Origin of the sequence: Rhizobium johnstonii 3841, from assembly GCF_000009265.1 — a bacterium.
Taxonomy (GTDB): domain Bacteria; phylum Pseudomonadota; class Alphaproteobacteria; order Rhizobiales; family Rhizobiaceae; genus Rhizobium; species Rhizobium acaciae.
This window is the reverse complement of the sequence record NC_008381.1, coordinates 115,344-173,014: the sequence shown is the minus strand read 5'-3', so window position 1 is coordinate 173,014 and position 57,671 is coordinate 115,344. Positions and strand designations below refer to the sequence as shown.

Sequence of the window (57,671 nt, the reverse complement as noted above, 5' to 3'; positions counted from 1 at the left end):
TTCCGAGTGAATGCGAAGCTATGGCGATCGGGCTGACGCACTCGGTTAAAATTGACGGCTCGAATTGTTTTTCAGACGAGCGGCGCCAAACGGTTTGCCGAGGACGATCCCGCCTGAAGATGCGCTTTTTGGTTGTATGCATCAAGGGTATATAATATGGTTTTCAGAGTTTAGCTGCCCACGGAACTGGACACTCACTGCTTAGATGTGAGGAAGTTAATCTTGCACCGAACCGGGAGGTTGTCGTGAAGGAAGAATCCTCAGCGGTCTCGAATCTGGTGTTCGATTTCCTGTCAGAGTCAGCCAGCGCAAAGAGCAAAGACGATGTGTTACTCTTATTTGGAAAAATTTCGCAGTATTTCGGGTTTAGTTATTTCGCGATATCCGGCATCCCCTCGCCTATTGAGCGAATTGATTCCTATTTCGTTTTGGGCAATTGGTCAGTCGGGTGGTTTGATCGTTATCGTGAAAACAATTATGTCCACGCCGACCCCATAGTGCATCTTAGCAAGACATGCGATCACGCATTTGTTTGGTCGGAAGCTCTGCGAGATCAAAAACTCGATCGGCAGAGCCGTCGTGTCATGGATGAGGCACGCGAATTCAAGTTGATTGACGGCTTCAGCGTTCCTTTACACACTGCCGCTGGGTTTCAATCGATTGTCAGTTTTGGAGCGGAAAAGGTAGAGCTCTCAACCTGCGACCGAAGCGCGCTCTATCTGATGGCGGCTTACGCGCACAGCTTGCTCCGCGCCCAAATTGGGAATGATGCCAGTCGAAAAATTCAGGCCTTACCCATGATCACAACGCGAGAGCGCGAAATCATCCATTGGTGTGCCGCAGGCAAAACAGCAATAGAGATCGCAACGATTCTCGGACGATCCCATCGAACCATTCAAAATGTCATTTTGAACATCCAGCGAAAGCTCAATGTGGTTAATACACCTCAGATGATTGCCGAAAGCTTTCGTCTCAGAATCATTCGCTGAAGCATATGGAGTTTTCGGCCACTTCAAAGATCGGGCCTGTTGGATCACGACAGCCATCATGATCAGATAGTAGCCCCGTTGAAATGCAGAGCTAAATCTGCGTCTGAATTGATAGACAGGCGCAACACAGTTTTCGGTAGGTCGAGCAGGCAGCATCGATTGGGGGGCTGCGAGGACGTGCTTTGAATTTGTTTCCCCAGAAGTCGTCCAATGACCGCCTACCGCCAGACGGCCCCCCCGAATTGACCAGTCGCGTCTTTTGGGGTGATCCCCGACAGATCGCAGTGGTTGGCATTTTCTGGTCGGGCAGCTTGGATCAGCCGCGCACTTTTAACCGGCGCATTTATCATGCAATACGCGTTAAAGCGTGCGGGTAGCCCTGGCGTTGTATTCGCCTGGTTGCCATTTGGCCTGCAGTTGACGCTTGCCCCCTCCAAACGCCCCGATGGATCCACGGGCTCACCGCTGAAGTCGCATGTTTTCCCGGTTGACGTTCCCGGATTTCCAACCGGACCGGCAAGCGTGACGCCGCGGATCACGACGCCAGTTTCTACGGGCTTCGCCCCCACCTTGCCTTTTTGCTGCTCCTCAGCCGCGGCACCCTGCGCGAACGTGACGGTCAGAGCGAAAGCAGCTAGCCATCCGAAAGCTCTCAAAGTAGCAGTCATTAAGGTTCTCCTCTTTTGCCGGCCGGCAAGATGTCGCTTCCGGACCGATGTCTCTAAATCGAATGAAAGGACCTACACCCCTTTCAAGTTACCGAAACTTGATCAGGTAGTTCACGGCCACGTTCTTGGGACGCGTCTCAAGAGCTGTGCGTGCCGGATTTTCGGGTGAACCTGTCGATTTGCTTGAGATGGAAGTTCCGGCGGCATTGCCCTGCTGCGAAATTCCCGCCGGCGTCGTTATCTCATAGGGATGCGCGTGAACTTGCAGAGCATCGCATTGGAGTGATCCAACAACATTCGCAACATTATTGCCGGTTGGATCTAGCCGTCGTTTCGCGTCAGGGTCCATACCGCCACCGGCATCGAAACCGCGCAGGAACAGCCCACGGTAGTCTGGAATCCGAAATTCCAGATCGGCCGTAGAATTCCGCTCTCCATAGAGTCCGCCGAGAACGGCGTAGAGTTCTGGATAGACGGCTGCCCTGAGATAGCGTCCATCGCAAAGCATCCATCCCTGGGCTTCGACGTAGCTGATAGGAGCTTCCGCATTTGTACCCGCAGCCTCGCCAGAGCTTGCGCAGGGCGTGTTGCTCCAGATTGTATTGACCGAGCTCGAGATAGGGGCAACTTGCCCCGCAAAGGGACACACCGCACCGATTGGAGGCCCTGCAAACATCGTTGGTTCCTCGGGCAATATTGATGTGTGAGGAAAGGAGTGCCAATTATCAGCAACAACAGGCACTCCCATGCATCAGTTCCGCCCTGACGGGCGGAGCTGAAGCCAATTCACCCTGCCATCAAGCCGGGTTGATATCCCAGGTATTGTCCTCTTGGAGCACGCCTACGAGATTGAAGACGGCAGAGGGAAACTTGGCTTCCCTGGTCTGGGTGATCGTGTCGATGCTGAGCACCGACCCGATAGTGACATTCGTTCCCGCCGCAATCCAATAGCTCGGAGTTGGCGTGAACGTGTGGAGCAGATTGGTGCCCGCTTGTGCAACATAAGTCCCTGTTCCGGACATGCCGATGCCCACGGAGAACCGGTTGTTTGGCACATTGCCAGCATCGTTGATGACCAGTGATCCTGCAGGATCCCCCTTGATCGGCGCGGTCAGGCCAGGTCCATCGCTTAATGAAAAAGTAGTGGTGTTTCTCCCGCTGGGGCTGCAGTCCTCCACCCCGGAGGCAAAAAAGTCCACGCCAGGAATCAGTTGTCCCGTGTCGCTCCAGACGAAATTATAGGCGAGCTCCCAAGTGAACTTGATTTGATTGCCAACCCGAATTTGATACGGAGAGCAGAACCATGCCAAGGAGAAGACATTGGCAACAGGTTGAGGCATCTTTTGATAGACATAGAAGGTCCAAGGTTGCGCCGATTGATTCTTCAGCAATAACGAATATTGCGTTCCTTGGGCAAGCGCTGCGCTTCCCGGCTGTGATGCACGGGCATGATCCGTCATTTCCTTGTCTACGTAGCTGACATGCAAGGACATTTAACTCTCCCTTTTCCATTGATTTTGTGTCTTCACGCCAGGACTGATCCAATCGCTTGGACCGCTTCTTGGCCCAGCTCCAACTGAGGCGAGTGTTATTGGAGACACCAATTCAGCTATAATCATTTCCGGGTGACGTAAATGAGTAGATTTACTCCCTGACAGACCACGATTAACCCATAGGCATGCCCCCGAAACCCGGGACGGTAAGAGCGGCCGAAGTCTATTTGGTCGGTAGCAGATAAGCACCGGCCGAGATGGCTTTCTAACGTGATCCCATCAACGAAAAGCGGCCTGAGAGGCGGCTTGATCGAGCCCCTGGCGTCTTTGACGCACACCGTATGCTCTGCAAATTTACTCTAGCGGTACGAGATGATGGCATTCTTAAGCCCGTTTTGGCGATCTTTCCGTTACCGCCATTTCCCATGCCGCGGGGGATTGTTTGATTTCAAACCATGGTAGCGCGACGAACGACGTTAATCATCCGCGACCTAGGCCGTAGTGACGATTTAACTATTTGAGCCAAATAGCGATAGCGGCGAGTTTAACGAAGCCCATGAAGTTTGCGAGCAGCTTGTCATATCGGGTTGCGACGCGTCTGAACTGTTTGAGCTTGTTGAAGAAGCGTTCGATACGGTTTCGCTCCTTGTAGAGATCGGCGTCATAGGGGCGCTGGAGCTTGCGGTTGCGTTTCGGCGGGATGACGACGTCAGCACCGGTTTCAGTGATCTTGTCGCACAAATGATCGGCATCATAGCCCTTGTCGGCAATCGTAGCGGCAGCCTGGATGCCATCGACGAGATCGTGAGCAAAGGCGATGTCGTTACGCTGTCCGGGAGATGCGATCAGACGAACCGGAAGCCCGAGCGCCTCCGTCGCGGCATGGATTTTGGTGCTTAATCCGCCCCGAGACCGGCCCAGGCCCTGGGCATCCGCCCCCCTTTGACCTTACGCGCCCCTGCCGCATGCTGGTGTGCCCGCACGATGGTGCTGTCGATCATCAGCCATTCCAGGTCTGCTTCTCGGGCAAGCATCGCCAGCATCTCATCGAGCACACCCATTTCGATCCAGCGGTAGTAACGCCGTTTCACCGAGCGGTAGTCGCCCAGTCGCTCGGGCAGGTCGCGCCAGCGGCTGCCGGAACGGGCCATCCACAAAAGCGCGTCCAGAAACAATCGATTGTTCGTGCGCGGACCGCGTTTGCCCTTGGTCCGTCCCGGCACAAAACCTCTGATCCGTTCCCATTGATCATCCCGAAGGGCATCGCAATCCATCACTGACCTCCAAAAGTCAGCGTTGAATCTGATTTGCTTGCCCTTGGGAATCTGGAGGGTTCTGTGAGGTCCGTTCGCTATGCGTGCGGCATTCACTGATCGGACCTCATTGAAGCCGGATTGAGCGAAGGCGCGGGTTGTTTGGCGCTATGGGGATTTAGTCGAAGCGGTGGATGGCGTTTGGCAGAATCGAGCCTTGCCGGAGCACCTGGACAGGTCTGGAAGGAGATTCTTGCCGGTATGCGGTGTCTTTGACGCTCCTGTCGGCTGGTTTGCATCGGCCGACCCCTTGGTTCTGTGGCGGTTTACGTCGCTCAGGCACGCATTGGCCAAAACACTCGCCTCGCGGCTCCCGGCATGCCGACGCTGATCGTTGCAATGATGCTGCGCGTGATATGATCATGAACTGTCTTTCCATGCTGGCCGGCGTACCGGCTGGAGCGGGGTCCATGCGCCGATGATTGTCATGGCTCCGCCACAACAGGGACAGCGATGCGCCAAGGGTGGTGGCTTTGCGTCCGGTTCTTCGACCGGGTGTTCCGGCGGCGGGACGTCGAGCAGGCTTCGGCACAGATCCAGCTTCAGTTGCCGATGGCCATTGGCAAGCAAGCCGAAGTGACGAATGCGGTGGAAGCCGTCCGGAACGATGTGAAGCAGGAAACGGCGGATGAACTCGTGGGCATCAAGCGTCATTACCTTTTGCCTGCCGCCCGTTCGATAATCCTTCCATCGGAATGTGACGCGATCGCCATCGATGCTGACGAGGCGGGAATTGGAGATGGCAATGCGATGGGTATAGCGCCCGAGATAGGCCAGCACCTGTTCGGGTCCGGCAAATGGCGGCTTGGCGTAGACCACCCAGTCGACACGCCGCGCTTCTTTGACGATGCGATTGAACGCGGCCGGATCGGCCAGGCCGGCGATATCGCCAAAGAACCGAAGCTGGCCCAGGTCGTAGGCCTGCTTCAGCTCTTCGAGAAACAGCCGCCGGAACAGGCGTGACAGAACCCGCACGGGCAGGAAGAAGTTTGCCCGGCAGGCAACCCAGCGGGACTGGTCGGCCGACAATCCGCCGCCCGGCACGATGCAATGGATATGCGGGTGATAATGGAGCGTCTGGCCCCAGGAGTGCAACACCGCGATGAAGCCAATCTCTGCACCCAGATGCTTGGGATCGGCAGCAAGCCTGCGCAGCGTCTCGGCGACAGCGCGAAAGAGGATCGTGTAAACGGCATTTTTGTTCTGGAAGGCGATTGCGGCGATCTGCTGCGGTAGGGTGAAAACCACGTGGAAATAGCCGACCGGCAGAAGGTCGGCCTGCCGGGCAGCAAGCCAGTCACGGCTCGCCTGTCCCTGGCACTTCGGGCAATGCCGGTTGCGGCAGGAATTATAGGCGATGCGGAACGCCGCGCAGTCCTGACATTGCTGGACATGCCCGCCCAGGCGAGCGGTCCGGCACATCTCGACCGCACTCATGACCCGGCGTTCGACACGCCCGAGATGAGCGTCGTGTGTTTGGCGATATCTTTCCCCGTGGCGGCGAAAAATGTCCGCCACCTGCAGTCCCGCCGCCATAGCGAAGCTATGCTCAGCCTGGCGGCACCACCTCTAGCGTCAGCCGGTCGAGCGGGCTGGTCGTGCTGCGGATCAGCGTATTGGAAACCTTCGTGTAGCGTGCCGTGGTGGACAGATTGTTGTGGCCGAGCAAAACCTGAATGATGCGGATGTCGGTTCCGCTTTCCAGAAGATGGGTGGCAAAGCTGTGACGCAGCGTATGTACCGTCACCCTTTTGTCGATGCCGGCAGCAGTGCACGCCGAACGGCAGGCAGAATACAGAACCTGGACGTCAATGGGCTTGGTCTCGTCCCGGCCCGGAAACAGCCAGACCTCGGGTCTCGCCAGCCGCCAATAGACCCGCAGGATCGCGAGCAACTGCGCTGACAGCATGACGTTGCGATCCTTTCCGCCCTTGCCATGCTCGACGCGGATGATGCCGCGCTCGCCATCAATGTCGCGGACCTTGAGATGGACAGCTTCCGAGGCGCGCAGCCCCGCCGCATAAGCTGTCGTCAATGCGGTGCGGGTCCTCAGGCTCGGAACCGCTTCCAGAAACCGCACGATCTCGTCGCCGTTTAGGATCGTCGGAAGCTTGGCGGGTGTCCGGGCATAAGCAATGCGCTCCGGTATCTCGCCATGACCAAGCGTGACGCCAAAGAAGAACCGCAGGGCACAAACTGTCTGGTTCAAGGCCGGCCATGATAGGCCCGATGAGACCAGATGCACCTGAAACGCGCGCACGTCTTCCAGTCCAAGACGGTCTGGCGATCGCCCGAAATAGCGCGAGAACTTCGTCACCGCATGCAAATACGATCGTTGCGTCGCTGGCGAAAGATTGCGGATCGTCATGTCATCGATCATGCGCCGGCGTAGCGGGCTTATCTCTGTCATCGTCATCTCCTGTTCAAAGGTCGGGCTAAAACAGCCCAATCCTTCAAATCAGAAGCGCATCATGCAATCCCGCGCTCCAAATGCCGCGATAGCGGCTTCGTTCAATCCCAAGACATTAAATCGTCACTACGGCCTAGCTCAGAAATGAGTATTTCTACTCATTTTCAAGGACAGAAAGATCGCGCATAGTGGTCTTCGGGGGGTCAGGGAGCGATGATGAAGATTTGCATTGGGGACTCTCGGGCTAACGCCGTAATCATGGAGAAAATCTGGCGGTTTCGACACCAGCAATTTGTGGAACGACGTGGATGGCAGGCATTACGCAAGAGTGACAGACGGGAAATAGATCAGTTTGATCACGATTGCGCTATTCATTTTAGCGTTCTCAAGAACGATGCGGTGATCGGGTATTCTCGGCTCCTTCCTACGGTGCAGCCGCATCTTCTTTCAAGCGTCTACCCGCAAATCATGCGGGGCCAAAAGTGGCCAAGGTCGCACGACGTTTTCGAATGGACGCGGTGGGCGGTTGCAAGCGGTGACGAAAGGATTGACGGGGTTCGAGTATCGCGGGTTTTGATGATCGGGTTGATGGAGTTTTGCCGCGTTGCCGGCATCACCTCGCTCATCGGCGAGACGCACCCAAAGCTGATAAACTCCTTGCGCGCCAACGGGTGGCAAACACACATCCTCTCAGAGCCCAGCATTTTCGAAAACGAATTAGTCGTGCCACTCGAAGTCATCCCATCGTCCGCCCCGCAGACGTGAGGGCAACTAGCTAGCATAGGAAATTCCGCTCGATGTTTGAACCTTACGGCTCAGGAATTTTTGGTCACCAGTTCGCCGCCAGTCCGGCTCAGAAGCGCACAAGTCCCCGCCCGGAATTCTTTTGCACAAGCGGTGCTACATCGCAATCAATGCTTAGGTCAGAGAGCCAGTCACGTAGCCGCCCGGATCGATTGCAGCCTAATGATTCCGCAGCCTATGCCACCCTAGAACGGCATGGGACAGTCAGTGTACCTCAGTCACTCGCGTAATTGGCATCCCTTTAGGGGGACGGCGAGGAGAGCAACCAACGGAGAGTCATAACATGGAAACGACAACTAGCCGCAAGCCCGTTAATCTCATCGGTAGCGAGTTGAGCGTGTTTGCCAAGGCGCCGCGCGTCGGACCGACCCCTTCGACCGCAGAAATTGCTGCCATGATCAAGGGGGGCAAGCCAGGCGACATGGACAAACTGGACGTTTAAGTTTCATCCGTGTGACCGTCGCCAAGGCGGCGGTCACTGGCCCTTTAGATTTTCATCAACTAAGCGATCACCATGTTCAAGGGAACGATTGACCGAGGTCATCTCGTACGTGGCTGAACCCCCGATGTACCCGCCCTACCCCAACATCTCTATCAAGATCCTAGACCATCCTTTGCTCGAAAGCTTCCGGTGGGACACCAGTGATCAAATCATCCTGATCTGCCGCGAGCGTTCTGCCGAAGCGAATGGGCACCTTGTGGCACTCAGGGATTGGCCGATAGAACGAGCGCAGGATTTCTGTGCTTTTGGGCAATGGCCATTGGACTATCAGACAATTTCGATCAATCGCCATTCCGGCACGGTGACCTTCAGCGCCGGACATGGAGGTGTTGCGCCACTTTATCTGAAGGTCAGCGGCGAGCGCATCGAGCTCTCCTGGTCGATAGCGGACTTTTATTCGGGCATGACTCTCCCCGACGTCGACACGGATCGAACCGGCCTGCGTCTTGTGGGGACGCTCCCCTATGCAACAACCACGATGTTTCGCTGTGTTTTCATGCTGACGGAGCGCGCGTCACTTTGCATCAGCAGGACGGGAGCCATCGAGACGAAATATCCCCCTCCGGCACCGTATTTCATCCCGACTCCGCTTGTGGATGAGGCCGATGTTGCAGCCGCAGCATGCCGTTTGATCGACACCCTGCTGCGTCGCTGGCCCCTCACGCCGGCCCTCACGGCTAGCGAATTCAGCGGAGGATTGGATTCGGCAGTCGTTGCCGCCATTTTGGCGGGGCAGCATCCTGACGCCCTGCAAACCTATGCCTTGGAGGTCGAGGGGCCAGCTCGAAGTCAACAGACTTCGCGGCGCGAAATAGCAATCGAGCACTTTGGCTTCCACGACCAAACGCTGCGTGTTGACACGGTACCAATGGTTCCGTGTGGGTTCGAGGTGAGTAGCGACTACGTCCCCGCGCCCTACAATGCCGATCTGCAGCGGCCTCTCCATCAACTATTGAAGTCGCTCGCAACTGCCTCAGCCCCACGGGCGGTCGCAACTGGTACAGGCGGTGATGAATTGCTAATGGCCCATGCTTTCGAGCAAAATCACGAGCAATTCGCTCGTAATATTAGCGATGCATTCCTTCCTGCGATCCTTCCCTCCGCCATGACACTGGTACTCAAAAACTGATTGCCCGACTATGCAGTAAGCTGCGATCGAGCACCCTTTCCTATTCTGCCGATCTCGGTACTGGAGGCACACGCCGCGCGGGCTCCTTTGTTTGCGAGCCATGGCATATGGCCAATTAGCCCATTCGCCCAGCCAGAAGCCGTACGATTTTATCGGAGTTTGCCTTTAGCCTGGAGGCACGAAAAGGCGCTGCATCGCCGGATGTTGGAACGGCTTGGATATCCCAAACGGTTCTTCGGAGTTTCTATAAGAGAAAATTTCGAACACTATCTGACCGGCTCGCTGATTATCGGTGCTAGCGAGATCACTAATCAATTATCCCGTCGTTGCCTGCTGCATGAAGGGGACTGATCGATGCTGACCGCCTGATCGCCACAATAGACGACATCCGATACGATTCTCCGCTTAGCGATCTCGGCTTTATCTTCCACGCGATTAACGTTGAACACATGCTTCGGCGAATTGACGGAACTTGAAGGAGATCACCCGCTATCGCAGCGGGGACTTCAACACGCCTGCAACTGGTAACCCGTGCATCGCCGCGGAACGAGGCCGATGGGTTCGCTGCCACTTTGAAATGTCGTGCTTCTGGAGCGAGACTTATATGAACATTTGCCATCGCTCGCGCCCAGACGCCGCGTCAATGACGTCTTCCTCGTGAAGTGGATCGCTAGCCGTGGCGTAGTCGAGTGACATGGCGCTTGATCATCGCCGGAAACAGCCCTTTGCGGCAAGTGATCAGAATTCGTTACTGCTGGTCTGGTGATGGGATACAGGCTGTTCGAACAATGGTCCTAGAAGCTACACATGGATAAATGAGACATCCTGTCGGCTGGTCAGATATTCGACATTGTCATCACCTTTGTCGGTTACGTGACAAGCGTTCCTGTTCTCAATCCCGCATCTTTGCGCCCACATAACTGGAATCGCAGTAAATTATTGTTCGTCATCTCTATCGGCCTGCTTGGCACGAATCTTGTGAGCTATAGCGAGGCAGCGGAACGGCCTCCGCATCCACGTTGCGGGATAACCGCATTGCCTCGAACACATGAAGGAACGCCAAACATGGCAGCTCTGCGTCAGATCGCATTCTATGGAAAGGGCGGCATTGGCAAGTCCACTACATCCCAAAACACGCTAGCCGCCCTTGTGGACCATGGGCAGAAGATCCTCATCGTCGGCTGTGACCCTAAGGCCGATTCTACGCGCCTGATCTTGAACTCGAAGGCCCAGGATACGGTTCTTGATCTCGCTGCAACGAGAGGTTCGGTTGAAGATCTTGAACTCGAAGACGTGCTCAAGGTAGGCTATAAAGGTATCAAATGCGTGGAGTCTGGCGGCCCGGAGCCAGGCGTCGGCTGCGCGGGACGCGGCGTTATCACGTCGATCAACTTTCTCGAGGAGAACGGCGCCTACAACGATGTCGACTACGTGTCTTATGACGTGCTCGGTGACGTTGTGTGCGGCGGCTTCGCGATGCCGATCCGTGAAAACAAAGCTCAGGAAATTTATATCGTCATGTCCGGCGAGATGATGGCGCTCTATGCCGCCAACAATATCGCCAGGGGCATCCTGAAATATGCTGCAGGCGGCAGCGTACGCCTGGGCGGCCTCATTTGTAACGAGCGTCAAACCGATCGCGAACTCGACCTCGCCGAAGCGCTGGCTGCCAAACTCAATTCTAAGCTCATCCATTTCGTGCCACGCGACAACATTGTCCAACACGCCGAGCTTAGAAAGATGACGGTGATCCAATATGCGCCGGACTCTCAGCAAGCGGCCGAGTACCGAACACTTGCCCAGAGAATACATGACAATTCTGGCAAAGGCACCATCCCGACCCCCATCACCATGGAAGAGCTTGAGGACATGCTTCTCGATTTCGGGATCATGAAGACCGACGAGCAGATGCTTGCCGAACTTCAAGCCAGGGATGCCAAGTTGAAAGCTGCCCAGTGATCACACTGACACGAGCGCGCAGCGACACGCAAAGCACCCGCCATCCCGTGAGGGAGGTTTCGCCGATGTGGCTTCAGCCGGATTTTCCAAGGGGTTGGGTTAATGACCTTCAAATACGCCAATGACAGTGATTTACATGCGAAGCTTATAGCGGATGTGCTGTCGCAATATCCGGACAAAGCAGCGAAGCGCCGAAGTAAACACCTTAGCCTGGCAACGAGCGAAAAGGACGCCGGCGAGGACCCAAACGCGATTAGCGAATGCGAGGTAAAGTCGAATATCAAGTCTGTTCCAGGCGTGATGACGATCCGCGGCTGCGCTTACGCCGGTTCAAAAGGTGTCGTCTGGGGACCAATCAAGGATATGGTTCACATTTCACACGGGCCGGTCGGCTGTGGTCAATACTCCTGGTCGCAACGTCGCAACTATTACGTCGGTCTGACAGGCATCGACACTTTCGTGACGATGCAATTTACCTCCGATTTCCAGGAGAAGGACATCGTTTTCGGCGGTGACAAGAAACTGGAAAATGTCATCGATGAGATCGCTGAACTTTTCCCGCTAAGCAATGGCGTCACCCTGCAATCAGAATGTCCGATCGGCCTGATTGGCGACGATATCGAGGCCGTAGCTCGAAAAAAGGCCAAAGAACACGCGACGACCGTCGTGCCGGTACGCTGCGAAGGCTTCCGTGGCGTGTCGCAATCGCTTGGCCACCACATCGCCAACGACGCAATTCGAGATTGGGTCTTCGACAAGAAAGACATAAAATTCGATCCAGGTCCCTACGACGTAAATGTCATAGGCGACTATAACATTGGCGGCGACGCATGGGCCTCGCGCATCCTGCTCGAGGAGATCGGATTGCGCGTGGTCGGCAACTGGTCCGGAGATGCAACTCTCGCCGAAGTGGAGCGCGCGCCGAGAGCGGCACTCAACCTCATTCACTGCTATCGGTCGATGAATTACATCTCCAGGCACATGGAGGAAAAATATGGCATCCCTTGGATGGAGTACAATTTCTTTGGACACTCCCAAATCGATGCCTCGCTGCGCGACATAGCCAAGCACTTCGGGCCGGAGATCCAAGAAAAAGCCGAAAAGGTCATAGCCAAATACCAACCCCTCGTTTGGGCCGTAATCGACAAATACTGGCAGCGCCTTTCCGGCAAACGGGTGATGCTCTACGTCGGGGGATTGCGTCCTCGTCACGTCGTCACCGCCTATGAGGACCTCGGGATGGAAATCGTAGGAACCGGCTACGAATTCGGTCACGGCGACGACTATCAGCGCACTGGCCATTATGTAAAAGAAGGCACGCTGATCTACGACGATGTGACTGGCTATGAACTTGAGAAATTCATTGAGGGAATTCGGCCCGATCTCGTCGGGTCCGGCGTTAAAGAAAAATACCCGGTGCAGAAAATGGGCATTCCATTCCGTCAGATGCACTCATGGGACTATTCTGGTCCGTATCACGGTTATGACGGCTTTTCGATTTTCGCCCGAGACATGGACATGGCCATCAACAATCCCGTTTGGGGTCTTTACGACGCGCCGTGGAAGAATGACCGCGCCTCGGCGGATGGCAGTAGCATGAGGACCTAATATTCTCGAAGAAAAATGCGGGAGGCCTTACGCGCCGAAGGTCTCTGATCGCCACCATGTCGTCGCAGCCAGACCGAAAGAGGTGACCCTATGCCGCAATCAGCTGAGAAAGCTCTCGACCATGCGCCTTTGTTCTGCGAGCCGGAATACAGGCAAATGTTGGCCGAGAAAAAGCTGAACTTCGAACGCCCACACCCGGAAAAGGTCGTGTCAGACCAGCGCGAATTCACGAAGACTTGGGAATACCGCGAGAAAAACTTGGCCCGTAAAGCCCTTGTCGTTAATCCAGCCAAAGCCTGCCAGCCACTCGGCGCGGTTTTCGCAGCGGCGGGATTCGAACGAACGATGTCGTTCGTCCATGGCAGCCAAGGTTGCGTTGCCTACTACAGGTCGCACCTATCGCGCCATTTCAAGGAGCCGTCATCGGTGGTCTCGTCATCAATGACAGAAGACGCCGCTGTATTTGGTGGCCTGAAGAATATGGTCGACGGCCTCGCCAACACGTACAAGCTCTATAACCCGAACATGATCGCGGTATCGACCACATGTATGGCCGAGGTCATCGGAGATGACCTGCATGGTTTTATCGAAAACGCCAAAAGTGAAGGTTCTGTCCCGCGAGATTTCGATGTCCCCTTCGCCCACACACCTGCCTTTGTCGGCAGCCATGTCGATGGCTATGACAGCATGGTAAAAGGTGTGCTGGAGAATTTCTGGAAGGGCACCGCGCGAAATGAAGCCACCGCTACTATCAACATCATTCCTGGATTTGATGGCTTCTGCGTTGGGAACAATCGCGAACTAAAACGCCTGCTCGACCTGATGCAAGTGACTTACATGTTCATCCAGGACGCATCAGATCAGTTCGATACGCCTTCCGATGGCAAATTTCGGATGTATGACGGCGGGACCAGCATCAATGACGTGAAGGCGGCGTTGAACGCGGAGTGGACATTGTCCCTGCAATATTACAACACTCGCAAGACGTTAGATTACTGCAGAGACGTTGGACAAGCGGCGACCTCCTTCCACTACCCTCTCGGCGTCGAAGCTACCGACGAACTTCTGATGGTGATATCGGAAATTTCCAGCAGAGAGATTCCCGAGGCGATCCGTCTGGAGCGCGGCCGACTCATCGATGCGATGGCGGACAGCCAAGCTTGGCTATACGGAAAGAAATACGCGATCTATGGCGATCCAGATTTCGTCTATGCGATGGCGCGCTTCATCATGGAGACCGGCGGCGAGCCAACCCACTGCCTCGCCACAAATGGCACCTCAGCTTGGGAGGACGAGATGAAGGAACTCCTCGCATCCTCGCCCTTCGGGAAGAATGCACAGGTCTGGCCAGGCAAAGATCTCTGGGCACTGCGCTCGCTACTGTTCACAGAGCCGGTGGATCTCCTGATCGGAAATTCTTATGGGAAGTATCTTGAACGGGACACCGGTACCCCACTGGTTCGGCTGATGTTTCCAATTTTCGACCGGCACCATCATCATCGATTCCCCCTCATGGGCTACCAAGGCGGACTGCGTCTTCTAACGTCGATCCTCGACAAGATCTTCGACAACCTCGATCGCGAAACAATGCACGCGGGTGTGACAGATTATTCGTATGACCTCACTCGCTAGGAGCGGCGGTCGGCCAGGCGGCCTATCTCTCAACCAGATATGAAGGCAGACGAATGTCCTCGCTCAACGCCAAAATCAAAGATGCCTTCCACGAGCTAGCGAGTGAAAGGAGCGGCAGCAAGGGTCCTAAGGCGCGCCGAAGGAATTGCGCGAGGCCAATGGCCCCGGGAACGGCCGTCGGCGGTTGCGCTTTCGACGGCGCCAAGGTCGCACTGCAGCCGATCACCGATGTCGCACATCTGATTCACGGGCCACTCGCCTGCGAGGGAAATTCCTGGGACAACCGTGGCGCTGCCTCGTCAGGTCCAACGCTTTGGCGCACGAGCTTCACGACTGATCTTACGGAAATCGACATCATAATGGGACACAGTGAACGGAAGCTCTTTAAAGCGATCCGGGAAATCAAGGATGGGTATGCGCCCGCGGCAATCTTTGTCTATTCAACCTGCGTTACAGCGATGATCGGTGACGACATCGACGTTGTTTGCAAGCGAGCGACGGACGAATTCGCCTTTCCAGTGGTGCCGGTCGATGCGCCAGGTTTTGTCGGATCTAAAAACCTCGGCAACAAGCTAGCGGGCGAGGCGCTGCTCAAGCATGTCATAGGTACCGTGGAGCCCGATGAACCGGGCCTTTGCGACATCAACATACTCGGCGAATTTAACCTCTCGGGTGAGTTCTGGCAGGTGAAGCCGCTCTTGGATAAGCTCGGCATTCGCGTCCGTGCCTGTATTCCCGGAGACGCGCGATATCTGCAAGTCGCCTCCGCCCACCGCTCACGCGCGGCGATGACGGTGTGTTCGACAGCGTTCGTTACGTTGGCACGTAAGATGCAGGAACGCTGGGACATTCCGTTTTTCGAGGGCTCCTTCTATGGCATCTCCGGCACCTCGGAGGCGCTCCGGCGGATCGCCGATCTGCTTGTAAAGAAGGGTGCTGCCCCCTCGCTTTTGCATCGCGCGGAAATCCTTGTAGCGGAAGAAGAGGAAAAGGTGTGGAAGAGGCTGGAAGCGTACCGACCTCGCCTTGAGGGCAAGCGCGTGCTTCTAAATACAGGCGGCGTGAAATCCTGGTCGGTCGTCCATGCCTTGATGGAGATCGGCATGGAGATCGTCGGCACGTCAGTCAAGAAATCGACGCTCGAAGATAGGGAGCGAGTGAAACAGACCCTGAAGGAGGAGAACCTTCTGTTCGAGACGATGTCGCCGCGCGAGCTTTTCTCGCTTCTACTCGAGAGAAAGGCTGACATCATGCTATCGGGCGGACGCACCCAGTATATAGCGCTAAAGGCAAAAATGCCCTGGCTCGACATCAACCAGGAGCGTCATCACGCTTACGCTGGCTATGAGGGAATGGTGCAACTTGCTCGACAAATTGACCTGGCAATCCAGCATCCGATGTGGCCGCAGGTGCGCGAGCCGGCGCCATGGGAGCCGGCCTTGGTCGCTGAAAAGCGAGCGAAAAGAGAAGCGTAAGCGCGTCGAACCAAACCCGCGAGATCACTCGCAAAAAGATGTTGAGGTCGTACTATGGCACGCGTCGTATCCCAAACTAAGGCGGCGGCGGTCAACCCCCTGAAGTCGTCTCAGCCGCTTGGTGCTGCCTTCGCCTTTCTGGGCGTCGACGGCGCAATACCTCTGCTCCATGGTAGCCAGGGATGTACGAGCTTCGCGCTCGCACTGCTCGTGAGGCACTTCAATGAAGCGATCCCTCTGCAAACCACGGCGATGAACGAAGCCGCGATAATCGTCGGCGGCGCGGATCGTCTCGAAGAGGCAATTCTCAGCCTCAAAACCCGCACAAGGCCACGACTGATCGGGATATGCACGACCGCATCGGTAGAGGCCCGCGACGAGGATGTCGCCGGTGACGTCGAAAATATCAAACGCAGGCGGGGGATAGAACTTGTGGGCACCGAAGTGGTAGTCGTCAACACGCCTGACTTTGACGGCGCCATAGAGGAGGGGTGGTCTAAAGCTGTTACCGCCGTGATCGAGGCAATAGCGCGACCTGACAAGCAGTACCGCAATCCGAGGAAGATCGCGATCTTGCCTGGCTGGAACTTAACGGTTGCTGACATAGAACATCTGCGCGAAACGGCCGTAAGTTTCGGCCTCGACCCGGTTATTCTGCCCGACGTATCCGGAGCGCTCGACGGCTCCATCCCCGAAGAATGGATGCCGATAACGAATGGCGGCACGAAATTGAAGGAGATCCGCGATCTCGGTGCGACGATGCAGTGTATCGCAATCGGTGAGCATATGCGGCGACCGGCTGAAGCGCTGCAGAGACTGACCGGCGTGCCGTACGTGCTGTTTAGATCGCTGACGGGACTAGAAAACGTCGATCGCTTCATTCGCGTGCTCGCCGCTATGTCACGCAAACAGACACCGCTCAATGTCCGCCGCAACCGAATGCAGTTGCAGGATGCCATGCTTGACGGACATTCCCATATGGCTGGCAAGAAGATCGCAATCGCTTCCGAACCCGATCAACTTTTCCAGCTCTCCAACTTTTTTACTACCATGGGTGCGGAAATTGCGGCCGCTGTCACCACGACCGGCACTTCGAAGGCGCTCGAGATGGTACCGGCGAAAACCGTCAAAGTCGGCGATCTCAGTGATCTGGAAAGTCTCGCCGCAATGGCCGATCTTATCGTCACACACTCGCACGGCCGAGAAGCTGCCAGACGTCTCGGTGTTCCGCTGATGCGGGTGGGTTTCCCCATCTTCGACCGCTTCGGCAGCCAGCACAAGCTTACAGTATTATACCGGGGAACCCGCGACGTGATCTTCGACTTCGCGAACATCATTCTGGCTAACCACCCTCCGAACCCCGGCCCACTTGCCTCAACCGATAGGCGGTAATCGCAATAATGAGATCAATTCGTCGCGTCTCGCTCTTCAATGGCGGACTTCATCAACGCGGACGAAACGGCAGGTGGGCACTTCGCGAATTGCCGTCGCCACACAAGATATGAAGGGACTGACAGCGCAGCTTGAATCGGTCAGACGATTTGACGCGACATGCGACTCGAGGACCTTCGTGGAATCCGCTGGGTTCGAAATCACAAGATCGGAAGATGCAGAAGCGAAGGTGGAGGACCGCACTGGGGTAAAGATTGCGGCGTTAGTCAGCTGCCAACTCGCGTTTGTCTGACAATTGGCGGGCCTTCCTCAGCCACTTTGTCATCGGCAGAACACGATAAATCGGAGGAATCTATGACAAGCTCATCCGTGACTCGCGACGGGTCCCGATGGATGCCGGAATATCTGAATTCGATCAACCCTGCGATGTGCATCGGCTGCGGTCGCTGCTTCAAGGTTTGCTCACGCGAGGTCATGCATGCCCACGGCATCGATGAGGCAGGTGACATGCTCGGTGTTTGCGATGGCGAAGACGACTTTAATGGTGAGCTCAGTCGCGTGATCATGGTCATTGATTATCCCGGCCGATGTATCGGCTGCGGAGCGTGCGCCCGCGTCTGCCCCAAGAACTGCCAGACTCATATCGCCGTCCATCATCGTTCATTGCACGAATCTTGAATTCCGTTCCGAGCGGTAAAAGCCGCCGACGCGGTCCAATGAGAGACAACCGTGGATACGCCATCTCATAAAGACGAATCTGCTGCATGCTCAACAGTACGGTGTGCCGTATCAATTCCGAGCCTACGATCTTACTTCGCGGCCGGTTCAAGCCGCGATAGCTCGAAAGGCTGGCCCGTGTCGCATTGCGGATACGGAGACACTTCCAATGCTTACATACTCTTGACGAAGGAGTGCACAATGACTCACGTCCCGCGCTTAGTCGTAAAAATGCTCTCTTCGCGGGTCATGACGCAGGTGCGGAGAACTGGGCGATTATCGCCTCGCTGATTGAGACCTGCAAGCTTAATTCTGTCGATCCGCTCGCCTATCTGACCGCCACGCTCAAGGCTATCGTCAATGGCCACAAGCAGAGCTATCGACTATCTGTTACCATGGGCTTATACCGCAAAGGTCGAACCCGCAGCCGAAGAGAACCACTTGGGCTTCACTCCCCGTAGATGCCAATTCCAGTAGTGGCAGTGGCGACGTAGACGCAGAATCCAACGGCTACCCCAGGAAAAACTCCAGCAGCCAAGCTTGTCCTCTGGATGATAACGATGGCGGCAGCAAGTGGTCCAAGCAGCAAACGGAGCGTTTGCACAACACCTAGCGCTCCATAGTTCATATTGTGGACTGACTGCTGGACAACATAAACCAGACAAATATGCCGCCGAACACGATTAAGCCGGCACAGGCTCCCAAAACCCAGCCATGCCGTCTCCACACATTCCGTAGTTCCCAAAGAGCGGGAGGCAGCGCAAACGCCCACGGTATAAGATCAGTTATTGTCCAGATTTACGAAACTTCACATGAAGATGTTTCTAGTCTGTGAGACAACCGCTCGAAGACGTCGCCTGGCAACACCGTTTACGTCCAACTTACGACATCATCGTCACCTTTGTCGGCTCCGCGACACGCATTCCTCTTCGCCCGATCCCGCATTTTCCGCCCACCTCTTTGAGATAGCAGCGAATAATTGTTCGTCAGCTCAATCGGCCGACTTGGCACGAATCTTGAGGGCTATTGCGAGGCAGCGGAGCGGCCGCCGCGTCCGCGGTGCGGGATAACCGCATTGCTTCGAACTCATGAAGGAACACTATCTATGACGGGAAAGCGCGGAACTGGCAAATCGCCGAAATGTCGTCAAGTTCCAAAAGGGAGTGGACGTGCTCGCCGGCATCCGCGACGAGGATGTCGATGTCGGAGCGGCGCCGAAGACGTATCATCCTTCACGCACGGCAAAGGCTTTCTGAGCTCGAGGCGATCTGGAGATTAAAGATGCAAAACTGAACCTAAGCGTTTCGTTGGCGATCTGGGGAAAGACGTCACCCTGCAGGCATACATCATCAGGAAGCACGAAGGAGTTTCATCATGCCGTTGACCAAGACGAACACCAACCACGCAATCCGGGGAAGAGCTATCCCGAACAGTGGGCAGCAGAATGACTGTAAGGCTGTCATTGCACAAATCACTTTCGCCGATCTAGGACGTGGGGCTGGCACATTGCATACCGTGGGCGTTGCCCGCGTCGACATGCAGGGGCGAACCGCGGCGGGTGATGCGAACATCCAAGTCCAGATGGGTGGAGGTACGGTCGCTGCTGCAATGATCTTCAATTCCGTGCAACAGACGACGGATGCCGCCAATCAAAGGGGAGCGGCCAACGGCACCATCTCGGTGCTCAATCAAAGCATGGACAGCGGGACGGTCTGGAATTTAACAGGAACGCTTCCATGACAGTCTAGAGCGGTTCATTACTTATCGGAATCTGGTCGGGATTGAACGAAGCCGCTATCGCGGCATTTGGAGCGCGGGATTGCATGATGCGCTTCTGATTTGAAGGATTGGGCTGTTTTAGCCCGACCTTTGAACAGGAGATGACGATGACAGAGATAAGCCCGCTACGCCGGCGCATGATCGATGACATGACGATCCGCAATCTTTCGCCAGCGACGCAACGATCGTATTTGCATGCGGTGACGAAGTTCTCGCGCTATTTCGGGCGATCGCCAGACCGTCTTGGACTGGAAGACGTGCGCGCGTTTCAGGTGCATCTGGTCTCATCGGGCCTATCATGGCCGGCCTTGAACCAGACAGTTTGTGCCCTGCGGTTCTTCTTTGGCGTCACGCTTGGTCATGGCGAGATACCGGAGCGCATTGCTTATGCCCGGACACCCGCCAAGCTTCCGACGATCCTAAACGGCGACGAGATCGTGCGGTTTCTGGAAGCGGTTCCGAGCCTGAGGACCCGCACCGCATTGACGACAGCTTATGCGGCGGGGCTGCGCGCCTCGGAAGCTGTCCATCTCAAGGTCCGCGACATTGATGGCGAGCGCGGCATCATCCGCGTCGAGCATGGCAAGGGCGGAAAGGATCGCAACGTCATGCTGTCAGCGCAGTTGCTCGCGATCCTGCGGGTCTATTGGCGGCTGGCGAGACCCGAGGTCTGGCTGTTTCCGGGCCGGGACGAGACCAAGCCCATTGACGTCCAGGTTCTGTATTCTGCCTGCCGTTCGGCGTGCACTGCTGCCGGCATCGACAAAAGGGTGACGGTACATACGCTGCGTCACAGCTTTGCCACCCATCTTCTGGAAAGCGGAACCGACATCCGCATCATTCAGGTTTTGCTCGGCCACAACAATCTGTCCACCACGGCACGCTACACGAAGGTTTCCAATACGCTGATCCGCAGCACGACCAGCCCGCTCGACCGGCTGACGCTAGAGGTGGTGCCGCCAGGCTGAGCATAGCTTCGCTATGGCGGCGGGACTGCAGGTGGCGGACATTTTTCGCCGCCACGGGGAAAGATATCGCCAAACACACGACGCTCATCTCGGGCGTGTCGAACGCCGGGTCATGAGTGCGGTCGAGATGTGCCGGACCGCTCGCCTGGGCGGGCATGTCCAGCAATGTCAGGACTGCGCGGCGTTCCGCATCGCCTATAATTCCTGCCGCAACCGGCATTGCCCGAAGTGCCAGGGACAGGCGAGCCGTGACTGGCTTGCTGCCCGGCAGGCCGACCTTCTGCCGGTCGGCTATTTCCACGTGGTTTTCACCCTACCGCAGCAGATCGCCGCAATCGCCTTCCAGAACAAAAATGCCGTTTACACGATCCTCTTTCGCGCTGTCGCCGAGACGCTGCGCAGGCTTGCTGCCGATCCCAAGCATCTGGGTGCAGAGATTGGCTTCATCGCGGTGTTGCACTCCTGGGGCCAGACGCTCCATTATCACCCGCATATCCATTGCATCGTGCCGGGCGGCGGATTGTCGGCCGACCAGTCCCGCTGGGTTGCCTGCCGGGCAAACTTCTTCCTGCCCGTGCGGGTTCTGTCACGCCTGTTCCGGCGGCTGTTTCTCGAAGAGCTGAAGCAGGCCTACGACCTGGGCCAGCTTCGGTTCTTTGGCGATATCGCCGGCCTGGCCGATCCGGCCGCGTTCAATCGCATCGTCAAAGAAGCGCGGCGTGTCGACTGGGTGGTCTACGCCAAGCCGCCATTTGCCGGACCCGAACAGGTGCTGGCCTATCTCGGGCGCTATACCCATCGCATTGCCATCTCCAATTCCCGCCTCGTCAGCATCGATGGCGATCGCGTCACATTCCGATGGAAGGATTATCGAACGGGCGGCAGGCAAAAGGTAATGACGCTTGATGCCCACGAGTTCATCCGCCGTTTCCTGCTTCACATCGTTCCGGACGGCTTCCACCGCATTCGTCACTTCGGCTTGCTTGCCAATGGCCATCGGCAACTGAAGCTGGATCTGTGCCGAAGCCTGCTCGACGTCCCGCCGCCGGAACACCCGGTCGAAGAACCGGACGCAAAGCCACCACCCTTGGCGCATCGCTGTCCCTGTTGTGGCGGAGCCATGACAATCATCGGCGCATGGACCCCGCTCCAGCCGGTACGCCGGCCAGCATGGAAAGACAGTTCATGATCATATCACGCGCAGCATCATTGCAACGATCAGCGTCGGCATGCCGGGAGCCGCGAGGCGAGTGTTTTGGCCAATGCGTGCCTGAGCGACGTAAACCGCCACAGAACCAAGGGGTCGGCCGATGCAAACCAGCCGACAGGAGCGTCAAAGACACCGCATACCGGCAAGAATCTCCTTCCAGACCTGTCCAGGTGCTCCGGCAAGGCTCGATTCTGCCAAACGCCATCCACCGCTTCGACTAAATCCCCATAGCGCCAAACAACCCGCGCCTTCGCTCAATCCGGCTTCAATGAGGTCCGATCAGTGAATGCCGCACGCATAGCGAACGGACCTCACAGAACCCTCCAGATTCCCCAATCTGCGGTATTGTGATTCATGATGGATGCTGGAATGGAGGCCAGCATCCGTGACGCGACCTTATTCGAATGTTCTTCGTGAATGCGTAGTGGCTGCAGTTGCAGCCGGTCAGAACTGTCGGGTGGTGGCGGAGCGGTTCGACATAGCCGTTTCCTCTGTGGTGAAGTGGTCACAGCGCTATCAGTTTCCGCAATGAGTCGGGGTGATTTTTGTGTGTAGGATTTTGCCGTAGGAGCGGTCCCAATCCGCCCGTTCTAAAAATCATATTCCGACTAATTTGATGTCGAGAAGCGACCAGCTGGAATTCACCCCATGCTGAAGCCCTATCCGGTGAAGACGAAGCTTGCGGCTCCGCGTAAGACTTCAGGCGCTCAGGAAAAGATCTGGCCCGGCCGGCTGGACGAGCACGTCCAGCCGTATTTGATTAATGCGCCGGAGTTGAACAGCGTCCGCTTAAAGCGCGACCGTGAGTTGCTGCACCCATCTTCCTTGGAGAGGTGTAGCCTTGGAAGGAGTTGTTCAACGATGTCAGCGCGGCGCATCGCATATCTTTTCTAGAATACCTAGAGCGGATGCGATCCTTCGGATCCTCGACGCGTCGAAATCCGCGTCATTCTCCAGAGCTGTCACCTCTGCCACAGTCAGACCAGTGGTTTCTGCAACGTCATCCAGCGAATAGCCGCGAGCTAGGCGAGCTTCTACAAGCAGAGCACCAACGGACGGGGCAACTTGGGATTTCGTAATGTTCGAGACCATGTTCATGTCGTTTAAGGCTCCTTTTGGCGGCCGGAAAACGTGCATCCGTTTTCTAGTTCCACCGCTGCCGACCACGTCCGGCGACGGACAGTTTCTTCGAAATCCGCGGGCGCTCTTTCTATCAGTTTGTGCGACGGAGTATAGGTCTGACGCGATGAAGGACGGACAACCCTTGCATGGCAGCCGACAAGAGGTGACCCGCTCCCAACTGCGGCGCAAACTCGCGACGGCCGATAAACAGCTTCCTATCTGGCAGGAGCGTTCATGCCGGTGGGAAGCTCGTGGCGAGTGATGTACTGATCGTTCTCAAGCGGGGAGCGACGGACAAACAATTCGAGAGTTGCCTCGGCGTGATACGCTCAAGGGCCGCAGGTTCGGCCAGAGCTTGTGTGAAATCTCCTGGCTCTGTTGATCGGCCGTCGTCTTGAAGAAATCGCCGGAGAACGGCGCGTCGAGATCAAGCGCGACCTGAGGTCAAGGACCCTTCATCGTCTTGGCACCCTAAGGGTTTTGCGGAACTTCGAGCGCCCCAAAAGAGGATGTGAGCAAGCCCGCATTGCGCGGCATTCGCGCCTCAGTTCACCAAGTCGTTGACGTTGGCAGGCGTGATGAGCTGAAACGGAATGTAGCCCTTCTTTTCGACCTTTTCGCCCTTAGCAGGCGTGAGTGCGGCATCGAACGATGCCTTGCCCTGGCCGGCGGCATCCTGGAACACGGCAAAGTCGAGATCGCCCGCCTGCTGGCGGCAAGCGCGTCCTGCGTGGCGTCAACGCCGCCGACGACGACCTGGGTCATATCCCTTGCCGGTCTTTGAAACGTCTGATCACGCCGTGTCTGCATGGCGGCAGACGGCTTTCGACCGTGCCCAGTCAAGCATGCCGTAGAGAACGGCGCAACCGATGGCGACTTCGGTCTGCTGACCAGGCCGCGACCTGGCCCGAAGGCGCCGTCCTATGATGGCCTTGTATCGCCCGATGACCGTTTCGACCAGGAAGAGTTTAGCGTAGCGGTTGGGGACCTATTCCCCCAAGCGCCAAGTTATGAAGTGCGAAATACACAATAATATATGAAATAATATTTTTATAACTCGCGGCTTTCTCCCACAAGTGGGCGCATCTGTCAAATATGAAAAGATATACTATAAAATATACGCAACACACTGTTGCGCTGCTTGTTATTTTCATGAAGTGTCGTGTCCTGAGGAGCTACGGTAGCAACGGAAATTCTTTCCCGACGAATGCTGAGATCTTGCCGGCGACGGCATCATCGTCGGCAGGCTTACACAAGGAGCACTATGACATGGAGCGCCAAAAGAAATCAGACAAGCGTCATGGCTACTCGCGCCTGCGGTTGGCAACCATCGACGGCGTGTCGCTGCCTGGTCTGCAATTGCCACTCGACCGGCAGGAGGGCTCGGGGTCGTCGAAGAAGCCCTTTTTCCAACAATGGCTCCTGGATTTTGCTTTCGGTTGCGAGCTATTTTATCCAATCCAGCTATATGAACATCTCGCAACGAGCGAGGGCGACGACAAAGGCGCTAAAAGTGAGAGTTATGAGTATGGACTTGGGAGAATTCGGGCTGGCCGCCACGTTCCTCATTTGAAATCCACGTCTCTCGGGTCTTCATATTCCAGAATGGAAGCGCCGGCTCAGTCGCCAACGCTTGCAAACTCTAACAACAGGTCGCCGGACGGATGGAGGATATTATGGACGACGTGGATGCGACGCAACCAAAGGACGGCTCGGACACACAAGTTTCAACAGGTGCGAACCAGCACGGCAGGAACATCCAAAGATGGTAAGAAAGACTTCAGAAACCTGACCACTATACGGTACACGCAAGCCGCAGTTCAAATCCTGCTGCCGCTATCATATATCCTGGCAACGCTCGCTCATGGGCGAAAATCAAGGATATTTGGCCCGCAAGGTTCGCCCAATTATACAGCAGAAAGGATTTCATTCTCCATGTCATTATGTTCTGCGAAATGCATTCGCATTGCCGCACTTGCAGCGACCGCCATCGTGCTGGGCACCCAGATCGCAATTGCGCAAGAGCCGTCTATAGGATCTCAGTGGCTGAACACCCCGGCATCTCGAGTGGAAGCGCTTGCGGTCCTCCAGACCTTGAATGCCAATCTCCTGAGTAACGCTAGTGCTACGTTGACCCTTGACCGCTGGTGCGCCGCGCATAAGCTCGCACCGAAAGGTTCCAAGATCGTGGCTCAGCGTGTGGACAGGCAAGGCAAACCGGCCGATGAGCACATCCATGAACTTCTGACCGTTGGACCCGGTGAGCTTATCGCTTATCGCCGCGTCCGCCTGGTCTGCGGCGACCGCGTCTTGTCCGAAGCCGACAACTGGTATGTACCTGCAAAATTAACTGCAGAAATGAATCGGGCGTTGAATACCAGCGATATCGCGTTTGGCAGAGCCGTTCAGGCTCTCAATTTCACTCGCACAAACCTGTCTGCCAAGTTGCTCTGGTCCCCTCTATCCGAAGGCTGGGACATGGACGGCTTAATAACGCATAAAACAAGTTCCCTTAGCCTGCCGCCGTTCCTGCTCGAACATCGTGCCATACTGAAACTTCAAGACGGCACTCCGTTTAGCGCCTTGGTCGAAAGTTACACGGACAAGGTCCTAGACTTTCCAGTTCCGCGCCTGCTTTCTCAATAGCGCTTCGGTATCTCGGTACACTTGCTGCACTGCGCGGGATAAAATAGAAAGCCACGGCATGGGACAAAGGCGTCCGGCTTGCACAAGCGTGCCGGTCGGGCGATTGACTTGTCGATTCGTTTGATCGCGGCGACCACGCACGATAGCCTGTGTGTAACCTGACCCCAAGCCATCGCAGATTGTCGCTTGACAGTTCCCTCGGCAAACCTCTACGCTTTTTGCATTCACCAGGGGGTCCCATCAAGGGGCTGAGGTACTGCTATCGCGCGCAGTGACCCGTTGAACCTGATCCAGTTCATACTGGCGTAGGGACGGTGCAAGCGCTCGAAGCAGTGGATTCACGCGTGGAATCCGTGCCGGCGTCTTTTCATCATTCCGGCTGAGGACTGGGTCTCCAATCGAAAGTTGGAACCTCAAACCATGAATATCGCAGCCACCCCAACCCACACCACCGGCCCCTTGCCGGCATCCAGGAAGATCTACATTCGGGGCGGCGTCCATCCCGACATTTGCGTGCCGATGCGCGAAATCAGCCTACATCCGACATCAGGCGAGCCGCCCGTTGTGGTCTACGACTCCTCCAGCCCCTATACGCTCGAGGGCGCCGAGATCCGTATCGAACAGGGGCTGCCCTCACTGCGACGCGACTGGGTTCTCGCCCGCGGCGACGTCGAGGCCTATCAGGACCGCCATGTCCGTCCCGAAGACAACGGCTTTGCCAGCGGCGAAAGGCTGACGCCCGAAGTTCCCACGCTACGCCGGCCGCTACGCGCAAAGGATGGCGAGGCCGGCACCCAGTTTGCCTATGCGCGCGCCGGTATCATCACGCCGGAAATGGAGTTCATCGCCATCCGCGAAAACCCCGGCCGCAAGGCGCAGGCGGATGCCGTAGTCCGCGACGGCGAGAGCTTCGGCGCGCATATTCCGGATCATGTGACGGCGGAATTCGCCCGGCGGGAAGTGGCGGTGGGTCGGGCGATCAACCATGTGGCCCAGTGCCCGCCAGTCACCATCGAACGAATACGCCCCGCTCTGCAGATCATGAGCGCCGTCGCCCAAGGCGCGTTCATCGACTCCGGTTGATGGGCATTCAGCCAGAGACTCCATTCGAAACCCGCAAGAAATCCGGATCCTCGCCGGCATCAGTAAGGATGTTTTCTGCACCAATGCGGCCATGAACCAGACCCTGCGCGTGGACAATTGATAGTGCTTGTACGACCCTGCGGATACACTCGCGAAGGGTGACTTTCGGTGAGGGCGCGAAACACGCAAGGAATGTCATCCATGCTGCGTTTTAAAACCGCCCGCGTGTGGCGCGCCCTGCTTTTTGGAGTGTAGTCGCGGGCGGAGGCATGGCTTCCGTGCCGACGCTCGCGGCACCGCCTCCTTTGCGGAGGCAAATGACGATGCGCAGAAGCTGGGGAAGACCCTGTGCGCGGTCCTTGATAACGTTGCCGTCAAGAAGAGCTAGGTGACTTCCGTGCGTGCATTCAAATCTGCTTGGGCCCGTGGCGTCGATCCAACTGATGGCAACCGTAATCAGCGGCGCGCTAAGCCGTCATTCAGCAATCTTTTCGGCCGCCATTGCGAAAGTCAAGGATGCTCGCCTTGAAAGGACTCGAACCGGCGACACCCTATTCAAATCTGAGATTGTTCACGTACAACAAGCTTAAAAGGGCAGACAGCACGCCACGCTCACCGTTCAAACCGCTCTAGCATTTTTCTCAACTGCGCGTTTTGCAACGTTAGCTTTCTGGCCAGCTGATCCCTGAGCACCCTGATTTCGTCATCGAGGCTCATCTCGTTTGCAGTGTGGATAACCTGGGGATCGTTCGCAATCGCCACCGCTTCCTTGCTGCGGCTCCTTTGCTCGCGCGGTCTGACCTCGGCCGTTCGCTTGATCCTAGCGGCATCATGTGCAGCGGTGAAGTCAATACCAGTACCACCGGATATAGCGGGATCAGCGCCCTCCACGATTTTGGCGACTTCGCCGTCGACCTTGTCTTGGACGTCGTTTTCAGCTCCTTCGGAACGCACAGGCTTGAGAGAAATTGCACCGGGTTGACCGTGACGAGGTAGCTCCTCGCCCGCCGGCCGACCATCGCTATTCAGGCTGTCCTCGACAGGCGTTTCAGTCGAACCAGAACTAGGCAACGCCTCCGGCGAAACCTTCTCGGTCGAGCCGTTTTCTCGCTTTTGTTCGCGTCCCGGTGAGACCAGTCGGGCAAGAAATTTCCAGGGAGACGCCATCTATCCGACCTCGCGTTTTATCCCGCAAGCAGGTTGCAAGTTTTAGTTCCGGCAACAGCATTCACCGTTGCCAAATTGTATCTCTTGCTAACCATGGAAATGCGGCCGGCGGTTGACCGGCTGCTTATATCAGTCGAGCTTGAGCCGTTTGCGCAGATCGGCATTTTCAGCGCGAAGTTTTTCAGCCAGAAGCTTCCGCAGCCGCTGGTTTTCCTCTTCCAACTGCAAAAGGTCTGCCATCTCGTCGATCGCCGTCATCGGTGCGGCCGGCGCTGTCTGCACGGCCTTTGGAGCTCGGCGCACAGGTGCGCGTTTGGCACTCGCCGCAGCTTCGACCCCCTTTGTCTTGCGCCCTCTCCTCTTCACACCACCGGCGCCGGCCAGAGCAGCTGCTGGCTCTGCCGTAGTGTCAGCTGACGCGGTTTCGAGTGCCGCGGCTTTCTTGGCCCGGGGTTTGCGCTGTTTCTTCGGCGCAATTGGCGTTTCGACAACGGTCGGCGCATCGGCACTGGTTGCAGTATCAGTCTCGTCGGCCATGCCTATCTCCTGTGTATCTGATGCAGTTGTCGACGGCCCGAGAGGCGGTGTCAACAACGACTCGGCCTTATCTGGATTTGGTAAAGAAATTTCGCTGTCGGATTTGCCACTCTGAGAGCTATCCGGCAGAAACGGCATTGCCCCTTCGTCTAAGTCGCGAGCGACGGACTTTAGGTCCACGTTGCCCCAGATCGAGTTCGACCTGGTATCGAGTTTTCGTCTGCCGGTTTTGTACTCGACGGCAAAACTGCGTTGCACTTTTTTCAATATAAATGGCCTTGGAAAATCCACGGGATGATTTGGTGATGGGATGGTACGTCCGGAATAACGATTACCGGACTGCCCGTCTATAGCCATGCTCCTATCAGATCCATCGCATCGGTTCCGGGCAGAATATATGGCTAATCAAATGCGGGCTGAGCCGCGTGAGGCCACATTGGCGAAGTCGAACCGTACTGAATCAAAAGTTGCACGTGGTCGCGCGGACTTATCGGCGAGCTTCCTTGTTGTGCATCGTCGGAGTCTTAAAAGATTTTCCGCAACGCCGACGTCGGTCTGTGGAGCGCATCCAGAGCTCCGGCGTTGCCGGCGCGCGCGGGCGAAGGCCCGCTCGATCGGCGCCACCGTCGTCACGCATGAACTGCCGAACCCTCATCGAAGAAGGAGTGCGCCTGTCAACCTTGTCTTTCTTTGCTCGCCTAGGCCGGCATCGCAACGTTATCTGTCTCGTTCACCAATGAGAACTGGAGGAAGCGCGCACTAATTGTAGCCATCTTGACTTTGAACATCAGCGGCCCGTTTGCGCTGCCGGGGGCGGTCCGCACTGCGACCGACTCAGATTGCTTTGCTAGTGAACATTGATCGCCTTGATGGGGTTCTAGCTGTCGACCCGATTGTCAGCCCGAGTTGGATAACGCTCATTTATGGAACTACGATAGTAACCCAGAGACACGTTTCGCATTTACGTCATCGCCGACTCACGTTGGGAGAGGGATCAGGATCGACAATAGTCTCGCTGGCGGCAGTCGGCGAAGCTTGGCAAAGAGGCTCGCGCTTTGGAAGCCGGCATTGATCTCGCCCGCAACGACCCGGGGCGATGCCGCTGCGGCCGTAGAGCCCATCGATGCCGGTATCGATCAGCAGACCGGATTCGAAAAGCCGGTCCAGAAACGAGGTCTGCATATCCATGACTGTCACCCCAGTAGGCTAGTGTCCTGCTTATGGACAAGAAGCATGCTCGACGTGTTGCCGAGGATGCGGTCGTTCGAAATCATGAGCTGTGCGGAATGCGCGTCGCGCAGGTGGCGTCCGAGGCTGAAGGGCGTCCCGTTCTTGTAGCCCATGATGCCGCAGATCAGCATGGCATGGTTGACGATCTCCAGGATCATCTCGGACGAGGCGATCTTGACGTTGTTCATCGCCACCGCAAATCCCATCGAGGACAGCCTGTCGGCATCGGCCTTGGCATCTTCATAGGCCTTGAGGCCGGCAACCACGTTGGATTTCACCATCTGCAGCAGGTTCGAAACCTCGGCGAGGCGCAGCGCGCCCGGCGGCTGGGCATCCGGCGCCTTACGGGCTGCGGCGCGCACGAAAGCCTGGGCGCGCACAACGGCGTCGACGGAGATGCCGTACCAGACGCCACTCCACAAGAGGTGCGAGGAGGCAAGCATGGACTGCGCCGCGATCTCCGCGAAAGGCTTCGGCAGGATCTGGCAAGCCGGCGCTTCGCCCTTGAACAGGAAGCCATCGGAACAGGTGCCGCGCATGCCGAGCGTATTCCAGACATGCGTTTTCTCGAGCGTGTACTGGTCCTTGAGGAAGGCCGTCAGTACCTGATCGGAGGAAGCCGCCTGCGCGTGGGCACGCGAGGTGATGAGAATGGCGTCGGCGTGCGAGCCGTAGGAAATGACAGTCGCATCCTTTTCGAGACGGCACGTGTCGCCATCGACCTCGACCGCACAGATGCTGTTGCGCAGATTTCCGCCGATACCGCCTTCGGTGGTGGCGGATGCGATCAGCAGCTGCTCGGCGGCGATGCGGCGCATGAAACCGCGATGCCATTCGCTGTCGGCGCCGTGTTCAACGAGGCTCGACAGCTTGATGTGGTGCATGGCGAAGACCATGGCGCTTGCGGCGCAGGCCTGGCCGAGCATCGAGCACAATTCGGCGATCTCGGTGATCGAGGCGGATTCGCCGCCGAGATGGCGCGGCACCTGGATGCCGAGCAGCCTTTCGGCCTTCATCGCATCGACGGCTTCCCGAGGGAAACGGGCTTCGGCATCAACGGTATCCGCGTGTTTCGCCGCAATTTCGGCGACGCGGGCCACCCTTGTGACAAGACCGTCCTGCATGATCTTGACGGGGAAATTCATCAGGCGACCTTCCCGCTATCCCGGATGAGATCGACGGTCCTGGCGATCGCCGCGATGCTCGCGAAGGATTTGCGGTTCAGGAGATTGTCGGGAAAATCGATATCGAAGGCCTCTTCGAGGCCAAGCATCAACTGCACGGAAGCAAAGGACGTCAAACCTGCCGCATAAAGATCGGCGTCGTCGGCGACCTGGTCGATCGACCCAGGAAGCTTGCCGAATTTGGCAACGAGGTCGCGGATTGCCTTAGTCATCTCATCACTCCAAGATTCTCATTGAGCCAGAAGTTGGAAAGCGGATCGCTGCGCAGCCAGTCCTGCATTTTGATCGACGTGCTGGAGAGCCGCCATTTAAACTAGAGTCATGTTGTTCACCGCAGCGTTTTTATTCAGCTTCGTGCTCCATGAATTAGCGCGTCCCGCCAAGGATCAGCTTGAGTTGCTCCAATATTGAAAGGCGGCGCTTGTTCCATCTGTTGGACAATACGCGCTGGTGATCTCTTCGTGTGAAATGGTTTGTGCGGTTACGTGCCATTTGAAAGTATCCTTCTTTTGGGAGAGTACCGATGTCCCCGTCGTGACAGGAAGACGCCGGGCGTTAGCATCTGGGTACCTCAAGTTCTCGCTACTGAAGCGGGTGAACTTTCTTCTCGAAACTTACCGAGCTTAAAAGAACTGGCTCGAAATCAAGGCCATCAAAATAGGTCGATCGCATCACAGAGCGCATGCTGGCCTGATCGTCTGATAGCGTATTTGCGGCATATATACTCGCGGCGATGCCGACGCCCCGCTGGCAGGTGAGCCGGCCGTAGGGGGCGAGCCATGAAGGCCGCCGCCCGCTCAGCTTGATCTTCGAGTTGCGCAGCGACTCGACTGCGTCAAAGCTTTCCTCGGCGGAGACGCCGAAGATGTACTCGACTCCCTCGTTCTCGAGTGCCGAGACAAGAAAGTCAGCCTCCTTGAGGCCTGCATCTACAGACTGAGGCACACATCATCTCCTGACGGGTTTTATACAGTTGACGGCTCTATATCGTCAAGATGATCGTGATGCATCATTTTAAACCGAACAGTCAATAATCATTTTGCACCAACGAACGTGCCGGCTCCATCGGAGCAGGCCTTTCCTCAACCCATTGAATTTTTCTCTTAGTGAGGGCGCAGCGAGGAAATTTCCTCGGCGATCCGCTCCGCAGTCGGGCGCGGATTCGTCTTCGGCCCGGACGAAGGATCCCCCACGTCGGCGGGCAATTCGTCGACCTTGCTACAATCCTCCATGCTTTTGGCAAGCCACTCGGCCAGCTTCGCGTCATCGGGAGCGAAGAGGGCAGACTGATGCGCGAAGCGCTCTTCCTTGAAGTGCTCGACAAGGGCAGCGCGGGTGTCCCTGACGCGCGGGCGGGGAACGACACTCGTGCCGCCGCAGCACGCTTCCAAAGCCGGGCGGGTGAGGCACGCGAGGAACTCTTCCTTGCCCATGTTCGGAAGATCTGCGTCGGCGCCGATGGCATCGCCGGTAATGCGGACAACGACGCCGCTGTCCGAACGATTGGTGCGCGCCGACAGGGCCTGGCCACGACACGAAGCGTGTCGATATCGACCTCCAGCTTGCCGTTTTCGCCGATCAACTGGGCAGCGTGCCGGGCGAACCCCTGGACCATAGAGATGCCCGGAGGCTTCGGAGCCGGAGTCGACAGAGACGTTCTGTCCAGCAAACGCACGCACCAGCATTGCCATGAGCGTATCGTCCTCGATCGGGGCCTGCGCCAGCGCCTCGTGCAGCGCGTCGGTGCGGAAATCGCCGATCATGTCGGATGCCGTTTCGGGTCACGTCCGGCCGGATCTTGGCTGAAACGTCGATGGCCTCGTTTCCGTCCTCGACACCGGGCGCGGTCGGATCGCCCTTTGCCTTTCGCTTGTCTGGCCTCCGGCATCCGGAAATGGGCGGACTGCACCTTGCCCTCACGATCGAGATACATGGCGGTGCAATCGCCCTTGCCGGGCTTGCCGTAGACGCGCTCCGCCTTCGGCGGCAATTGCGGCTGACCCCAGTTGTTGAGCTCGACGATGGCACCCTTCTTCGGGAGATTGCTGCTCATCCACTCCTGCTGCGCACCGAGGAATGCTTCGACGTTCGTCGGTTAGCGGTTATCCTCGTCGGCTGGTCCGAACAGGTCTTCCGCCCACTCGATGCCATAGGCCTGGCGAAGATCGTCGCCGAAACTCGCATCGCGGGCAAACATGCAGGTCTTGGTGAGGCCGTTTCCGATCGCCCACCAGGACGCCGTGTCACCCTTCTTCGGCTTGTGGGCCTTCCAGACTTCCTTCTGCTCATCGAGCGACGCTGCGGAAATTGTGCGCAGCTGCTGCTCGTTCGGCATGTCGAGCACCGCCGGCAGTACATTGGCCAGCAGGCGAAGCTTGCGGATCTGTTCTGTCTAACCGGCAACGCCAGCGCGATCGCAATCGCTTCCTCGGTCCAGCCGAGAGCAACGAGGCGCGCGATGCCCCGCCATTGGTCGACCGGATTGAGGGGCTCGCGCGCGATGTTTTCGATCATCAAACGCATCGCGCCATTATCGTTGGCCGCCTCGACGACGATAACGTCCATTTCCTCGATGGCGGCGGCGATGACCAGGCGGGTGCGCCGGTGACCGGCTTCGATGACGTAGCCGTTGCCGCCGGCTTCGGCGAAAATGACGGGCGGCTGGATGACGCCGACGGCCTTGATGGTCGCAAGCAGCAACGCGTCGGCCTGGGGCGTCGACTTCGACTGGCGCGTATTGTCGGGATTGTCCTTCAGCGCACGCGGATCGACCTTCATGAGTTGGATGGGAGTGTTCCTTTCCGGGGATGCGGACGCGGCCTTCTGCCGGTCCTTCCTGTCTTCATTTTTTCCTGAAGACACTCCCGGACCGCAAATCGGCCCGACCGGCGCAACTGCGGGCGAGCGGCCCTGCCGCGAAGGACAAGCCGGGCTAACAGCCTTGCGAAGGACAAGTGGCCGGATGAGCAGGCGGCGGTTGAGCGACAGTAGCGACGGGAAGTCCGATCTGCGACCGGTTTCCTTTCCCTCTTTTCCTGCCTTTTTCGCTCCCACGTAAGAGCTCGGAATCCGGGTTGAGTGGGAACAAAAAAATGGGCCGTCGGAAGAACCGAGGCCCATGAAGTGTGAAGGTCAAAAACCTCCAGAGGGGAACAGCTGTTGCGGCGGCACTGGGAGGAGACCGCCATGTGCATCAGTTGTGTGCACTATGACGATATTTTGATCAGATGGAAGGCATTTATTGTGCAATGCACCGATGCATATGCTGCACTGCTTCCAAAATCTGTTTCACTGACACGGACAGCAGTTCACCGCATGGCGGCGCGCCGTGCCCCATTCGGAGGTGCCAGCCGGAATCCAGGGCGCGCCGAGACGGGCGGTGATATCCGACGGCCGGAGGTCGGCAGGCTGGACGTCCTGCAGCGCTCGGACATTGCGCTCGCATACTGGATCGAGCGCCGCCGCCGCTTCGGCGACCCATGAGCTTCGTGCGGACCGGGCCGGAGAAATAAGCGTCAGATGTCTGCCAGGAGCCATCAGCGGGATCGCGGAAGATGGCGTCACCGAGTTCGTCGATCACAACGTTGGGGTCGCGATGCAGCAACTCGGCAATATGCTCGGGATCGACGCGGCCGCGTTCGTTGAGGACGACAGCCAGCGCATCGCCAGCACTGGCGATGACGGGTGGTGCCGGAGGAGAGATGACCCGATCGGTGAAGATCGGACCGGGCTTTGCCTTATCCGTTTCGACGTCGTAGTCCTCGATCGAGGCAACCAGCCAGCAATCCGGGTCGTCCAAGAACGGCTTGAGATTGGACCGGCGATGGGTTTCGCGGATCTCACCGCTTTCCTCATCCTCAGAGATCGAAACCGTTGTGTGGTTAATCGGCCCGAAGTCGTTGCGGCGATCGTCCCGGCAAAGTCCGCGGGGTTTTGGTATCCGAGCGATGAGTGCGGCCGGAAACGGTTGTACAACACGACGACAGAACACCCACAGGACGGAGGTTCGTGAGCTTTTATATCCGTGGCATCCTTGGTGCGGTCAGCTCGTGCATGTCCATGATGCGCTGGCCAAAGGTACGGACATTTTCCGCTGCAGCCTATCTGGTGCTTCTTCTGATCGGCTTTTTGAAGTCCCATCATGGATGTTCGACCGTTCCGTGAGCGGATATTGGCGCAGCCTGCCAGTTCCGCATGTCGATCTCGCGAGCCTGCATGCTTTGGCAAAGTTACTGGAAGACGCCGACGCCTCATCGCAATCTGCGGTAATGGGCGCAGCATTGGTCTCTCACGAAACGAGTCGGAGAGATGTCCATGCCTCGCCAGTCCATGACATGCCAGTTCGATCTGTTTTCGGCTCCGCAGAGGGGGATGACCGCAGGCATGCCACAATGGCCGGAGTTGCCGGAGGAAACCCGCCAGGCGCTGACGGTTCTCATCGTGCGGCTGTTCGTCGATCACGCAAACTGCGAGCGCACCTCCCAGCAGAAGGAGGCCGGTCATGATGCATGAGAAGATCGGGCCGCACCATCTGGAGCGGAAGGCTATTCTCTATGTTCGGCAGTCCTCGGCTCACCAGGTTCTGCACAATCGCGAAAGCAGTACCCTTCAATACGCCATGCGCGATCGCCTGACAGCACTTGGTTGGTCGCGCATTGAGACGGTGGATGACGATCTTGGTCGTTCGGCCGCCGGTGGTGTAACCCGCGCTGGTTTTGACCGGATGGTCGCCGAGGTCTGCCTTGGCAAGGTGGGGGCGGTAGCGGCACGCGAGGTATCGCGTTTTGCCCGCAACAGCCGCGATTGGCAGCAGCTCATCGAGATGTGCCGCGTCGTTGATACCGTTCTGATCGATCAGGAAGCGGTCTACGCACCACGCCAGGGCAATGACCGGCTGCTCTTGGGCCTGAAGGGCAGCCTCAACGAGTATGAGCTCGATCTCTTACGTCAGCGTTCCCTTTCCGCCCGCTACGAGAAGGCACGCCGCGGAGAGCTTGTCGTCACGGTCCCGGTCGGCTTTTTGAAGGTCGGTGACAGGATCGAGAAAGATCCCGACCGGCGCATCCAGGACGCCATTGCGTTGGTCTTCAACAAAGTCGCCGAACTTGGCAGTGCACGGCAGGCGCTTCTATGGTTCCTCGAACACGGGTTGGATTTGCCCGTCAGGCGCGCGGACGGTGATGTCATCTGGCGCAGACCCAACTATGCGACCATCCACCGGATGATTGCGAACCCGATCTACGGCGGCGCTTATGCTTATGGTAAGAGTCGTTCCGTCCCGGGATACGGTGGCCGATCTGGAATTCGCCGCAAGGCGCGTGATGAATGGTTGGCGCTGATCCCGGACGCACACGAAGGTTACATCAGTTGGGAAAGGGCGGAGGAGATCCGCAAGATGGTCAGCGACAATGTACCGGCCAGTCGCCATCATGGAGCGCCGAAGCATGGCGACGCTCTGCTTGCCGGCCTTTTCCGCTGCAAAAGGTGCGGCCGGAAGCTGACGGTTCGTTACACAGGAGCCAACCATAACATCCCGCGCTATTCCTGTTGGCGAGGGTTGCTCGACAACGGCGAACCACGTTGCATCGCCTTCGGCGGTTTGCGGGTCGATGATGCGATCGAGGAGGCGGTGCTCGGGGTGGTCGAACCAGGAGCTATTGCCGCCGCCATCGAGGCGGAACGCCGTATGGCCAGCCAACGCGACCAGGTTCAGGATGCCCTGCTGCGCGATCTCGAGGCAGCGCGCTATGCCGCCGACCGGGCATTCCGGCAATACGACGCGGCTGATCCGGAGAACAGGCTGGTGACGTCGGAGCTCGAAGCACGCTGGAACACGGCGCTCGCTCGCGCCGGCGAGATCGAAGCCAAGATTGCCAAACATCGGACGGTTGCGCCGCAGCCGATCCCCATGTCCGCATCCCAGGTAGCCGCACTTGCGGGGAACCTCCGCGCCGTCTGGACGGCGCCGACAACCGATGCAAGGCTGAAGAAGCGTATCGTGCGAACGCTCATCAATGAAGTGGTTGCCGATCTCGATGATGGAACCTCCGAGATCGTCCTCGTCATCCATTGGGTTGGGGGTGTCCACACCGAGCTGCGCCTGCCGAAGCGGCGCCGCGGGCAAAGAAACGCGACGCCTGACGATATTGTCGACGCCGTACGACAGCTCGTCCTTATCGCCAATGACGATGTGATTGCCGGTGTCCTCAATCGAAACGGACTGACGACCGGCAATGGCAATCGGTGGACACGGGAGCGGGTCACCGCGCTGAGGTCATATCGCAAGATTCCGGTCTTCCGTCCCCGGGTCGACGGGGTCGAGCCGTGGCTTAATCTGGGCGGTGCGGCGAAGTTGCTCGGGATAACGCCAAAAACGCTGCGTCTGGCGGCCGAGGCTGGCCAGATCGAGGGGGCTCATCCGCTACCCGACGGCCCATGGATCTTCAGCCGTTCAAAACTCGCCACCCCGCAAGCACATCAGATCCTCGATCGCGCCCGGCAGAACCCTCGACACCCCACAGGATCGCATCCAGATCAGGAAAACTTATTCCCTTCAACAACATAGAAAGATGGGCGTTATGAAACAGGATTGTAATCGTCCGTCCATTCAGCAATGGCGCGCTTCGGGCATGATCGAGGCCGAAAAACAGGCTTTCGTTGAGCAACTCGTCGTTGTTGCGACCCCAGGGAATCATCGGTTCAACCCAAAAGCCAGAGCGTTTTTCAGCAGCCTGCTAGACCGTCTTTCCGACACATGTCCTTCACCACCTCCCGCTTTCGAGCAGGCCTTAGAGCTTTCGCCGCATGACCTCCTGCAACATCTCGCGGACCAGCGCCAGATCTGCGAATGTTCGTTTCAACAGGGCGTTTTCGTCTTCGAACTGCCTCAGCTTCTTCATTTCCGAACTGGCATCACTCACGTCCCAAGGCGTGTCCGCTTCTGGCGAAGACGCCTCGACTTCGACGATTTCGCGGATCGCCGACATCTCGCTTAGGACCATCCGTTTCAACCGGGCGTTTTCGTCTTCGAACTGGTCCAGCTTCTTCATTTCCGGAGTGGCATCACTCGCGTCCCGAGGCGTGCCCGCTTCTGGTGAAGTGTTCCCGAGATCTTCGCGGATCCCCGCGATGGTGAGTCGTCCGCCTGCTCTGCGCGATGCGATTCGCTTTAACTGCGTAATGTGGTCAGCGTCGTACCGCCGGTGGCCCTTTTTTGAGCGATCCGGTACAACGAGACCCTCCTTCTCCCAAAGCCGAAGCGTCGATGTAGTAGATCCCGCAATACGTGCAGCTTCCGCAATGGTATAGATTTTTTTCTGGTTCATCTCGGCACTTTTGTTCATGCGCAATTTGCTGGTTAGAGGCACGCTCGATCCAAGGAAGCGCCTTGAACGCCGCAATGTTTGCAAAACGCGTACGTACAGGGAGACACGGGTACATTTCGAGAAAATACCCGTGGCGGGTCAAAAACAGTGCCGGATTTCATAACCACGTTTTGATCACTCGCAACAGCGACGCTAGCGAATTTATCAGTCAGCCGGCAAGGTCCTGATGTCCCAGGGCCAACGAGATCATGAAACTCGGCGCCGGGCTTGCAGGAAACGCGCCGCTCATCGTTCTCGACGACGCCTCGCGGCGAGTAAAAGCATAGCGGACCGGCTCGGCTATCTTGGACTTGCCGGAGGCCGCTATATTCTTAGGGAGTCCGAGGACGGTGGGTGTGGCCGAACACCGCCTCGAGCACGGCAGCGTCTGCTGCCTCGCCTTAAGCAAAGGGAGGGCCAGCCCGCTCCTATTTGGCCTCAAGGAATGCTCGAATTCGCTCTCCCGCCTGAGCAATGCTCAACAAGCCATCCATATGTCCTCGCGTACCTTCCAGTTCCACGAATTCGACCGGCGTACCGTCTGATTTAATAATCGTTCCTGTCCCGCGCACGGCATCTCCAGGAAAGATGAGGTCTTCATCGGTATAGATCAGCATCACGGGCACATCGATATTCAGAAGCCCTTTGTAGAGGCTGTCTTTGGGCTGTCCAGCGACGAACAGCTGATTGGCGCGCGCGAGATAAAGGAAATGGTTCGCATCTGACTGGGCTACTCGTGCTGCGCCCGCCTCGTTCAGCTTCGTGACAACCTTATAATCATTCGCCCAACTCTGCCCGGGATCCGCACCTTCGCTGGCCCAGTCACGCCCAAATGTACCGTCGGTCCATTCTGCCGAATTTGCCTGCAACGTTAAAGTCTTCATCGCTTGAGCCAGCCCTGCATTCGGCGCCTGGCCTGTGTAATAATCTCCACCGTTCCAGTTTGGATCCAGTTTGATCGGCGACGCCCATACGTCCAGCCACGCGATAAGGTTCGCGTCTGCCCAACCAGAGGAAATGACCGGAATCACCCGCTCCAACTTGTCGGGATAGCGTGCTGCCCATTCATAGCTTTGCAGCCCTCCCATGGAGGCGCCCATGACAGCATGCCATTTCCCAATCCCCAGTTGCTCCATCAGCCCTTTCTGCGTATCAACGAAATCGCCGATTGTCATGATCGGGAAATCCATACCCCAAGGCTTTCCTGTTTTGGGATTGGTCGTCGCCGGGCCGGTGGTGATGACATTCGGATCGTTGGCACCGAGATTGACGGGTGTGTCGACCGACACAACAAAGTATTTATCCGTATCAACGGGCTTGCCGGACCCTATGATCGCATCCCAATAGCCAGCGCTTACATCCGCCTCCTTATATTTTCCCGCCGCGTGACTGTTTCCGCTGAAATAATGCGGAATCAGGATGGCATTATCCTTGGCGTCGTTCAGCGTGCCATAAGTTTCATACCCCAGCCGCATTTCGGGAACCGTCCTGCCTCCACGTGTTACGAAGTTTTTCAGGGTAAATTCCCGCTTTTCAACCAATGGCTCGTACGCCAATGCAGGGCCGGCCATCATGGCAATAGTGATGAGTATTTTCAGACGCATTTACTTCTCCTTGGTCGGATTACCAACGAAACAAAGCGGTGGCCTCAGCCTTCCAAAGCCGTATCCTAGTCACTGGATTTCACATTGATCCAGGTCAAAACTTCTCAGCTTCTAAGGGGCTTATTCGCCCCTGTGGGATCATGTCGCCGCCAGACCGCGGCGACTTCTCAAGAGTAATACTCTGGTGCCTTCTTGAAGGTCGACCACGCAGCTGGGTCGTGACCGGTGACGACGTTTGCCCCCGTCCTTTCCGCGATTGTGCGCAGCTTCTGTACAGAGCGAACAGTATCCACCGTCGATGCGAGGAAGCCCGGCAGCGCCTTTTCTTCCCAATGGTCGAGTGTGTAGGCGGCATCGATCGTCAGAAGCAGCGGTTCGCTGCTGGGAAGGCGGACGAGAAAGGATTGATGGCCCATCGCATGGCCAGGACTGAAGATCGTCGTCAGCGTTCCGTCGCCATAAACATCATAAAAATCGTCTTGAGTGCCGTTCAAAAACTGCCATTTCAGACCCGGGCGATCGAAATCTTTGCGGATATAGCCGCCACCGGCAAACCAGTCGGGCGTGAAGGCATATTCATATTCGGCCCTCTGCACGATATGCGTGGCATTCGGAAAGCGGCCGATCGCGCCGGTATGGTCGAGATGCAGGTGGGACTGCACGACATATCTAACCTCGGCCGGATCGAAGCCGAGAGCTTTGACCTGATCGACGCAGCCTTTGTCCTTGTCAAGAACGGGCCAGTACACGTCGCAAATACCGCCCCAATGGCCGCGGGGGTCCGTTGCCACTTCAATGGCGTTGCCACCGTCGATGATCGTGTGACCGTCGGGATGGGTGATGAGGTAAAAGGGAACCGGGATTTCGTAATCAGCGCCATTTCCCTGATTCATTTTGATGTTGTGCACCTTGCATTTCAGGGTGCCGGACTGAAGCATGTAAAGTCTGATATCCGTCACGTTGGATCCTCCCGCGGTGATTTGAACGGTGAATTTCTGCGGAAAGCTTCAGAAGGCTTCCCGATAAAGGGCAAGCGCGTCTTCTTCCCGGACTTCGACCGGATTGTTGACGAGAAGGCGGGTTTGTTTCATCGCGTCTGCGGCGAGCATGGCGAGACTGTTGTCGGTTACACCGACATCGCGAAGCCGTCGCGGCGCGCCGCTTTCATCCATCAGCACCTGCATATGGGCAACAAAGTACTCCGAACGGGCCGTGGCGTCGCCGCTTCCCGTGACGCCAAGCACATCGGCAAGCTCGGCGTAAAGCGGGGCAGCTGCCTGCGCATTGTAGCGAAGGACTGGACCGAGCATCAGAGCGTTCGAAAGACCATGCGGAATGTGATAATGTCCACCCAACGGATAGGCCAATGCGTGGACGGCAGCCACCGGGGAGTTGGAGAAGGCCTGGCCCGCAAGAGTTGCACCGAGAAGCATGCCTTCACGAGCATCCCGATTGGAAGGCTCCTTGCAGGCAGCAATAAGATTGCGGCCGAGCAGCCGCAGGGCTTCGCGTGCCAACGCATCCGAAAGCGGGTTTTTCTTGTGCTTGCTGGTATAGGCTTCAATGGCGTGCACCATCGCATCGATACCAGTTGCGGCGGTGTGAACCTGCGGCAAACCGACGGTAAGTTCTGCATCCAGCAGCACGAAATCCGCGTATAGCTCCGGCGACACGACCCCCATCTTGGTCGTCTCGCCTGTGGTGATGATGGAAATATTGGTAACTTCGGAACCTGTGCCTGCCGTCGTCGGAACGAGAACGAGTGGGAAGCGCGCGCCCTGAACTTTGCCGACACCATACATATCGGCGAGTGATTGTTCTGATGATAGCAGCACCGCCGCTAGCTTGGCTATGTCCAAGGACGAGCCACCACCGAGACCAATGACAATATCGGCTGCGACTTGCCGCGCCTCCTCGACACAACCATACAAAACGCTTTCCGGTGGATCGGCCACAACCTTGTCGAAAATCGCCACACTGAAACCAGCCGCCTCCAGACTGGCGGCAATGGGTGCAATCATCCCAGCCTTCACCAGGCCCGCGTCGGTGACCAAAAGCACCTTGCGCGCAGCGAAACGCGCAGCGATGATTTGACCTATTCGTTTAGCTCCGCCCCAAGCCATCTCCATGGATGGGACAGTTCGAAATTCGAATGGATTGATCGTCATTAACTCCTCCCTCATTGTCAGCCGTTTACGCGATGGCCGAGCACAGATATTTGATTTCCAGATAGTCATCGATTCCGTAACGGGAGCCTTCCCGTCCGAGGCCGGACTGCTTGACGCCGCCAAATGGCGCCACCTCGTTCGAGATCTGACCGGTGTTATGACCCACCATGCCGTATTCCAGCGCTTCGGCCACTCGCCATGTCCGGCGGATGTTTTCAGTATAAAAATAGGCAGCCAATCCGAATTCCGTGTCGTTGGCCATAGCGAGCGCCTCTTCCTCTGTCTCAAAGCGGAAGAGAGGCGCGACTGGCCCGAAGGTCTCCTCGCGGGCGATCTTCATCGCTTGTGTCGCTCCTGTCAGGACAGTCGGTTCGAAGAATCTCCCGCCGAGGCTGTGTCGCTTGCCACCTACGACCACTTTCGCGCCCTTCCCGATCGCATCGCTAATATGGTCCTCGATCTTGGCGATGGCCTCAGCATCAATCAGCGGTCCAATTGTTACATCCACCTGCGTGCCTTCACCGACTTTCAGCGCAGAAACCTTCGCCGCAAGCTTTTCAGCGAAGACATCGTAAACACCCGACTGCACGTAGATACGGTTTGTGCAGACACAGGTCTGACCAGCATTACGGTATTTCGACGCGACGGCACCGTCGACGGCGGCATCGAGGTCGGCGTCGTCGAAAACGATGAAGGGTGCGTTGCCGCCGAGCTCCATGGACAGTTTCTTTATCGTCGGCGCAGACTGCGCCATGAGAATTCGCCCCACCTCGGTCGACCCGGTGAAAGACAGTTTTTTGACTATGTCGCTTTCCGTCAGCACCTTGCCGATCTCGCGTGATTTTCCTGTCACAATCTGGAAAACGCCGGCGGGAATACCCGCCTGTTCGGCTAGTACGCCGAGAGCCAGCGCCGTGAGGGGTGTCTGCTCGGCCGGCTTAACCACCATGGTGCAACCGGCAGCCAGCGCAGGCGCCGCCTTGCGTGTGATCATTGCTGCCGGGAAGTTCCACGGCGTGATTGCGGCGCAGACACCGATCGGCTGCTTGAAAACCAGGATGCGCTTGTCGGTGGTTGGTGCGGGTATGATGTCCCCATAGACCCTCTTTGCCTCCTCGGCAAACCATTCGATAAAGGAGGCGGCGTAAAGCATTTCCCCCCTGGCTTCGGACAGCGGCTTGCCCTGTTCAGCCGTCATCAGCGCGGCCAGATCGTCCGCGTTTTCTATTATCAGATAGAACCAGCGGAGCAGGACGGCCGCTCTTTCCTTCGCTGCAAGCGCGCTCCACGAACGGAAGGCAACTTCGGCCGCTACGACCGCCTGCTCAACATCTCCCGCCTCCAGTGAAGGAACGGTGCCGACAATCTCCCCCGTCGCTGGGTTCTTGACGGCGATGTTGTTCTGAGAGCCGGCAACCCATTTGCCATCTATCAGGCATCGATCGCGCAGGAGTTCCGTTTTTTTTAGATTGACCATGATCTCCTCCAAGCATACAATTCATTTAATTGAACCACTATCGTTATATTGAACTAGCCTGACAGGAGGTATTGGAAGTGTCAAGTACAAGACGCGCCGCAGTGGAAGACACTGCGATCGGCAAATCCGTCGATTCTGTTCCGGCTCTCAGGCGCGCGGTTTCGATCCTCGATCTTGTCACCAATTCTGGCGGCGCAATGTCGGCCGCCGACATCACACGGGCGATGTCGTTGCCGAAGAGTACGGCGCACGGGCTACTTGGTGTCATGGTAGAGCTCGGCCTGCTCGTTCGCAAACAGGACGGCACGTACCGCCTCGGCCCGCATCCTATGCGCTGGGCGCACGGCTTTCTGTCCGAGATGGACATCGTCTCGATTTTCCGAAATTATTTCGCTTCCGATACCACATTGTCGCCTTACACCGTCACATTGACAACTCTTGACCGTGACGAGGTCGTCTATATTGATTGCCGAAATTCCGACCAGCCCCTGGGGCATACTTTCCGGATTGGAATGCGTCTTCCTGCCACCTTTACCGCGACCGGCAAAATGCTGCTTTCCGAAATGCCGGAAGATAAACTCGAGGCGCTGTTCAGCGCAAACTTTCCTCCGCCCATCACCTCCAGAAGCGTCAAAAATCTTGGCTTGCTAAGGCAGGAGCTGGCTGACATCCGTACGCGCGGTTTTTCGATCGATAACGGTCAGGTTCGCGAAGGGATGATTTGCATCGGCACCGCTGTGCGAGATCATACGAGATGCGCGGTTGCCGGCATTGCCATCAGCCTTCTGGAAAGCGAAACAACTCCGGTGCTTATCGAGTCACTCGGAGAGACGATGCGCAGATCAGCCGCCATTCTTTCTGAGCAATTGGGGCATAACAGCTCATCACTCTTCCGTGACGAAGGATAGCGTAGCATTTGGCGAGGGCGGAAATTCATTGCCGACCGAGGGAGACCTGGTGGGGTTGGCTCCGTTTGGGCAGCGCGTCTGTTCCTTGACCCCAACGCAGTCCCAGCCTCGAACCGAAGGGCTGCAAAAATCTTTCATCTGGGCTCACAATCAATCCGATGCGATATCGACGTGTGACCGTCGGGTGATCGATGTCGCGGTTTCCCGCTTCAGTCGAGAATAGCTGCATAAGCAGGCTAACGAAAATCTTCTCCACGTCGACTTGTTGATGAAAGCTTTGCCAGAACCGAGCTCTTGGGGAATTCACGAGAAGCCGTCCTCATATTCAGTGATTCTTCGTGCGCCTTACGGTTCTTTTTCCCTTTCGGAACAGTTTGCGCCGCGGCTTGTACTCGCTTGTTGGCTGGACAGTTGTTCCAGCATCTTGACGCTGGTTGCAGTTTTTACTATACACAGTATTGAACTACGTTCAATATATTGAACTATGTTGCGCCACCGCAGCGTGAGAGGACGCTTCGGCCTACACCGCAAGGGCATGTGTCTTTGCATCAGATCCGGCAATTGCCGTAGAGGAGGAAATCTATGAAAAAGTCGTGGTCTCTGACCATTGCAGCGATCTTTCTGTCCGCCCCCGCTGGCCTCTTGGCTCAGGAGTCAAAGCCCTTCACGATTGGTGTCGTGACGTTCCTGTCCGGCGCACCGGCCGGTCCCTTCGGCATACCCGCAAAGATTGCCGCCGAAGTCTTCGCCGAGCAGGTCAATGCCGGTGGCAAGCTCCCGGCGCCGTATGACAAGGTCGGCTTCGGCGGCCGTCCGATCGAACTCGTCGTCATCGACGAGGCCGGTGGCACCACCAAGCAGGTTTCCGAACTACGCAACCTCGTCGAACAGCAGGGCGTAGACATGATCGTAGGCTACACGTCCTCGGGCGATTGTCTTGCGGTCGCGCCTGTTGCCGAAGAACTGAAGACCATGACACTTCTCTTCGATTGCGGCACGCCGCGCATCTTCGAGGAAGCTGACTACGAATATGTATTCCGCCCCGTTGCAACCGCGACGATGGACAACGCCGGTGCCGCACTCTACGTCAACGAGACAGTCAAGAAATTCAACACCTACGCCGGCATCAACCAGAACTACGCCTGGGGTCAGGACGCCTGGAACGACTTCGAGGGCACACTGAAGAGCCTTCGCCCCGAAGTGACGCTGACGACCTCGCAGATGCCGAAGCTCGGTGCCGGTCAGTACAATACCGAAATTTCCGCAATTCTCGGCAGCAAACCCGATATCATTCATTCGAGCTTCTGGGGTGGCGACCTTGAAGGTCTCGTGCTTCAGGGAGCGCCGCGCGACCTATTCAAAAACGCCACTGTCGTTCTGACGGCAGGCGAAACGGCGATCCATCGCCAGGCCAAACAAATCCCAGATGGCACCATCATCGGCGCCCGCGGTCCAAACGGTATCTTTGCACCGGAGAACGCTTATAACGACTGGTTCAAGGCCGCTTACAACGCCAAGTCCGCCACGCCACCCAGCTATCCGTCCTACCACATGGTGCAGACGCTTTTTGCGGCGAAGTTCGCTTATGAGAAGGCACAGGGCGGCGACACCGCCAAGACGCCGACTACCGAGGAGATCGCCGCTGCTCTCAAGGGCGCCACCTTCCAGGGTCCCTCGGGCGAAGTGAAGATGTCTTTGGGCAAGGGCAACCAGGCTGTGCAGGAAATGGTCTATGGCCGCACCAAAACCGTCGATGGCAAGCTCACCTTCGTCGATGTGATCCGTTACGCCCCGGAAAGGGTGAACCCACCGGAAGGCATGACCAGCCATGAGTGGATCAAGAATAAGCTCAAGTGATCTATTCACCGCGGCATCGCACGCGGGGGTTTCCCGGCGCGTTTGGCGTCGCAATCCCTTTTAAGCGGTTTTCACCCGTCGCGCGCCACGCTGGCACCGAAAGATGAATCCCGCCCCTTGTTTCGAAATGGTGTGTGACATGAACGCGTTTCTAGGCGCTATTATTGACGGCATTCTGTATTCCGCATGGCTCTTCATCATCGCAGTCGGCCTGACGCTGATCTACGGCGTGATGAAGATCCTAAACATGGCCCATGGCACGTTCTATGCCATCGGCGCCTACATGTCGGTGACTTTGCTGGGTTGGTGGTTCGCCCAGGGCCTGCCGCCCGCTGGAAGCATTCCGGTCATGATTGTCGCGGCGCTGATCGCCGGTACGATTGTCGGCCTCGTCGTCGAACGGGGCGTCCTGCGCTTCTTCACGGGGCGCGATCCCATCGTGCTGCTGCTGGTAACCTACGCGCTCTTCCTCATTCTGGAAGACGTGGTGAAGCTCATCTGGGGTGTCGATCCATGGATAGCCTCCGACCCGGTGTGGACTTTCGGCAACGTCTATCTCGGCCCCCTTGTGTATCCGACCTACAACCTCATTATCGTCGTCGTGGCGATCGTCAGTGGTGGTTTCCTCACGTGGTTTCTGCAATTCACTGCCAAGGGGAAGATGCTGCGCGCCGTCATTCATGATCCGGAAGTATCGCAGGCGATGGGCATCAATGTCAGCCGTTGGAAAGTGTCGGCCTTTGTGGCCGGCTCGATCCTCGCCGCACTCGGCGGCGCCTTCACAGCGCCGACCATCTCCGTGGCGCCGGGCATGGGCGTCGAAGTGGTCGTCATGATGTTCGCCGCGGTGGTGATCGGGGGGCTTGGATCGATTCCTGGCACCATTGTCGGTGCCCTGATCGTCGGCTTCGTCCGCTCACTTGCGGTCCACTACTGGCCCGAAGTCGAAGTGTTCAGCATCTATGCAGTGATGGCTATCGTTCTCGCCATGCGTCCGCAGGGGCTGTTTTCCGGTGTGGAGTTGCGCAAGATATGATGAACAAAGCCCAAACCTTTGTGCCGGTCGCCGTCGGCGCGGCACTTATCCTTATCGTCGCAGCCTGGGCGCTACCCACCTGGAACTTCGTCATCTCGATCGGCCTTGCCAAGGGGCTCGCGGTACTCGGCCTTGTGCTGATGATGCGCGCCGGGCTGGTCTCGTTCGGCCAAGGACTTTACTACGCGATCGGCGGCTATTGCGTCGGCCTGATGGTCAATCTCTGGAAAATCAACGAAGCGGTTCTCTTGCTCATCGCCCCGGTCATCATCGCCGCGGCGACTGCTGCAGTCGCCGGTCTCCTTCTGTCGCGTTACCGCGACATCTTCTTCGCGATGCTGACGCTCGCCCTGTCCATGCTTCTCTACGGTCTTCTGGTGAAGTCGGTGGAACTTGGCGGCACGGACGGCTTCAACATCCGAGGCGTGACCTTGTTCGGCCTGCCGCTGAGCGGTACTGCGCGTTTCAACGGCCTGGTTATCCTCGTCCTGATCTGTTTCACAGCGGTGATAACTGTCTGGTGCTTCGGCAAGACGGCGCTCGGTCGCCTGCTGCCTGGCATCAAGGATAACGAGATTCGCGTCGAGTATCTCGGCGCGTCTGCAAGCAAGACGATCTATCTCTCCTACATCCTTGCGGCAATTCTAGCCGCCGTAGGTGGCTCCATGAGCGGCATTCTCGTCGCGCATGTGGATCCGGAAATGGCCTTCTGGGCAACCTCGGGCGAATTCGTGGTGATCGCGGTCCTTGCCGGTACCGGGAACATCTTCACGCCCTTCATCGCCGCGCTCGCACTCGAATTTGTCAGGACGTTCGCCTACCAGCATGCGCCCAACACTTGGCAACTGGTACTTGGAGTCATAATCCTCTCGATGATCCTGTTTCTGCCGACAGGCCTTGGTGGGGTCCGTTTTGGTAAGCGCAAGGCAACCGTCGAGGCAGGAGAAAAAGCATGAAGCCGATTATTGAAGCAAAGAGCCTCGTCAAGCGGTTCGGCGCGGTAACTGCCGCAAACGACGTGAATGTCGACATCATGTCTGGAACGATTTCGGGTCTGATCGGCACAAACGGCGCCGGCAAGACGACGTTCATCAATATGATTACGGGCTATCTGGGCCCGGACTCCGGTTCGATCCTGCTCGAGGGACAGGAAATCGTAGGGCTTTCACCTCGTCAGATCACTCGGCGCGGCGTTGCCCGGTCCTTTCAGATTCCGCAATTGTTCAACTCGCTGACAGCGATTGAGAACCTGATGTTTGCTTACAGCGCAACGGGTAGCGTTGGCGCCAAGGGCTTTTCGATTCTTTCCGACGATGAGCTCGCGATCCATGCTGACGAGACGCTCGAGGTGTTCGGACTTGGAGCGTTCCGCAACTCGATTGCCGGCACGATGCCCGAAGGCATCCGCAAGCTTCTCGACATTGCAATTGCCATGGTTGGCAAGCCGAAGGTTCTTTTCCTGGACGAGCCGACGAGCGGCGTCGCCAGCGAAGAAAAGTTCTCGGTCATGGACCGCATTATTGACGCGACCCGTGTCGCAGGCGTCAGCGTGCTCTTCGTCGAGCACGACATGGAGATCGTTCGCCGCTACTCCGACCGCGTGCTCGCTTTCTTCGAAGGCCGGGTACTGATTGATGGACCTCCTGAAACGGTCCTCAGCGACCGACAAGTGCGCGAACTCATCATTGGTGAAGAACATCGCGTTCCCAAGGAGGACAACCATGCTTGAGGTGAAGTCAATCAACGTCTCCATCGGCGGGGTTCCTATTCTGCGTGACGTTTCCATGAAGGTCGAAGCCCACTCGATGGTCGGAATCGTCGGACGCAATGGTGCCGGTAAGACCACGTTGATGCGTGCGATAATGGGGCTCTTGCCACTCCGGGCAGGTTCGATACATTATGAGAAGAAGGACATTTCTCGTGAGGCGCCGCATCTGCGCGTGCACCACCAGATGGGCTTCGCGCCGGAAGACAGGCGCCTTATTCCCGAACTGACTGTTGAGGAAAACCTGCTTATTCCGGCATGGGCAGCTGGCGTCACAGATGCGCAGAAGCGGCTCGACGATGTCTATGCGCTCATTCCGGAGGCAGCGGACTTCCGCCATCGCCGCGCCCTCCAGCTTTCAGGCGGCCAGCAGAAACTCGTGGCCATCGGTCGCGCACGCATGACTGGCACCCAGCTGTTAATGCTAGACGAGCCATTCGAAGGCGTCGCCCCCGCGCTTTCCAAGCGCATTTCCGAGGTCGTCGCATCCCTGCGGCCGCTTGGTCTTTCCATCCTCCTTTCCGGCGCCGATCTTCGGCACGCCGGTAAGGGCCTCGATATGGTTTATCGCATGGATCGTGGCCAGATCACTTCTATTTGACCGTCATTGGCAGCGCCTGTGCATCTCTGCTGCGCATGCGCCGCCGACACCATCGTCGCCCGGCCGGCGCTCGATCCGTTGCAGGTCGCGCGCGCTCATCGCTATCAGTCCCATCCGCAATCTCCCACGTCATCAAAACCCGGGGAGAGTGACATTCCAACTTTGCAGAAACAGGACACTTCAACTTTGCGGCTACAACACTTAGGTACTTATGGAACACCTGAACGGTTTTGGTCCTGTCGATTAATGCTCCCAACCGCCGCATACGAAATTGTGAACCACTTCGGTAAGCCGCGGTTTCGACGGCTGCTCTATCAAGGCTGCGTTGAGACATTCGCGCGGGCTTGGGAGCACGGGTCTAAATACTGGTCATTCTTTGTTCTTCATCATTGCCGCCTGAAGCTGATCATATCAACGAGGTCATTGCCCTGGCCCCGACTACGCTGGAATGGGACCAGCGATTTCCTTTCCGTAGTTAGTTCCTGCTATGGAGCGGCGACCTTTGCTGTAGTTTACATCACACTATAGCCGCCTTGCTCAAGTGTCGCGTCGTACGCGACGGCATATTTCGCGATCTTACCCGCATGATCCGTTCCATTGATAACATGGCGAGCGCCGATGAAGTTGGTTGTGCCAAGGTTAATGTAATCAGAGAGTTTCTTGCCGGTAAACCGTAAGCGCGAATTTCTCCGCACCTTCTGTATTTGAGTGAGCTTTGGCATGTGGTGTCCACTTAAAAGAGGTGGACACCAAGTTATGGATGAAGGTCAAAAACTCGCGGTACGGCTGGTCGGTCTGAATGGAAGACGCCGCTTCGATCAAGGGTCGAAGGATCGCCTTGTTGCTGCCTGCCTTGAGCCCGGCGCATCGGTATCGAAACTAGCGCGAGAACACGGGGTCAATGCGAACCTCGTTTGGAAATGGATCAGGAAGCACACCCAAGCCCATCCATTATCGCCGTCTTCGACATCTGCGTTTATCCCCGTTCAGGTCGCCGCCCCGAGCAGGGAGTTCGACATTGAGATGCCTGCCGCGGATCGCGAAGAGCGATTGCCGAGAATGGACAGGAACGGCCCGCTTTCCTCTCCAGCAAAGGTGAGCGCGTCCCTGCCCAATGGTGTGAGACTGACGCTGGAGTGCAATGATCTCAGCGGATTGACGGCGATAATCGGAGCGTTGGGTCATGTTCAGACTGGGCGCTGATCTCAAGGTCTACCTGCATCGCGAACCGATCGACTTTCGGGCAGGCATCAATAGCCTTGCGGTCCTGGTCCAGGAGACGATGGCGCTGGACCCGTTTGCTCCGGCGGTGTTTGCCTTCTGCAACCGCCGTCGGGATAGGGTGAAGCTGCTGTTCTTTGACCGGTCGGGCTTTGTCATGGTCCTGAAGAAATTGACGGAGGACAGGTTCCGTTGGCCCCGCCGAGAGACTGCGGTGGTAACGCTCTCGAGCGAGCAGCTCCACTGGATACTCGACGGCATTGATATCGATGCGATGATCCGCCATCCGGTTCGGCAATATCAGATCGCTGGCTGAGGTGGCGTGTTGATCTGTTGACGCGGCGACGCGGTTCAGATTCAAAACTGGGATGACCCGAACCGGCGAACCGAGCGTTGCAGAGCTGATGGCGCAGTTGCTGCTGAAATCGCTGCGCTCAAAGCCGAGAAGGAAGCGCTGTCACGGCAGGTCGTCAAGCTGGAAGAGGAACTGGCACTCGCAAGGCTGCATCGGTTTGCACCCCGCAGCGAAAAGCACGTCGATCGCCTCTTCAACGAAGCCGAAGAGGCCGCAGACGAGGATGATCCTGATCATGGCGACGACGTCGCCGATCTCCCGGATACAGGCCTGCCTGCAGTCGAAAGTGCCGCGGGTAAAAAGCGGGGCCGCAGACCTCTGCCAGAAGACCTGCCCCGCGAGCGTGTCGAATACGACCTTCCCGACGATCAGAAAGTTTGCCCTTGCTGCGACAGTCAAATGCATCGCATGGGCGAGGCCATTACCGAGCAGCTTAATATCGAGGTCAAGGCTAAGGTTCTGCAGAATGTGCGGTTCAAATACGCCTGCCGCCATTGCGACCGCACCGGCATCAACACACCTGTCGTGATCGCACCGATGCCGCCGCAACCATTGCCGGGCAGCATCGCCACCGCCTCCACGCTGGCCTTCGCACTCGTCCACAAATATGTCGACGGCACGCCGCTCTACCGCGTGGCGCAAACGTTCGAACGGGCCGGCGTACCGATCAGCCGAGGTGCTCTCGCGCACTGGGTGATCGGTTCGAGCGAGAGGCATTTGCATCGCATCTACGATGCGCTGAGATTGCGGCTTCAGTCGCAGCCTCTCATTCATGGTGACGAGACAACAGTTCAGGTCTTGAAGGAAAAAGACAAGGAAGCCACCAGCACATCTTACATGTGGGCGTATCGCAGCAGCGACGATAGTGAGGAGCCAATCGTGCTTCTCGACTATCAACAGGGCCGCGGCCAGGTCCACCCGCAGACCTTTCTCGGTAACTATAGCGGCATATTGGTGACCGATGGATACACCGCATGGCGCACATTGCATGGCGCAACCCATGTCGGATGCATGGCCCATTCCCGGCGGCGCTTCGTCGAGGCTCTCAAAACCCGGAAGAATGGAGGCGGACCGCCGGAACAGGCGCTCCGGTTCTTCGAGCAGCTCTACCGTATCGAAAAGCAGGCAAGAGACCAAACGCCCGACGCCGGTGAAACGCAGGCCGATTGCATTCGTCGTTTCCGGCAACAGCACAGCTTGCCTGTCCTCATCGCCCTAAAGACGTGGCTCGACAATATCGCGCCGAAGGTCGTGCCGGATACCAAGCTAGGCGATGCCGTGTCCTACACCCTGAACCAATGGGATTACCTGACGCGCTACATCAGCGACGGCAGGATGCCGATCGATAACAACATTCTGGAACGCGACATCAGAGTTTTTGCGACCGGAAGAAAATCGTGGCTGTTCAGCGATACCGCTGACGGAGCCAGGGCCAGCGCCGTGATCTACAGTCTGATGCTGACCTGCCGCGCCTGTGGCGTCGACCCACTCACCTGGCTACGCCACGTGCTTGCTGAGTTGCCTCAGCGCGAAGAAGCCGCCGACATCGGCGACCTGCTGCCGTTCAACTTCTCCAAAGCCTCCGCTGCCTGACAGACCCGGATATCGCTTCGCGAAAGCGGCTGGTTCAGAGATACCGCCTACGTCAATGTGCATGGAAAATCGCGCTTACGGTAAACCAGCCTTCCTTCAAGCCCATGACAAGCACCTTCGCCGCAATTTCTGGTATCAGTGCTTTTGCTGGAAAGGACACGAGATCGATGCCGAGCTTGATGCTGACCGTGCGGTAGTTGTTCTCGTGCGTGAGTTGGGAGTATCCTCTTCCAAACCAGCCTTGACGCCAATATGGGGAGGTGACCCAAGGCAGTTTGCCCTTTGCCCATGCACTGTCAAGACAGGCAATCGCCTGATCGTCAGATGTCGCGAAAGTCTCTCGCACCGGCATCATAAGGCCTCCAGTCTCATGAAATGCTGTAGCCAACACGTAGGCGCATTGGGTGCGCAGTAATGCATGCAACTTGCATTCCGAAATTAGAAGTCTGGTGTCCCCGCGATCGAGGTTGCCGACGCCGCTTTTGGCGGCAAACGCCACGGCGACGCAAAGAGAAACAATCCGGCATGCTGCAACGAGTCTTCTGAGCATCGGCTCCGCTTCCCGTTCAGGTGTCGCATGAGTGCGCCCACCGATGCAGTCGGAGGCGTCTCGTCCGTGTTCTACGTCTGATGAGAGGCGGTACTCGCCATGGTAGTTAGACTATCTGCATCGCTTACTCCCGACATTGCTAAGGATGAAATCGAAAGACGCCCGCATAGGTGCACACCTCGAATTTAAACTCCTAAACAGCGGGTTAGCTATTCATTGCGGACTGAGGAAAGCGGGCGGCTTGGCGGGTGCCGCTCTGTCAATCTTACTACTGAGGCGTTGTGGCCACAGGGAAAGAGAAACCAATTCGACACTCCCCACGGAGAAAGAGAACGTTGGGAGCTATGAGCGCGCAGATCAACTCCCTGCCGGATCGCCTCATCCTGGGCCATCTAAGCAACTTCCTGCTGGCTCGGCGTGCGGTTAGATGGCGCCGCGGGCGCGACAACGCCTCTCATGCCGTCGGCCGGGCATCCCGGGTGGGCCAGAGCCCTGGCCCGGCGCCACGCTGTCCGTCGTGCCGCCCCGGTGCATTTCAGTTTCCGGGTATCGGACAGATAACCCAGTTACCAGTTCAATGTCGCCTGCTGGGTTTCCTGGTGGGTGTTATAAATGACAGACAACTTTACTTGGCTCGGGCTTCTGACAAGAAATGCAGGGAGGCTAAAACGCCAGCCGTAGGTTTTTAAAGACGATTTGCGTCGCTCATCGAAAGTCACCCAAGAGAGCCCGGGTCGGCCGTTCTCGGTTGGAGCCGCAATTCCGCAAAAAGGCTGGACGTAACCTCATCGACGGGCCTCAGCCCATTAACGGTGCGTAGGAGCCCGGCGGTGCGGTAGTGATCCGCGAGCGGCTGCGTCTGCGTCCGGTAGGACTCGAGCCTGACTTTCAGCGCTTCCGGATTGTCGTCGGCGCGCACCGGCAGGCCTGCGGCCTTGGCCTCGCGCGCCCGATAGATGATGCGGTCTAGCAGCACGGATTCGTCGACCTTCAGTTCGAGCACCGCATCCAGACCGAGGTGTGCCTTTTCGAGCGCTTCGTCGAGGGCCCGCGCCTGTCCCAGCGTGCGGGGAAAGCCGTCGAGGATGAAGCCGGACGCAGCGCCCGGCTCGGCGATGCGTTCCAGGACGCAATTGACGACGATGTCGTCGCCAACCAATTCGCCCCGCGCTATGAGGTCGCGCGCAGCAAGGCCAACCGGCGAGCCCTTGGTGACCGCGGCGCGCAGCATATCTCCCGTCGACAGTTGTGGCACGCCCAGCCGCTCGGCGAGGCGCGCTGCCTGTGTTCCCTTGCCCGCCCCCGGCGGTCCAAGGATGATCAATCTCATCGTTCCCTCCCTCGTACGTCTGGCCACAAATTGTCCTTCCCTTGATCGTCCCGTCGGCTCCGGTGCGGTAACGCGCCGGAACCCACGTCTTCATCTTGTCGTGTCGTCAGGCAGCCTTCCGGTTCAGCCGGTTGTCTATCAGGTGATCGACCACGGCGGGGTTAGAGAGCGTCGAGGTGTCACCGAACTCGGTGCATTTGTCCTCAGCGATCTTGCGCAGGATGCGGCGAATGATTTTCCCCGAGGTTGTTTTCGGCAGGCCCTGCGCGAACTGGACCTTGTCGATCGTGAAGATCGGGCCTATCTCCTTGCGCACCCAGGAAACGAGTTCCTTGCGCAGCTCGTCAGAGGCAGCCTCGCCGTCGATAAGGGTTACGTAAGCGTAGATGCCCTGCCCCTTGATCTCGTGCGGATAGCCGACCACCGCGGCTTCCGAAACGCTAGCGTGGGCGACCAGGGCGGATTCGACTTCCGCCGTGCCGATGCGGTGGCCGGAGACGTTGATGACGTCGTCGATGCGGCCCGTGATCGAGTAATGGCCGCCTGCATCGCGCCGGGCGCCGTCGCCGGTAAAATATTTGTCTGGATAGATGGAGAAATATTCCTGCTCGAAGCGCTCGTGGTCGCGGTAAAGCGTGCGCATCTGGCCCGGCCAGCTGTCAGCGATAACCAGGTTTCCGTTTGCAACGCCATCGAGCACGTTGCCCGCCGCATCGACCAGCTCAGGCCTGACGCCGAAGAAGGGGGTGCCGACGGAGCCTGGCTTCAGCTCGGTGGCGCCGGGAAGCGGCGTCATCAGGATGCCGCCGGTCTCGGTCTGAAACCAGGTGTCGACGATCGGGCAGCGCCCGCCGCCGACGACGCGGTGATACCAGTCCCAGGTTTTCGGGTCGATCGGCTCGCCGACTGAACCGAGGAGGCGGAGCGAGGCGAGCGAATTCGATTTCACCGCATCCTCGCCCGATCCCATCAAGGAGCGGATCGCCGTGGGGGCGGTGTAGAACAGGCTGACCTTGTGCTTGTCGATGATGTCCCAGTATCGCGACATGCTCGGGTAGGTTGGGGTGCCCTCGAAGATGAGGGTCGTCGCACCGTTGGCGAGCGGCCCGTAGACAGTGTAGCTGTGGCCGGTGATCCAACTAATTTCGGCAGTGCACCAGTGGATGTCGCCGTCGCGGTAGTCGAAGACATATTGGTGCGTCATGGCGGTATAGACGAGATAGCCGCCTGTGGTATGCACCACCCCCTTCGGTTTGCCGGTGGAACCTGACGTATAGAGGACGAACAGCGGGTCTTCCGCCTTCATCTCCTCTGGCGGGCATTGATCGGGGACGGTCTCGGCGAGTTCGTCATAATAGTGGTCGCGACCTTTCAGCATGCTGACCGGCGCGCCGGTGTGCTTGACCACGATGACGCTTGTCACCACCTCGGGAAGCTTGTCCAGCGCAGCGTCCAATTTGACCTTCAGCTCCAACTTGCGCCCACCGCGCGTGCCCGAGTCGGCGGTGACCACGACGGTGCTCGCCGCATCGGCGATGCAGCTTGCCAGGACTTTGGGCGGGCAATTGGTGGAGAGCGTCGAATGGATCGCGCCGATGCGCGTGCAGGCGAGCATCGCATAGGTGAGCTCGGGGATCATCGGCAGGTATACGGTGACCTTGTCGCCCTTCCCGATGCCCTGCGACCGCAAAACATTCGCCCATTTCATGACATGGGCGTACAGTTCGCGATAGGTAATGCGGGCGTCATCCTTCGGGTCGTCCCCCACCGAGATGATGGCGAACTTGTCGCCCCGCTCGGTCAGATGCCGGTCGATGCAATTGTAGGAGACGTTGGTGGTGCCGTCCTCGAACCACCTGATCGAGACCTTGCCCGATTCGAACGAAGTGTTCTTGACGGTGCTGTAAGGCTTGATCCAGTGGATGCGCTTGCCGTGTTCGCCCCAGAACTCTTCCGGGTTGGCGATCGAGGCCGCGTACATCGCCTCGTAGCGCTGCGCATCGATGAACGCGCGCTCGGCCCATTGCTTCGGAACTGAATAGACGCCCGCCGCCTGCTTGTTTCCGTTCATTGTCGTTGTCCCTCCTAGGAGGTTATTCGCAGCTCCCCATCACCTCGACGGGTGGAGGATTGTCACGCACGAATTATGCTTTCCGTTCGGCAGGTCCGGCCTCACGTATCCTTTCCGATTGTCGCGGCCTTGCGGAACTGCTCGAAAATCTCGGTCATCCGCTTGCGGGTGATGGCGAAAGCGTTCTCGCTGGCCTTGACCGCCATGCTGGTGATCTCGCGCGAGCCGATCAGCGCCACCTCGTAAGCCTGTTTCGCCAGTTCGCCGCGCTCCTTGGGGGCAAGGGCCGCATCCTCAAACATCATCAGGAGCTGTGAGGAAGCCGCGCGGAACAATTCCAGCTGCTTTTCGACGACGCCGTAGGCGCCTTTGTTGGCAACCTGCGTGGCCTGCGCGACGGCCTCGATATTCCTGGCCTGCTCCCTAACAAGTGCTGCCGGATCGACGCCCGGCATGTTGAACTTGGCGAGCATCTCGTTGATCTGGTTGGTCAACGTTTGGATATCCGGGGTCTGCGATGTAGGCATGGTGGGCTTCTCCTCAAACGATGGGGTTACAAGGTTGCGGGCGTCTAGCCCATAGCTGGCGGCCTCGTGCTGCGCTCTGCATCGAACTCTATGCCCTCTGAAAGCAGGCGTTCGAGCAGCAGCTGGTCGAGATTCATCGGACCGTCGGCGAAGATCACAGCCGCCATTTCGCGCGGCTGGCGGATGATCGGCCGGAACTCCATATGGGCGAGGATGTCGCGCTCGAT

At 57.5% G+C, this 57,671-nt stretch carries 46 protein-coding genes, 11 pseudogenes and 1 riboswitch (1 of these 58 only partly in view); of the genes and pseudogenes, 28 read left to right on the top strand and 29 right to left on the bottom strand.

The genetic code is table 11. The features are described from left to right. Nucleotides 1-245 precede the first annotated feature (245 nt). Nucleotides 246-989: a helix-turn-helix transcriptional regulator gene (locus RL_RS28235; RefSeq protein ID WP_003551769.1), complete on the top strand. Its 744-nt coding sequence runs from the start codon at nt 246-248 to the stop codon at nt 987-989. A 218-nt stretch (nt 990-1,207) separates the two neighbouring features. On the opposite strand, the gene RL_RS28230 is transcribed toward RL_RS28235, so the two are convergent. The 6 genes from RL_RS28230 to RL_RS28200 all read right to left on the bottom strand — a co-directional run bounded on the left by RL_RS28230 (nt 1,208) and on the right by RL_RS28200 (nt 6,873). Further along, entirely contained in the window at nt 1,208-1,657 is a 450-nt protein-coding gene (locus RL_RS28230) for a protein RhiC (RefSeq protein WP_011654213.1), read from the bottom strand. A gap of 88 nt (nt 1,658-1,745) precedes the next feature. Further along, on the bottom strand, nt 1,746-2,333 hold the full coding sequence (locus RL_RS28225) for a tail fiber protein (RefSeq protein ID WP_077978095.1): 588 nt from the start codon (nt 2,331-2,333) through the stop codon (nt 1,746-1,748). Nucleotides 2,334-2,454: 121 nt separating this feature from the next. Then, nucleotides 2,455-3,150, bottom strand: coding sequence for a protein RhiA (locus RL_RS28220; protein WP_011654211.1), 696 nt, complete (start codon nt 3,148-3,150; stop codon nt 2,455-2,457). Nucleotides 3,151-3,663: 513 nt separating this feature from the next. Beyond that, nucleotides 3,664-4,424 (bottom strand): IS5 family transposase gene (locus RL_RS38415; protein WP_122330915.1). Its coding sequence is split into 2 segments (ribosomal slippage): nt 3,664-4,085 and nt 4,085-4,424, totalling 762 coding nucleotides; the frame shifts between segments, so codons are not numbered across the junction. A 399-nt stretch (nt 4,425-4,823) separates the two neighbouring features. Next, entirely contained in the window at nt 4,824-5,999 is a 1,176-nt protein-coding gene (locus tag RL_RS28205; protein ID WP_011654196.1) for an IS91 family transposase, read from the bottom strand. A 13-nt stretch (nt 6,000-6,012) separates the two neighbouring features. Continuing rightward, nucleotides 6,013-6,873 (bottom strand): tyrosine-type recombinase/integrase, encoded by an 861-nt coding sequence (locus RL_RS28200; RefSeq protein ID WP_011654197.1) that lies wholly within the window; start codon nt 6,871-6,873, stop codon nt 6,013-6,015. 213 nt (nt 6,874-7,086) lie between these two features. On the opposite strand from RL_RS28200, the gene RL_RS28195 reads away from it, so the two are divergent. The 14 genes and pseudogenes from RL_RS28195 to RL_RS39440 form a co-directional block, all read left to right on the top strand. Next, nucleotides 7,087-7,638 carry an acyl-homoserine-lactone synthase gene (locus tag RL_RS28195; RefSeq protein ID WP_011654208.1) on the top strand — a complete coding sequence of 184 codons (552 nt, stop codon included), beginning with the start codon at nt 7,087-7,089 and terminating at the stop codon, nt 7,636-7,638. Nucleotides 7,639-7,960: 322 nt separating this feature from the next. After that, on the top strand, nt 7,961-8,119 hold the full coding sequence (locus RL_RS40275) for a hypothetical protein (RefSeq protein ID WP_020048084.1): 159 nt from the start codon (nt 7,961-7,963) through the stop codon (nt 8,117-8,119). A gap of 88 nt (nt 8,120-8,207) precedes the next feature. Beyond that, the gene (locus RL_RS28190) at nt 8,208-9,308 is read left to right on the top strand and encodes an asparagine synthase-related protein (RefSeq protein WP_020048083.1); all 1,101 of its coding nucleotides are present in this window, start codon (nt 8,208-8,210) and stop codon (nt 9,306-9,308) included. A 1,065-nt stretch (nt 9,309-10,373) separates the two neighbouring features. Then, nucleotides 10,374-11,267: a nitrogenase iron protein gene (nifH, locus tag RL_RS28185; RefSeq protein WP_011654205.1), complete on the top strand. Its 894-nt coding sequence runs from the start codon at nt 10,374-10,376 to the stop codon at nt 11,265-11,267. Nucleotides 11,268-11,369: 102 nt separating this feature from the next. Then, nucleotides 11,370-12,875 (top strand): nitrogenase molybdenum-iron protein alpha chain, encoded by a 1,506-nt coding sequence (nifD, locus tag RL_RS28180; protein WP_011654204.1) that lies wholly within the window; start codon nt 11,370-11,372, stop codon nt 12,873-12,875. 90 nt (nt 12,876-12,965) lie between these two features. Further along, the gene (gene nifK, locus RL_RS28175) at nt 12,966-14,507 is read left to right on the top strand and encodes a nitrogenase molybdenum-iron protein subunit beta (RefSeq protein WP_011654203.1); all 1,542 of its coding nucleotides are present in this window, start codon (nt 12,966-12,968) and stop codon (nt 14,505-14,507) included. 53 nt (nt 14,508-14,560) lie between these two features. Further along, nucleotides 14,561-15,982 (top strand): nitrogenase iron-molybdenum cofactor biosynthesis protein NifE, encoded by a 1,422-nt coding sequence (nifE, locus tag RL_RS28170; protein WP_011654202.1) that lies wholly within the window; start codon nt 14,561-14,563, stop codon nt 15,980-15,982. Between the two features lie 54 nt (nt 15,983-16,036). After that, complete coding sequence (gene nifN / locus RL_RS28165) at nt 16,037-17,374, top strand: nitrogenase iron-molybdenum cofactor biosynthesis protein NifN (RefSeq protein WP_011654201.1); 1,338 nt, start codon at nt 16,037-16,039, stop codon at nt 17,372-17,374. Between the two features lie 354 nt (nt 17,375-17,728). Continuing rightward, nucleotides 17,729-18,052, top strand: coding sequence for a ferredoxin III, nif-specific (gene fdxB, locus RL_RS38405; RefSeq protein WP_011654200.1), 324 nt, complete (start codon nt 17,729-17,731; stop codon nt 18,050-18,052). 248 nt (nt 18,053-18,300) lie between these two features. Continuing rightward, nucleotides 18,301-18,568, top strand: a pseudogene (locus RL_RS38395) (transposase domain-containing protein); the annotation flags it as partial. Between the two features lie 897 nt (nt 18,569-19,465). After that, nucleotides 19,466-19,831 (top strand): hypothetical protein, encoded by a 366-nt coding sequence (locus RL_RS28150; protein WP_011654198.1) that lies wholly within the window; start codon nt 19,466-19,468, stop codon nt 19,829-19,831. Nucleotides 19,832-19,977: 146 nt separating this feature from the next. Continuing rightward, complete coding sequence (locus RL_RS28145) at nt 19,978-20,838, top strand: tyrosine-type recombinase/integrase (protein WP_011654197.1); 861 nt, start codon at nt 19,978-19,980, stop codon at nt 20,836-20,838. Nucleotides 20,839-20,851: 13 nt separating this feature from the next. Continuing rightward, nucleotides 20,852-22,027, top strand: a complete 1,176-nt coding sequence (locus RL_RS28140; protein ID WP_011654196.1) for an IS91 family transposase — start codon at nt 20,852-20,854, stop codon at nt 22,025-22,027. Nucleotides 22,028-22,433: 406 nt separating this feature from the next. Then, nucleotides 22,434-22,568: pseudogene (locus RL_RS39440) on the top strand (helix-turn-helix domain-containing protein); the annotation flags it as partial. A 344-nt stretch (nt 22,569-22,912) separates the two neighbouring features. On the opposite strand, the gene RL_RS28135 reads toward RL_RS39440, so the two are convergent. From RL_RS28135 to RL_RS39435, 3 genes and pseudogenes are all read right to left on the bottom strand, one after another. Beyond that, nucleotides 22,913-23,146 (bottom strand): helix-turn-helix domain-containing protein, encoded by a 234-nt coding sequence (locus tag RL_RS28135; protein ID WP_011654195.1) that lies wholly within the window; start codon nt 23,144-23,146, stop codon nt 22,913-22,915. A 568-nt stretch (nt 23,147-23,714) separates the two neighbouring features. Further along, nucleotides 23,715-23,941: pseudogene (locus RL_RS38380) on the bottom strand (rhizopine-binding protein); the annotation flags it as partial. A 22-nt stretch (nt 23,942-23,963) separates the two neighbouring features. Then, nucleotides 23,964-24,131: pseudogene (locus RL_RS39435) on the bottom strand (IS5/IS1182 family transposase); the annotation flags it as partial. Nucleotides 24,132-25,105: 974 nt separating this feature from the next. Between RL_RS39435 and RL_RS28130 the strand changes: the two are divergent. Together RL_RS28130 and RL_RS28125 are read left to right on the top strand one after the other, a co-directional pair. Beyond that, complete coding sequence (locus tag RL_RS28130) at nt 25,106-25,816, top strand: hypothetical protein (protein ID WP_026264770.1); 711 nt, start codon at nt 25,106-25,108, stop codon at nt 25,814-25,816. Nucleotides 25,817-26,035: 219 nt separating this feature from the next. After that, nucleotides 26,036-26,146, top strand: a riboswitch (TPP riboswitch). Between the two features lie 90 nt (nt 26,147-26,236). Continuing rightward, nucleotides 26,237-26,794 (top strand): annotated as a pseudogene (locus RL_RS28125) (hypothetical protein); the annotation flags it as partial. Nucleotides 26,795-27,511: 717 nt separating this feature from the next. On the opposite strand, the gene RL_RS28120 reads toward RL_RS28125, so the two are convergent. From RL_RS28120 to RL_RS38365, 7 genes and pseudogenes are all read right to left on the bottom strand, one after another. Next, the gene (locus tag RL_RS28120) at nt 27,512-28,066 is read right to left on the bottom strand and encodes a hypothetical protein (RefSeq protein ID WP_011654191.1); all 555 of its coding nucleotides are present in this window, start codon (nt 28,064-28,066) and stop codon (nt 27,512-27,514) included. A gap of 129 nt (nt 28,067-28,195) precedes the next feature. Beyond that, the gene (locus RL_RS38370; protein ID WP_011654190.1) at nt 28,196-28,870 is read right to left on the bottom strand and encodes a transcriptional regulator; all 675 of its coding nucleotides are present in this window, start codon (nt 28,868-28,870) and stop codon (nt 28,196-28,198) included. Nucleotides 28,871-29,796: 926 nt separating this feature from the next. Beyond that, nucleotides 29,797-30,978, bottom strand: a complete 1,182-nt coding sequence (locus tag RL_RS28105) for an acyl-CoA dehydrogenase family protein (protein WP_011654189.1) — start codon at nt 30,976-30,978, stop codon at nt 29,797-29,799. Then, nucleotides 30,978-31,229, bottom strand: coding sequence for an acyl carrier protein (locus RL_RS28100; RefSeq protein ID WP_011654188.1), 252 nt, complete (start codon nt 31,227-31,229; stop codon nt 30,978-30,980). The genes RL_RS28105 and RL_RS28100 overlap by 1 nt, the downstream gene beginning before the upstream one ends. Nucleotides 31,230-31,599: 370 nt before the next feature. After that, nucleotides 31,600-31,962, bottom strand: coding sequence for a hypothetical protein (locus tag RL_RS28095; RefSeq protein ID WP_028744172.1), 363 nt, complete (start codon nt 31,960-31,962; stop codon nt 31,600-31,602). 287 nt (nt 31,963-32,249) lie between these two features. Further along, a pseudogene (locus RL_RS28090) lies at nt 32,250-33,804 on the bottom strand (ParB N-terminal domain-containing protein); the annotation flags it as partial. 501 nt (nt 33,805-34,305) lie between these two features. After that, nucleotides 34,306-34,915, bottom strand: a pseudogene (locus tag RL_RS38365) (lactate dehydrogenase); the annotation flags it as partial. 416 nt (nt 34,916-35,331) lie between these two features. Between RL_RS38365 and RL_RS40820 the strand changes: the two are divergent. Together RL_RS40820 and RL_RS28070 are read left to right on the top strand one after the other, a co-directional pair. Beyond that, a complete protein-coding gene (locus RL_RS40820) occupies nt 35,332-35,529 on the top strand; it encodes a hypothetical protein (RefSeq protein WP_028744166.1) in 198 nt (65 codons plus the stop codon). Then, nucleotides 35,519-37,582, top strand: a complete 2,064-nt coding sequence (locus RL_RS28070; RefSeq protein ID WP_011654186.1) for a recombinase family protein — start codon at nt 35,519-35,521, stop codon at nt 37,580-37,582. The genes RL_RS40820 and RL_RS28070 overlap by 11 nt, the downstream gene beginning before the upstream one ends. Before the next feature lie 23 nt (nt 37,583-37,605). Here the strand turns inward: RL_RS28070 and RL_RS39935 are convergent. The 7 genes and pseudogenes from RL_RS39935 to RL_RS28045 form a co-directional block, all read right to left on the bottom strand. Beyond that, a pseudogene (locus RL_RS39935) lies at nt 37,606-37,736 on the bottom strand (integrase core domain-containing protein); the annotation flags it as partial. A 31-nt stretch (nt 37,737-37,767) separates the two neighbouring features. Then, a pseudogene (locus RL_RS40815) lies at nt 37,768-37,919 on the bottom strand (IS3 family transposase); the annotation flags it as partial. Between the two features lie 222 nt (nt 37,920-38,141). Then, nucleotides 38,142-38,342: pseudogene (locus RL_RS40810) on the bottom strand (MerR family transcriptional regulator); the annotation flags it as partial. A gap of 467 nt (nt 38,343-38,809) precedes the next feature. Beyond that, on the bottom strand, nt 38,810-39,985 hold the full coding sequence (locus RL_RS28060) for an E22 family MetX-like putative esterase (RefSeq protein ID WP_011654184.1): 1,176 nt from the start codon (nt 39,983-39,985) through the stop codon (nt 38,810-38,812). A gap of 167 nt (nt 39,986-40,152) precedes the next feature. Further along, nucleotides 40,153-40,944, bottom strand: coding sequence for an AttM family quorum-quenching N-acyl homoserine lactonase (attM, locus tag RL_RS28055; protein ID WP_011654183.1), 792 nt, complete (start codon nt 40,942-40,944; stop codon nt 40,153-40,155). Between the two features lie 48 nt (nt 40,945-40,992). Continuing rightward, on the bottom strand, nt 40,993-42,153 hold the full coding sequence (locus RL_RS28050; protein WP_028744164.1) for an iron-containing alcohol dehydrogenase: 1,161 nt from the start codon (nt 42,151-42,153) through the stop codon (nt 40,993-40,995). A gap of 25 nt (nt 42,154-42,178) precedes the next feature. After that, nucleotides 42,179-43,630: an NAD-dependent succinate-semialdehyde dehydrogenase gene (locus RL_RS28045; protein WP_011654181.1), complete on the bottom strand. Its 1,452-nt coding sequence runs from the start codon at nt 43,628-43,630 to the stop codon at nt 42,179-42,181. Nucleotides 43,631-43,707: 77 nt separating this feature from the next. On the opposite strand from RL_RS28045, the gene RL_RS28040 reads away from it, so the two are divergent. The 6 genes from RL_RS28040 (at nt 43,708) to RL_RS28015 (ending at nt 49,797) form a co-directional block, all read left to right on the top strand. Then, nucleotides 43,708-44,538 carry an IclR family transcriptional regulator gene (locus RL_RS28040; protein ID WP_122330914.1) on the top strand — a complete coding sequence of 277 codons (831 nt, stop codon included), beginning with the start codon at nt 43,708-43,710 and terminating at the stop codon, nt 44,536-44,538. Nucleotides 44,539-45,120: 582 nt separating this feature from the next. Beyond that, entirely contained in the window at nt 45,121-46,395 is a 1,275-nt protein-coding gene (locus RL_RS28035) for an ABC transporter substrate-binding protein (RefSeq protein WP_011654178.1), read from the top strand. A gap of 139 nt (nt 46,396-46,534) precedes the next feature. Then, nucleotides 46,535-47,431, top strand: a complete 897-nt coding sequence (locus RL_RS28030; protein WP_028744162.1) for a branched-chain amino acid ABC transporter permease — start codon at nt 46,535-46,537, stop codon at nt 47,429-47,431. Continuing rightward, nucleotides 47,428-48,387: a branched-chain amino acid ABC transporter permease gene (locus RL_RS28025; RefSeq protein ID WP_011654176.1), complete on the top strand. Its 960-nt coding sequence runs from the start codon at nt 47,428-47,430 to the stop codon at nt 48,385-48,387. The genes RL_RS28030 and RL_RS28025 overlap by 4 nt, the downstream gene beginning before the upstream one ends. Continuing rightward, complete coding sequence (locus tag RL_RS28020) at nt 48,384-49,160, top strand: ABC transporter ATP-binding protein (RefSeq protein ID WP_011654175.1); 777 nt, start codon at nt 48,384-48,386, stop codon at nt 49,158-49,160. Before RL_RS28025 ends, RL_RS28020 begins: the two co-directional genes overlap by 4 nt. After that, nucleotides 49,153-49,797 (top strand): ATP-binding cassette domain-containing protein, encoded by a 645-nt coding sequence (locus RL_RS28015; protein ID WP_028744161.1) that lies wholly within the window; start codon nt 49,153-49,155, stop codon nt 49,795-49,797. The genes RL_RS28020 and RL_RS28015 overlap by 8 nt, the downstream gene beginning before the upstream one ends. Before the next feature lie 512 nt (nt 49,798-50,309). On the opposite strand, the gene RL_RS39425 is transcribed toward RL_RS28015, so the two are convergent. Then, nucleotides 50,310-50,519 (bottom strand): hypothetical protein, encoded by a 210-nt coding sequence (locus tag RL_RS39425; RefSeq protein WP_028744160.1) that lies wholly within the window; start codon nt 50,517-50,519, stop codon nt 50,310-50,312. On the opposite strand from RL_RS39425, the gene RL_RS38345 reads away from it, so the two are divergent. From RL_RS38345 to RL_RS28000, 3 genes and pseudogenes are all read left to right on the top strand, one after another. Then, the gene (locus RL_RS38345) at nt 50,518-51,000 is read left to right on the top strand and encodes an IS66-like element accessory protein TnpA (RefSeq protein WP_011654172.1); all 483 of its coding nucleotides are present in this window, start codon (nt 50,518-50,520) and stop codon (nt 50,998-51,000) included. The two genes, RL_RS39425 and RL_RS38345, sit on opposite strands and share 2 nt — an antisense overlap. After that, nucleotides 50,981-51,334: an IS66 family insertion sequence element accessory protein TnpB gene (gene tnpB, locus RL_RS28005; RefSeq protein ID WP_011654171.1), complete on the top strand. Its 354-nt coding sequence runs from the start codon at nt 50,981-50,983 to the stop codon at nt 51,332-51,334. The genes RL_RS38345 and tnpB overlap by 20 nt, the downstream gene beginning before the upstream one ends. A 52-nt stretch (nt 51,335-51,386) precedes the next feature. Then, nucleotides 51,387-52,966 (top strand): annotated as a pseudogene (locus RL_RS28000) (IS66 family transposase). Nucleotides 52,967-53,018: 52 nt separating this feature from the next. Here RL_RS28000 and RL_RS37010 read toward each other — a convergent pair. The 5 genes from RL_RS37010 to RL_RS27975 all read right to left on the bottom strand — a co-directional run. Next, complete coding sequence (locus RL_RS37010) at nt 53,019-53,516, bottom strand: hypothetical protein (RefSeq protein WP_011654169.1); 498 nt, start codon at nt 53,514-53,516, stop codon at nt 53,019-53,021. A 715-nt stretch (nt 53,517-54,231) separates the two neighbouring features. Continuing rightward, nucleotides 54,232-54,846 (bottom strand): adenylate kinase, encoded by a 615-nt coding sequence (locus tag RL_RS27990; protein ID WP_011654168.1) that lies wholly within the window; start codon nt 54,844-54,846, stop codon nt 54,232-54,234. Between the two features lie 106 nt (nt 54,847-54,952). After that, entirely contained in the window at nt 54,953-56,917 is a 1,965-nt protein-coding gene (acs, locus tag RL_RS27985) for an acetate--CoA ligase (RefSeq protein WP_011654167.1), read from the bottom strand. A 101-nt stretch (nt 56,918-57,018) separates the two neighbouring features. Continuing rightward, on the bottom strand, nt 57,019-57,444 hold the full coding sequence (locus RL_RS27980) for a hypothetical protein (RefSeq protein WP_011654166.1): 426 nt from the start codon (nt 57,442-57,444) through the stop codon (nt 57,019-57,021). A gap of 44 nt (nt 57,445-57,488) precedes the next feature. Then, nucleotides 57,489-57,671, bottom strand: the final stretch of a protein-coding gene (locus RL_RS27975; protein ID WP_011654165.1) for an acyl CoA:acetate/3-ketoacid CoA transferase. The gene runs 1,491 nt beyond the window's last position; only the last 183 of its 1,674 coding nucleotides appear in the window; its start codon lies beyond the right edge, outside the window; its stop codon occupies nt 57,489-57,491.

Coding starts and splice junctions, on each gene's coding strand:
- RL_RS28230 (WP_011654213.1), bottom strand. CDS start 1,657: ATGACTGCTACTTTGAGAGCTTTCGGATGGCTAGCTGCTTTCGCTCTG.
- RL_RS28225 (WP_077978095.1), bottom strand. CDS start 2,333: ATGTTTGCAGGGCCTCCAATCGGTGCGGTGTGTCCCTTTGCGGGGCAA.
- RL_RS28220 (WP_011654211.1), bottom strand. CDS start 3,150: ATGTCCTTGCATGTCAGCTACGTAGACAAGGAAATGACGGATCATGCC.
- RL_RS28205 (WP_011654196.1), bottom strand. CDS start 5,999: ATGGCGGCGGGACTGCAGGTGGCGGACATTTTTCGCCGCCACGGGGAA.
- RL_RS28200 (WP_011654197.1), bottom strand. CDS start 6,873: ATGACAGAGATAAGCCCGCTACGCCGGCGCATGATCGATGACATGACG.
- RL_RS28195 (WP_011654208.1), top strand. CDS start 7,087: ATGATGAAGATTTGCATTGGGGACTCTCGGGCTAACGCCGTAATCATG.
- RL_RS40275 (WP_020048084.1), top strand. CDS start 7,961: ATGGAAACGACAACTAGCCGCAAGCCCGTTAATCTCATCGGTAGCGAG.
- nifH (WP_011654205.1), top strand. CDS start 10,374: ATGGCAGCTCTGCGTCAGATCGCATTCTATGGAAAGGGCGGCATTGGC.
- nifD (WP_011654204.1), top strand. CDS start 11,370: ATGACCTTCAAATACGCCAATGACAGTGATTTACATGCGAAGCTTATA.
- nifK (WP_011654203.1), top strand. CDS start 12,966: ATGCCGCAATCAGCTGAGAAAGCTCTCGACCATGCGCCTTTGTTCTGC.
- nifE (WP_011654202.1), top strand. CDS start 14,561: ATGTCCTCGCTCAACGCCAAAATCAAAGATGCCTTCCACGAGCTAGCG.
- nifN (WP_011654201.1), top strand. CDS start 16,037: ATGGCACGCGTCGTATCCCAAACTAAGGCGGCGGCGGTCAACCCCCTG.
- fdxB (WP_011654200.1), top strand. CDS start 17,729: ATGACAAGCTCATCCGTGACTCGCGACGGGTCCCGATGGATGCCGGAA.
- RL_RS28150 (WP_011654198.1), top strand. CDS start 19,466: ATGCCGTTGACCAAGACGAACACCAACCACGCAATCCGGGGAAGAGCT.
- RL_RS28145 (WP_011654197.1), top strand. CDS start 19,978: ATGACAGAGATAAGCCCGCTACGCCGGCGCATGATCGATGACATGACG.
- RL_RS28140 (WP_011654196.1), top strand. CDS start 20,852: ATGGCGGCGGGACTGCAGGTGGCGGACATTTTTCGCCGCCACGGGGAA.
- RL_RS28135 (WP_011654195.1), bottom strand. CDS start 23,146: ATGAACATGGTCTCGAACATTACGAAATCCCAAGTTGCCCCGTCCGTT.
- RL_RS28130 (WP_026264770.1), top strand. CDS start 25,106: ATGTCATTATGTTCTGCGAAATGCATTCGCATTGCCGCACTTGCAGCG.
- RL_RS28120 (WP_011654191.1), bottom strand. CDS start 28,066: ATGGCGTCTCCCTGGAAATTTCTTGCCCGACTGGTCTCACCGGGACGC.
- RL_RS28105 (WP_011654189.1), bottom strand. CDS start 30,978: ATGAATTTCCCCGTCAAGATCATGCAGGACGGTCTTGTCACAAGGGTG.
- RL_RS28100 (WP_011654188.1), bottom strand. CDS start 31,229: ATGACTAAGGCAATCCGCGACCTCGTTGCCAAATTCGGCAAGCTTCCT.
- RL_RS40820 (WP_028744166.1), top strand. CDS start 35,332: ATGCCTCGCCAGTCCATGACATGCCAGTTCGATCTGTTTTCGGCTCCG.
- RL_RS28070 (WP_011654186.1), top strand. CDS start 35,519: ATGATGCATGAGAAGATCGGGCCGCACCATCTGGAGCGGAAGGCTATT.
- RL_RS28060 (WP_011654184.1), bottom strand. CDS start 39,985: ATGCGTCTGAAAATACTCATCACTATTGCCATGATGGCCGGCCCTGCA.
- RL_RS28050 (WP_028744164.1), bottom strand. CDS start 42,153: ATGACGATCAATCCATTCGAATTTCGAACTGTCCCATCCATGGAGATG.
- RL_RS28045 (WP_011654181.1), bottom strand. CDS start 43,630: ATGGTCAATCTAAAAAAAACGGAACTCCTGCGCGATCGATGCCTGATA.
- RL_RS28035 (WP_011654178.1), top strand. CDS start 45,121: ATGAAAAAGTCGTGGTCTCTGACCATTGCAGCGATCTTTCTGTCCGCC.
- RL_RS28030 (WP_028744162.1), top strand. CDS start 46,535: ATGAACGCGTTTCTAGGCGCTATTATTGACGGCATTCTGTATTCCGCA.
- RL_RS28025 (WP_011654176.1), top strand. CDS start 47,428: ATGATGAACAAAGCCCAAACCTTTGTGCCGGTCGCCGTCGGCGCGGCA.
- RL_RS28020 (WP_011654175.1), top strand. CDS start 48,384: ATGAAGCCGATTATTGAAGCAAAGAGCCTCGTCAAGCGGTTCGGCGCG.
- RL_RS28015 (WP_028744161.1), top strand. CDS start 49,153: ATGCTTGAGGTGAAGTCAATCAACGTCTCCATCGGCGGGGTTCCTATT.
- RL_RS38345 (WP_011654172.1), top strand. CDS start 50,518: ATGTGGTGTCCACTTAAAAGAGGTGGACACCAAGTTATGGATGAAGGT.
- RL_RS39425 (WP_028744160.1), bottom strand. CDS start 50,519: ATGCCAAAGCTCACTCAAATACAGAAGGTGCGGAGAAATTCGCGCTTA.
- tnpB (WP_011654171.1), top strand. CDS start 50,981: ATGTTCAGACTGGGCGCTGATCTCAAGGTCTACCTGCATCGCGAACCG.
- RL_RS37010 (WP_011654169.1), bottom strand. CDS start 53,516: ATGCTCAGAAGACTCGTTGCAGCATGCCGGATTGTTTCTCTTTGCGTC.
- RL_RS27990 (WP_011654168.1), bottom strand. CDS start 54,846: ATGAGATTGATCATCCTTGGACCGCCGGGGGCGGGCAAGGGAACACAG.
- acs (WP_011654167.1), bottom strand. CDS start 56,917: ATGAACGGAAACAAGCAGGCGGCGGGCGTCTATTCAGTTCCGAAGCAA.
- RL_RS27980 (WP_011654166.1), bottom strand. CDS start 57,444: ATGCCTACATCGCAGACCCCGGATATCCAAACGTTGACCAACCAGATC.